The 46762-nt window shown below is 58.0% G+C and carries 54 protein-coding genes and 4 tRNA genes; 56 read left to right on the top strand and 2 right to left on the bottom strand.

The genetic code is table 11. The features are described from left to right. Positions 1-242: 242 nt before the first annotated feature. The 50 genes from birA to bfr all read left to right on the top strand — a co-directional run bounded on the left by birA (position 243) and on the right by bfr (position 36744). The gene (gene birA, locus HP547_RS02345; RefSeq protein WP_172285393.1) at positions 243-1202 is read left to right on the top strand and encodes a bifunctional biotin--[acetyl-CoA-carboxylase] ligase/biotin operon repressor BirA; all 960 of its coding nucleotides are present in this window, start codon (positions 243-245) and stop codon (positions 1200-1202) included. Next, positions 1192-1941 carry a pantothenate kinase gene (locus HP547_RS02340; protein WP_172221102.1) on the top strand — a complete coding sequence of 250 codons (750 nt, stop codon included), beginning with the start codon at positions 1192-1194 and terminating at the stop codon, positions 1939-1941. The genes birA and HP547_RS02340 overlap by 11 nt, the downstream gene beginning before the upstream one ends. 7 nt (positions 1942-1948) lie before the next feature. Next, a complete protein-coding gene (locus HP547_RS02335; protein WP_172221105.1) occupies positions 1949-2374 on the top strand; it encodes a hypothetical protein in 426 nt (141 codons plus the stop codon). Positions 2375-2526: 152 nt separating this feature from the next. Beyond that, a tRNA-Tyr gene (locus HP547_RS02330) sits at positions 2527-2610 on the top strand. 24 nt (positions 2611-2634) lie between these two features. Beyond that, positions 2635-2708 (top strand) — tRNA-Gly (locus tag HP547_RS02325). A gap of 29 nt (positions 2709-2737) precedes the next feature. Beyond that, positions 2738-2813, top strand: a tRNA-Thr gene (locus tag HP547_RS02320). Between the two features lie 78 nt (positions 2814-2891). Further along, on the top strand, positions 2892-4085 hold the full coding sequence (gene tuf / locus HP547_RS02315; RefSeq protein ID WP_172221108.1) for an elongation factor Tu: 1194 nt from the start codon (positions 2892-2894) through the stop codon (positions 4083-4085). A gap of 54 nt (positions 4086-4139) precedes the next feature. Then, a tRNA-Trp gene (locus tag HP547_RS02310) sits at positions 4140-4215 on the top strand. 44 nt (positions 4216-4259) lie between these two features. Then, a complete protein-coding gene (secE, locus tag HP547_RS02305) occupies positions 4260-4628 on the top strand; it encodes a preprotein translocase subunit SecE (RefSeq protein WP_112249307.1) in 369 nt (122 codons plus the stop codon). A 9-nt stretch (positions 4629-4637) separates the two neighbouring features. Continuing rightward, positions 4638-5171: a transcription termination/antitermination protein NusG gene (gene nusG / locus HP547_RS02300; RefSeq protein WP_043199430.1), complete on the top strand. Its 534-nt coding sequence runs from the start codon at positions 4638-4640 to the stop codon at positions 5169-5171. Positions 5172-5290: 119 nt separating this feature from the next. After that, positions 5291-5722, top strand: coding sequence for a 50S ribosomal protein L11 (rplK, locus tag HP547_RS02295; protein WP_003255500.1), 432 nt, complete (start codon positions 5291-5293; stop codon positions 5720-5722). Further along, positions 5722-6417, top strand: coding sequence for a 50S ribosomal protein L1 (gene rplA, locus HP547_RS02290; protein ID WP_172221111.1), 696 nt, complete (start codon positions 5722-5724; stop codon positions 6415-6417). The genes rplK and rplA overlap by 1 nt, the downstream gene beginning before the upstream one ends. Before the next feature lie 197 nt (positions 6418-6614). Further along, a complete protein-coding gene (gene rplJ / locus HP547_RS02285) occupies positions 6615-7115 on the top strand; it encodes a 50S ribosomal protein L10 (RefSeq protein WP_172221114.1) in 501 nt (166 codons plus the stop codon). Between the two features lie 78 nt (positions 7116-7193). Further along, positions 7194-7559 (top strand): 50S ribosomal protein L7/L12, encoded by a 366-nt coding sequence (gene rplL, locus HP547_RS02280; RefSeq protein ID WP_033703494.1) that lies wholly within the window; start codon positions 7194-7196, stop codon positions 7557-7559. A 220-nt stretch (positions 7560-7779) separates the two neighbouring features. Next, entirely contained in the window at positions 7780-11853 is a 4074-nt protein-coding gene (gene rpoB, locus HP547_RS02275) for a DNA-directed RNA polymerase subunit beta (RefSeq protein ID WP_172221117.1), read from the top strand. A 63-nt stretch (positions 11854-11916) separates the two neighbouring features. Further along, on the top strand, positions 11917-16116 hold the full coding sequence (gene rpoC, locus HP547_RS02270; protein ID WP_172221119.1) for a DNA-directed RNA polymerase subunit beta': 4200 nt from the start codon (positions 11917-11919) through the stop codon (positions 16114-16116). Positions 16117-16327: 211 nt separating this feature from the next. Further along, entirely contained in the window at positions 16328-16699 is a 372-nt protein-coding gene (gene rpsL / locus HP547_RS02265) for a 30S ribosomal protein S12 (RefSeq protein WP_003255492.1), read from the top strand. Between the two features lie 106 nt (positions 16700-16805). Beyond that, on the top strand, positions 16806-17276 hold the full coding sequence (gene rpsG, locus HP547_RS02260; protein WP_008089143.1) for a 30S ribosomal protein S7: 471 nt from the start codon (positions 16806-16808) through the stop codon (positions 17274-17276). Between the two features lie 30 nt (positions 17277-17306). Then, positions 17307-19454 (top strand): elongation factor G, encoded by a 2148-nt coding sequence (fusA, locus tag HP547_RS02255; RefSeq protein WP_172285392.1) that lies wholly within the window; start codon positions 17307-17309, stop codon positions 19452-19454. Positions 19455-19481: 27 nt separating this feature from the next. Beyond that, a complete protein-coding gene (tuf, locus tag HP547_RS02250; protein ID WP_172221125.1) occupies positions 19482-20675 on the top strand; it encodes an elongation factor Tu in 1194 nt (397 codons plus the stop codon). A gap of 142 nt (positions 20676-20817) precedes the next feature. Next, positions 20818-21129 (top strand): 30S ribosomal protein S10, encoded by a 312-nt coding sequence (gene rpsJ / locus HP547_RS02245; RefSeq protein ID WP_003186070.1) that lies wholly within the window; start codon positions 20818-20820, stop codon positions 21127-21129. 80 nt (positions 21130-21209) lie between these two features. After that, positions 21210-21845, top strand: a complete 636-nt coding sequence (gene rplC / locus HP547_RS02240) for a 50S ribosomal protein L3 (protein WP_172221128.1) — start codon at positions 21210-21212, stop codon at positions 21843-21845. A gap of 12 nt (positions 21846-21857) precedes the next feature. After that, entirely contained in the window at positions 21858-22460 is a 603-nt protein-coding gene (gene rplD, locus HP547_RS02235; protein WP_003255485.1) for a 50S ribosomal protein L4, read from the top strand. Beyond that, complete coding sequence (gene rplW / locus HP547_RS02230) at positions 22457-22756, top strand: 50S ribosomal protein L23 (protein WP_003255484.1); 300 nt, start codon at positions 22457-22459, stop codon at positions 22754-22756. The genes rplD and rplW overlap by 4 nt, the downstream gene beginning before the upstream one ends. A gap of 14 nt (positions 22757-22770) precedes the next feature. Next, positions 22771-23595, top strand: coding sequence for a 50S ribosomal protein L2 (gene rplB / locus HP547_RS02225; protein WP_172221131.1), 825 nt, complete (start codon positions 22771-22773; stop codon positions 23593-23595). 16 nt (positions 23596-23611) lie between these two features. Further along, a complete protein-coding gene (gene rpsS, locus HP547_RS02220) occupies positions 23612-23887 on the top strand; it encodes a 30S ribosomal protein S19 (protein ID WP_003255482.1) in 276 nt (91 codons plus the stop codon). Positions 23888-23898: 11 nt separating this feature from the next. Further along, positions 23899-24231 (top strand): 50S ribosomal protein L22, encoded by a 333-nt coding sequence (gene rplV / locus HP547_RS02215; protein WP_003103908.1) that lies wholly within the window; start codon positions 23899-23901, stop codon positions 24229-24231. A gap of 13 nt (positions 24232-24244) precedes the next feature. Beyond that, positions 24245-24931: a 30S ribosomal protein S3 gene (gene rpsC, locus HP547_RS02210; RefSeq protein ID WP_003255481.1), complete on the top strand. Its 687-nt coding sequence runs from the start codon at positions 24245-24247 to the stop codon at positions 24929-24931. A 12-nt stretch (positions 24932-24943) separates the two neighbouring features. Continuing rightward, positions 24944-25357: a 50S ribosomal protein L16 gene (gene rplP / locus HP547_RS02205; protein ID WP_003255479.1), complete on the top strand. Its 414-nt coding sequence runs from the start codon at positions 24944-24946 to the stop codon at positions 25355-25357. After that, a complete protein-coding gene (rpmC, locus tag HP547_RS02200) occupies positions 25357-25548 on the top strand; it encodes a 50S ribosomal protein L29 (protein ID WP_002555481.1) in 192 nt (63 codons plus the stop codon). Before rplP ends, rpmC begins: the two co-directional genes overlap by 1 nt. A 2-nt stretch (positions 25549-25550) precedes the next feature. After that, positions 25551-25817, top strand: coding sequence for a 30S ribosomal protein S17 (gene rpsQ, locus HP547_RS02195; RefSeq protein ID WP_023534981.1), 267 nt, complete (start codon positions 25551-25553; stop codon positions 25815-25817). Positions 25818-25840: 23 nt separating this feature from the next. Then, entirely contained in the window at positions 25841-26209 is a 369-nt protein-coding gene (gene rplN / locus HP547_RS02190) for a 50S ribosomal protein L14 (protein WP_002555479.1), read from the top strand. 11 nt (positions 26210-26220) lie between these two features. Then, positions 26221-26535 (top strand): 50S ribosomal protein L24, encoded by a 315-nt coding sequence (rplX, locus tag HP547_RS02185; protein ID WP_003255476.1) that lies wholly within the window; start codon positions 26221-26223, stop codon positions 26533-26535. 20 nt (positions 26536-26555) lie between these two features. Next, on the top strand, positions 26556-27095 hold the full coding sequence (rplE, locus tag HP547_RS02180) for a 50S ribosomal protein L5 (RefSeq protein ID WP_003255474.1): 540 nt from the start codon (positions 26556-26558) through the stop codon (positions 27093-27095). A gap of 13 nt (positions 27096-27108) precedes the next feature. Further along, entirely contained in the window at positions 27109-27414 is a 306-nt protein-coding gene (gene rpsN / locus HP547_RS02175; RefSeq protein WP_008089807.1) for a 30S ribosomal protein S14, read from the top strand. Between the two features lie 208 nt (positions 27415-27622). Beyond that, on the top strand, positions 27623-28015 hold the full coding sequence (gene rpsH, locus HP547_RS02170; protein WP_003255471.1) for a 30S ribosomal protein S8: 393 nt from the start codon (positions 27623-27625) through the stop codon (positions 28013-28015). Positions 28016-28027: 12 nt separating this feature from the next. Further along, positions 28028-28561, top strand: a complete 534-nt coding sequence (rplF, locus tag HP547_RS02165) for a 50S ribosomal protein L6 (RefSeq protein ID WP_172285391.1) — start codon at positions 28028-28030, stop codon at positions 28559-28561. A gap of 10 nt (positions 28562-28571) precedes the next feature. Then, positions 28572-28922 (top strand): 50S ribosomal protein L18, encoded by a 351-nt coding sequence (rplR, locus tag HP547_RS02160; RefSeq protein WP_003255467.1) that lies wholly within the window; start codon positions 28572-28574, stop codon positions 28920-28922. A gap of 3 nt (positions 28923-28925) precedes the next feature. After that, on the top strand, positions 28926-29426 hold the full coding sequence (rpsE, locus tag HP547_RS02155) for a 30S ribosomal protein S5 (protein ID WP_003255465.1): 501 nt from the start codon (positions 28926-28928) through the stop codon (positions 29424-29426). Positions 29427-29428: 2 nt separating this feature from the next. After that, positions 29429-29605, top strand: a complete 177-nt coding sequence (gene rpmD, locus HP547_RS02150; RefSeq protein WP_011531895.1) for a 50S ribosomal protein L30 — start codon at positions 29429-29431, stop codon at positions 29603-29605. A gap of 3 nt (positions 29606-29608) precedes the next feature. Then, entirely contained in the window at positions 29609-30043 is a 435-nt protein-coding gene (gene rplO, locus HP547_RS02145) for a 50S ribosomal protein L15 (RefSeq protein WP_003255461.1), read from the top strand. Then, positions 30044-31375, top strand: a complete 1332-nt coding sequence (secY, locus tag HP547_RS02140) for a preprotein translocase subunit SecY (RefSeq protein ID WP_003255459.1) — start codon at positions 30044-30046, stop codon at positions 31373-31375. A gap of 29 nt (positions 31376-31404) precedes the next feature. Continuing rightward, positions 31405-31521 (top strand): 50S ribosomal protein L36, encoded by a 117-nt coding sequence (rpmJ, locus tag HP547_RS02135; RefSeq protein WP_002555468.1) that lies wholly within the window; start codon positions 31405-31407, stop codon positions 31519-31521. 129 nt (positions 31522-31650) lie between these two features. Beyond that, entirely contained in the window at positions 31651-32007 is a 357-nt protein-coding gene (gene rpsM, locus HP547_RS02130) for a 30S ribosomal protein S13 (RefSeq protein WP_172228320.1), read from the top strand. An 18-nt stretch (positions 32008-32025) separates the two neighbouring features. Continuing rightward, the gene (rpsK, locus tag HP547_RS02125) at positions 32026-32415 is read left to right on the top strand and encodes a 30S ribosomal protein S11 (protein ID WP_003255454.1); all 390 of its coding nucleotides are present in this window, start codon (positions 32026-32028) and stop codon (positions 32413-32415) included. A 15-nt stretch (positions 32416-32430) separates the two neighbouring features. Then, positions 32431-33051: a 30S ribosomal protein S4 gene (rpsD, locus tag HP547_RS02120; RefSeq protein WP_012270238.1), complete on the top strand. Its 621-nt coding sequence runs from the start codon at positions 32431-32433 to the stop codon at positions 33049-33051. A gap of 22 nt (positions 33052-33073) precedes the next feature. Beyond that, the gene (gene rpoA, locus HP547_RS02115; RefSeq protein WP_003255452.1) at positions 33074-34075 is read left to right on the top strand and encodes a DNA-directed RNA polymerase subunit alpha; all 1002 of its coding nucleotides are present in this window, start codon (positions 33074-33076) and stop codon (positions 34073-34075) included. Between the two features lie 42 nt (positions 34076-34117). Further along, a complete protein-coding gene (gene rplQ / locus HP547_RS02110; protein ID WP_003255451.1) occupies positions 34118-34504 on the top strand; it encodes a 50S ribosomal protein L17 in 387 nt (128 codons plus the stop codon). Positions 34505-34676: 172 nt separating this feature from the next. Beyond that, complete coding sequence (locus HP547_RS02105; RefSeq protein WP_172285390.1) at positions 34677-36116, top strand: catalase; 1440 nt, start codon at positions 34677-34679, stop codon at positions 36114-36116. A 163-nt stretch (positions 36117-36279) separates the two neighbouring features. Continuing rightward, positions 36280-36744, top strand: a complete 465-nt coding sequence (gene bfr / locus HP547_RS02100) for a bacterioferritin (protein WP_003255449.1) — start codon at positions 36280-36282, stop codon at positions 36742-36744. A gap of 71 nt (positions 36745-36815) precedes the next feature. Here the strand turns inward: bfr and uvrA are convergent, their stop codons facing one another. Next, entirely contained in the window at positions 36816-39650 is a 2835-nt protein-coding gene (uvrA, locus tag HP547_RS02095; RefSeq protein ID WP_172285389.1) for an excinuclease ABC subunit UvrA, read from the bottom strand. A gap of 129 nt (positions 39651-39779) precedes the next feature. Here uvrA and HP547_RS02090 point away from each other — a divergent pair, with 129 nt between their 5' ends. The 3 genes from HP547_RS02090 (at position 39780) to HP547_RS02080 (ending at position 42771) form a co-directional block, all read left to right on the top strand. Next, entirely contained in the window at positions 39780-41174 is a 1395-nt protein-coding gene (locus HP547_RS02090; protein ID WP_172285388.1) for an MFS transporter, read from the top strand. A 9-nt stretch (positions 41175-41183) separates the two neighbouring features. Further along, the gene (locus HP547_RS02085; RefSeq protein ID WP_172230115.1) at positions 41184-41735 is read left to right on the top strand and encodes a single-stranded DNA-binding protein; all 552 of its coding nucleotides are present in this window, start codon (positions 41184-41186) and stop codon (positions 41733-41735) included. 166 nt (positions 41736-41901) lie between these two features. Next, positions 41902-42771, top strand: a complete 870-nt coding sequence (locus tag HP547_RS02080) for a DMT family transporter (protein ID WP_172285387.1) — start codon at positions 41902-41904, stop codon at positions 42769-42771. Positions 42772-42785: 14 nt separating this feature from the next. On the opposite strand, the gene HP547_RS02075 is transcribed toward HP547_RS02080, so the two are convergent. After that, on the bottom strand, positions 42786-44180 hold the full coding sequence (locus tag HP547_RS02075) for a PLP-dependent aminotransferase family protein (protein ID WP_172230112.1): 1395 nt from the start codon (positions 44178-44180) through the stop codon (positions 42786-42788). A 439-nt stretch (positions 44181-44619) separates the two neighbouring features. On the opposite strand from HP547_RS02075, the gene HP547_RS02070 reads away from it, so the two are divergent. The 3 genes from HP547_RS02070 to HP547_RS02060 all read left to right on the top strand — a co-directional run. Next, a complete protein-coding gene (locus HP547_RS02070) occupies positions 44620-45645 on the top strand; it encodes a TauD/TfdA family dioxygenase (protein WP_172230109.1) in 1026 nt (341 codons plus the stop codon). A gap of 31 nt (positions 45646-45676) precedes the next feature. Further along, on the top strand, positions 45677-46462 hold the full coding sequence (locus HP547_RS02065) for a TSUP family transporter (RefSeq protein WP_172285386.1): 786 nt from the start codon (positions 45677-45679) through the stop codon (positions 46460-46462). Between the two features lie 22 nt (positions 46463-46484). Beyond that, the coding region (locus tag HP547_RS02060) for an SDR family oxidoreductase (protein ID WP_172285385.1) at positions 46485-46762 on the top strand (278 nt) is incomplete at its 3' end.

Below are 46762 nucleotides of genomic sequence, written 5' to 3'. Positions count from 1 at the left end.
CCGAACTCAGTAGTGAAACGATGCATCGCCGATGGTAGTGTGGGGTCTCCCCATGTGAGAGTAGGTCATCGTCAAGATTCATTTCGCAAAACCCCTATCTGCGCATGCAGGTAGGGGTTTTGTCTTTGTAGGCAAAAATCCAGGACCACATAGGTCGTTTGCCCTTGTTTTGCCGGCCCTTTTCCTATGCAAGCCAGCAGCCCGTGGCTATCATGCCTGCCTTATTCCAAGTCGAGACTGGCATGCTGAAGTTGTTGAATCTCCTCAAGGATGGCCGGTTCCATTCCGGAGAAGCCTTGGGGGCAGCCCTCGGGGTGAGTCGCAGCGCCGTTTGGAAGCAGCTGCAGCATCTGGAAAGTGAGCTGAACCTCACCATTCACAAGGTTCGTGGTCGTGGCTATCAGCTGGCGGCGCCACTCGCATTGCTCGAAGCGCAGGCAATCGCTGATTTCGCCGAGGGCGAACAGTGGCCTGTTTTCATCTACGAAAGCATCGATTCGACCAACGCCGAGGGCCTCCGGCTCGCCGGTGAGGGGCAGGCGGCTCCGTTCCTGGTCTTGGCTGAGCGCCAGAGTGCCGGGCGCGGTCGGCGTGGCCGGCAATGGGTCAGCCCCTTCGCGGAAAATCTTTATTACAGCCTGGTGCTGCGGGTTGATGGCGGCATGCGCCAGCTGGAAGGCTTGAGCCTGGTGGTGGGGCTGGCGGTAATGCGCACCCTGCAGGCGTTCGGTGTGAAGGGTGCAGGGCTCAAATGGCCTAATGATGTGCTGGTTGGCAGGCAGAAGATTACCGGTATTCTGCTGGAACTGGTGGGTGATCCCGCCGATGTCTGCCATGTGGTGCTGGGAATTGGCATCAACGTGAACATGCAGGCCAACGACCAGGTCGATCAGCAGTGGACCTCGATGCGAAGGGAGGTGGGTACGGCAATCGACCGAAACCGTCTGGTTGCATCGCTCAGTCAGCAATTGCAGCACGAATTGGCCCGTCATCGTCGCTATGGGTTTGCCGCATTCCAGGAAGAGTGGGAGCAGGCACATCTCTGGCAGGGGCGTAATGTCTCGCTGGTTGCCGGTACTACGCATATTGATGGCAAGGTTCTTGGCGTCGACGGGCAGGGTGGTTTGCGCCTTGCAGTGGACGGGGTAGAAAAGAGCTTCAGCGGTGGTGAGCTCAGTTTGAGGTTGCGTGATGATTCTTGAGCTCGATTGCGGTAACAGCTTCATCAAGTGGCGGGTTATCCATGCCGCTGATGCAGTGATTGAAGGCGGTGGCATTGTCGATTCCGATCAGGCGCTATTGGCGGAAGTCGCTGCGCTCGCTTCGCTATGCCTTACCGGCTGCCGTATTGTCAGTGTCCGCAGCGAAGAGGAAACCGCAGCCCTGTGCGCGCTGATCGCGCAAGCGTTTGCCGTGCACGCGCGCGTGGCGCAGCCTGCTCAGGAAATGGCCGGGGTGCATAATGGCTATGACGATTATCAGCGTCTGGGCATGGATCGGTGGCTTGCGGCATTGGGTGCATTTCACCTGGCCAAAGGCGCGTGCCTGATCATCGACCTGGGTACGGCTGCCAAGGCGGATTTCGTTGCGGCGAACGGCGAGCATCTGGGCGGCTACATCTGCCCGGGTATGCCATTGATGCGCAGCCAGTTGCGTACTCACACCCGGCGTATCCGCTACGACGATGCCTCCGCGGAGCGAGCGTTGACCAGCTTGTCACCAGGTCGTTCGACTGTAGAGGCGGTGGAGCGCGGTTGTGTATTGATGCTGCAGGGTTTTGCGCGCACTCAGCTTGAGCAGGCGCGTGCGCTATGGGGTGAACAATTCACGGTGTTCCTCACCGGCGGTGATGCGCCACTGGTCAGGGAGGCTCTGCCGCAAGCGCGTGTTGTACCTGACCTGGTTTTTGTTGGCCTGGCCATGGCCTGCCCACTGAATTGAGGTGCCTATGCGTTGGTTGTTTCTGTTGTTGGTGGTGCTTAACGTCTGTTATTACGTGTGGCATCAGCAGGAAGCCCCGCTGAAGGTCAAGGAAGTCGCCCCGCTGTCGCTGTACAAGGGGAATCAGCAAGAAATTCGCCTGTTGCGTGAAACGGGTGCGTCTGCACCTGCCAAGCGCCGTGACGAATGCCTGGTAGTCGGCGGCGATTTGGGGCAGGGGCAGCTCGAGGCCCTGCGTCAGCGCCTGCTGAGCCTGGATATCACTGCCTTGCCGGTGCTGGGACAGTTGCCTGGCGCGGAGGGTCGCTGGCTCAAGGTTGCCGCAGAAAGCGAGCGTTTGCTGGACCAAACGGTGCTCTCAGCTCTTTCCAATGATTTCAAAGACTTAAAACACAAAATTATTTTCTGCCAGGGTATTGCAACTGGCGAATAGCTTGATAGAATGGCGCCCGCTTCACAGGGAACACCACTCAGGTGGCAGAACTGGAAGCGGTGTCAAAGCAGCTAAGTTTCAGATTTGATTGAAAAAATTTGAAAAAACGCTTGACACTAGGACGGCAGACAAATAGAATGCCGGCCACATCTGGAGGGATTCCCGAGCGGCCAAAGGGGACGGACTGTAAATCCGTTGCGAGAGCTTCGAAGGTTCGAATCCTTCTCCCTCCACCAGTTTTAGCGAGAGCCGCAAGCTCCGCGGGTATAGTTTAGTGGTAGAACCTCAGCCTTCCAAGCTGATGATGCGGGTTCGATTCCCGCTACCCGCTCCAAGTTTGCCGGATTTTGCACAAAGTGTTTCGCTCTTGTAGCTCAGTTGGTAGAGCACACCCTTGGTAAGGGTGAGGTCAGCGGTTCAAATCCGCTCAAGAGCTCCATACAAACAAGGCAGATATGAAAATATCTGCCTTTGTTTTATCAGCGCAAGACTATTTCTTCTGCGGAGGATTGTATCGATGGCTAAGGAAAAGTTTGATCGTTCCCTTCCCCACGTTAACGTCGGCACTATCGGCCACGTTGACCACGGTAAGACCACTCTGACCGCAGCTCTGACTCGCGTTTGCTCCGAAGTTTTCGGTTCGGCAATCGTTGAGTTCGACAAGATCGACTCGGCTCCGGAAGAAAAAGCGCGCGGTATCACCATCAACACCGCTCACGTCGAATACAATTCGACCATTCGTCACTATGCTCACGTCGACTGCCCAGGTCACGCTGACTACGTGAAGAACATGATCACCGGTGCTGCCCAGATGGACGGCGCGATCCTGGTTTGCTCGGCCGCCGATGGTCCGATGCCGCAAACCCGTGAGCACATCCTGCTGTCTCGTCAGGTAGGCGTTCCGTACATCGTGGTCTTCCTGAACAAGGCTGACCTGGTAGATGACGCTGAGTTGCTGGAACTGGTCGAGATGGAAGTTCGCGACCTGCTGTCCACCTACGACTTCCCAGGCGACGACACCCCGATCATCATCGGTTCGGCTCGTATGGCCCTGGAAGGCAAAGACGACAACGAAATGGGCACTACCGCTGTCAAGAAGCTGGTAGAAACTCTGGATAGCTACATCCCGGAGCCAGTTCGTGCCATCGATCAGCCGTTCCTGATGCCGATCGAAGACGTATTCTCGATCTCGGGTCGCGGCACCGTTGTTACCGGTCGTATCGAGCGTGGTATCGTCCGCGTTCAGGATCCGCTGGAAATCGTTGGTCTGCGTGACACCACCACCACCACCTGCACTGGTGTTGAGATGTTCCGCAAGCTGCTGGACGAAGGTCGTGCTGGCGAGAACTGCGGCGTTCTGCTGCGTGGTACCAAGCGTGACGACGTTGAGCGTGGTCAGGTTCTGGTCAAGCCAGGTTCGGTCAAGCCGCACACCAAGTTCACTGCAGAAGTCTACGTCCTGTCGAAGGAAGAGGGCGGTCGTCACACGCCGTTCTTCAAAGGCTACCGTCCTCAGTTCTACTTCCGTACCACTGACGTGACCGGTAACTGCGAACTGCCGGAAGGCGTTGAAATGGTAATGCCAGGTGACAACATCCAGATGGTTGTCACCCTGATCAAGACCATCGCAATGGAAGACGGTCTGCGCTTCGCTATCCGTGAAGGCGGTCGTACCGTCGGCGCCGGCGTCGTAGCAAAAATTATTGAATAAGTAGTTGATTTACTTGATCAGGCCGGTATAATGGCCGGCCTGATACAGCGTTACAGGTCAGTAGCTCAATTGGCAGAGCGACGGTCTCCAAAACCGTAGGTTGGGGGTTCGATTCCCTCCTGACCTGCCATTTCACCTCGGTGTGATGGCTTTCTTCTTACAGGATCCTCCTCGATGACCCCCAAAACTGAAGCCCAAGAATCGCGTTTTGATCTGTTCAAGTGGCTGGCTGTAGTGGCTTTGGTGGTTGTTGGTGTAGTGGGTAATCAATACTACTCCGCCTCTCCTATCCTGTACCGCGTTCTCGCACTTCTCGTCCTGGCCGCTGTCGCGGGCTTTGTAGCTCTGCAGACTGCGAAGGGCAAGTCGTTCTTTACGTTGGCGAAGGAAGCTCGTACCGAGATCCGTAAAGTCGTGTGGCCGACCCGCCAGGAAACCACCCAGACCACGCTGATTGTCGTGGCTGTCGTGCTGGTTATGGCACTGCTGTTGTGGGGTCTCGATTCCCTGCTCGGCTGGGCGGTCTCCCTGATCGTTGGCTAAAGGTGTCCCGTGGCTAAGCGTTGGTATGTTGTGCATGCTTACTCGGGTTACGAGAAGCATGTAATGCGCTCCCTGATTGAGCGCGTCAAGCTGGCTGGCATGGAAGACGGTTTCGGCGAGATCTTGGTTCCGACCGAGGAAGTCGTCGAAATGCGCAACGGCCAGAAGCGCAAAAGTGAGCGTAAATTCTTCCCTGGCTATGTACTGGTCCAGATGGAGATGAACGAAGGGACTTGGCACTTGGTCAAGGATACCCCTCGTGTGATGGGCTTTATTGGTGGTACTGCAGACAAGCCTGCGCCAATCACCGATAAAGAAGCCGAGGCTATCCTGCGTCGCGTTGCCGACGGTAGCGACAAGCCGAAGCCCAAGACGCTGTTCGAACCAGGTGAAGTGGTTCGAGTCGTTGACGGTCCGTTCGCTGACTTCAACGGTAGTGTCGAAGAGGTTAACTACGAAAAGAGCCGCCTGCAGGTTGCGGTGCTCATTTTCGGTCGCTCTACTCCGGTGGAGCTCGAGTTCAGCCAGGTCGAAAAGGTCTAGGCGGACGAAGCATCCCATACCCCGCAGCCCTGTGTGCTGCGGGGTTTTGTCGTCACTGGGATAAAACGCAAGTCATCCGGGGAGCCATCAGGCGTTCGTACCCGATTTTGGAGTAGCTCATGGCTAAGAAGATTCAGGCTTACATCAAGCTGCAAGTTAAGGCCGGCCAGGCCAACCCAAGCCCACCCGTTGGTCCAGCACTGGGTCAACACGGTGTGAACATCATGGAATTCTGCAAGGCCTTCAACGCCCGTACTCAGGGTCAAGAAGCCGGCCTGCCGACTCCTGTGATCATCACTGTCTACAGCGACCGTAGCTTCACCTTCGAGACCAAGAGCACCCCTGCCTCGGTTCTGCTGAAGAAAGCTGCTGGCCTGACCAGTGGTTCGGCTCGTCCGAACACCGTTAAAGTCGGTACCGTGACCCGTGCTCAGCTGGAAGATATCGCCAAGGCCAAACAGGCTGATCTGACTGCCGCTGACCTGGACGCTGCTGTACGCACCATCGCTGGCTCTGCCCGCAGCATGGGCCTGAACGTGGAGGGTGTGTAATGGCTAAGCTGACCAAGCGTCAAAAGGCAATCGCCGAGAAAATCGAAGCAGGCAAGGCCTACAACTTCGAAGAAGCGGCAACTCTGCTGGCTTCGCTGCCGGCTGCCAAATTCGTAGAGTCCTACGACATCGCCGTTAACCTCGGTGTTGACCCGCGTAAATCCGACCAGGTCGTACGTAGCGCTACTGTGCTGCCACACGGCACTGGCAAGACCGTTCGCGTTGCTGTCTTCACCCAGGGTCCAGCTGCCGAGGCCGCTCTGGCTGCCGGCGCTGACCGTGTAGGTATGGACGATCTGGCTGCCGAAATGAAAGCCGGCGACCTGAACTATGACGTCGTCATCGCATCGCCTGATGCCATGCGCGTTGTAGGTCAGCTGGGTCAGGTTCTGGGTCCTCGCGGCCTGATGCCTAACCCGAAAGTTGGTACCGTTAGCCCAGACGTAGCCACTGCCGTGAAAAACGCCAAGGCTGGTCAGGTTCGCTACCGTACCGACAAGAACGGTATCATCCATACCTCCGTTGGCAAGATCGGCTTTGAAGCTGGCAAGCTGAAGGAAAACGTTGAAGCCCTGATCGCTGATCTGAAGCGTATCAAGCCTGCTTCCTCGAAAGGTATCTACGTCAAGCGCGTTACCCTGAGCACCACCATGGGCCCAGGTCTGGTCATCGATCAGAGCTCGCTGGACGTGTAAGAACATGGCGGCGCGACCTGTCGCGCCGCCAGCAAAAATTGGGGTCCCTGCCTGGCGGGGGCTATCCAAGACCGTAGGTGGCGCAAGCCTTAAAATACCAGCCCACGCAGATGGTGCTCCCGATTCGTTCGCGAATCAGACACCAAAACGACATCCGGCTTCGGCCAGATGAAACGGTAAAAACCAGGAGTAAACCCGTGGCAATTAAACTCGAAGACAAGAAGGCCATCGTCGCTGAAGTCAACGAGGCTGCCAAAGTCGCTCTGTCCGCTGTCGTGGCTGATGCCCGTGGTGTGACTGTAAGCGCAATGACCGGACTCCGTAAAGAGGCTCGCGAAGCTGGCGTATACGTACGTGTCGTACGTAACACCCTGCTCAAGCGCGCTGTTGAAGGCACCGAATTTTCGATCCTCAACGACGCGTTCAAAGGCCCGACCCTGATTGCTTTCTCCAACGAACATCCGGGCGCTGCTGCTCGTCTGTTCAAAGAGTTCGCCAAGGGTCACGACAAGTTCGAGATCAAGGCAGCTGCGTTTGACGGCAATTTCATTGCCGCCAACCAGATCGATGTACTGGCTACCTTGCCGACCCGTGACGAAGCTATCGCACGTCTGATGAGCGTGATTCAAGGCGCCACCAGCAAGCTGGCTCGTACTCTGGCGGCCGTTCGCGACCAGAAAGAAGCTGCTGCTGCCTAAGGCAGCGTAAAATCTTTCAAAATCATATGTTTAATTTGATGGCTGCGTAGGCTGTCACCCCAATACAGGATTTAAGTCATGTCCCTGACTAACGAACAAATCATCGAAGCAATCGGCCAGAAAACCGTTCTGGAAGTTGTTGAGCTGATCAAAGCTATGGAAGAAACCTTCGGCGTGACCGCTGCTGTTGCCGCTGCTGGCCCAGCTGCTGCTGCTGCCGTTGTTGAAGAGCAGACCGAGTTCAACGTTGTTCTGCTGGAAGCTGGCGAGAAGAAAGTGAACGTGATTAAAGCCGTTCGCGAACTGACCGGTCTGGGCCTGAAAGAAGCCAAAGAGAAAGTCGACGGCGCTCCTCAGGTCGTAGCTGAAGGCGTTTCGAAAGAAGCCGCTGAAGACGCCAAGAAGAAGCTGGAAGAAGCAGGCGCTAAAGTCGAGCTGAAGTAATCTCGACCTTGCGATGCCAGCCTGAGCGTTGAGCAAAGGGCTGATGGCTGGTGGCTTATGCCACCGGCCTTTTTCCGTTATTGGTGGCCGGTCAGGCCGGCCCCGATAACAAGCTGCAAGACACCCATGTGGGTGGCGCAAACCAAGGGGTTTGCACGATTTTCTGGCTGCTCCCGTCGGGAGAAGCCAAACAAGCAGGTGACCAAGCTGGGGAACGCTGATGGCTTACTCATACACTGAGAAAAAACGTATCCGCAAGGACTTTAGCAAGTTGCCGGACGTTATGGATGTGCCTTACCTCCTGGCCATCCAGCTGGATTCGTATCGCGAATTCCTGCAAGCGGGAGCATCCAAGGATCACTTCCGCGACGTCGGCCTGCACGCGGCCTTCAAATCGGTATTCCCGATCATCAGCTACTCCGGCAATGCTGCCTTGGAGTACGTAGGCTATCGCCTGGGCGAACCCGCCTTCGATGTGAAGGAATGTGTCCTGCGTGGCGTGACCTTCGCGGTTCCACTGCGGGTCAAGGTGCGCCTGATCATCTTCGACAAGGAATCGTCGAACAAAGCGATCAAGGACATCAAAGAGCAAGAAGTCTACATGGGTGAAATCCCCCTGATGACTGAGAACGGTACCTTCGTAATCAACGGTACCGAGCGTGTGATCGTTTCCCAGCTGCACCGTTCGCCTGGTGTGTTCTTCGACCACGACCGTGGCAAGACTCACAGCTCCGGCAAGCTGCTGTACTCCGCTCGCATCATCCCTTACCGCGGTTCGTGGCTGGACTTCGAGTTCGACCCTAAAGACTGCGTGTTCGTGCGTATCGACCGTCGCCGCAAACTGCCGGCCTCGGTGCTGCTGCGTGCCCTGGGTTACAGCACTGAAGAAGTGCTGAACACCTTCTACACCACCAACATCTTCCACATTTCCGGCGAGAGCCTCAGCCTGGAACTGGTGGCGCAGCGTCTGCGTGGTGAAGTTGCAGTCATGGACATCCATGACGAAACCGGCAAGGTCATCGTTGAGCAAGGCCGCCGTATCACCGCGCGCCACATCAACCAGATCGAGAAAGCTGGCGTCAAGCAGCTGGACGTTCCGATGGAGTACGTCCTGGGCCGCACTACCGCCAAGGCGATCGTGCACCCGGCGACTGGCGAGATCCTGGCCGAGTGCAACACCGAGCTGACCACCGATCTGCTGATCAAGATCGCCAAGGCTCAGGTCGTCCGTATCGAGACCCTGTACACCAACGACATCGATTGCGGTCCGTTCATCTCCGACACGCTGAAGATCGACACCACCAGCAACCAGCTGGAAGCCCTGGTCGAAATCTACCGCATGATGCGTCCTGGCGAGCCGCCAACCAAGGATGCTGCCGAGACCCTGTTCAACAACCTGTTCTTCAGCGCCGAGCGTTACGACCTGTCTGCCGTCGGCCGCATGAAGTTCAACCGTCGTATCGGTCGTACCGAGATCGAAGGTTCGGGCGTGCTGAGCAAGGAAGATATCGTCGAGGTTCTGAAGACCCTGGTCGATATCCGTAACGGCAAAGGCATCGTCGACGACATCGACCACCTCGGTAACCGTCGCGTACGCTGCGTCGGCGAGATGGCCGAGAACCAGTTCCGTGTTGGCCTGGTGCGTGTTGAGCGCGCGGTCAAGGAACGTCTGTCGATGGCAGAAAGCGAAGGCCTGATGCCGCAAGACCTGATCAACGCCAAGCCGGTTGCGGCGGCGGTGAAAGAGTTCTTCGGTTCGAGCCAGCTGTCCCAGTTCATGGACCAGAACAACCCGCTCTCCGAGATCACCCACAAGCGCCGCGTCTCCGCACTCGGCCCGGGCGGTCTGACCCGTGAGCGTGCAGGCTTCGAAGTCCGCGACGTACACCCGACCCACTATGGCCGCGTGTGCCCGATCGAGACCCCTGAAGGTCCGAACATCGGTCTGATCAACTCCCTGGCAGCCTATGCCCGCACCAACCAGTACGGCTTCCTGGAAAGCCCGTACCGCGTGGTGAAGGAAGGCGTGGTCAGCGATGACATCGTGTTCCTGTCGGCCATTGAAGAAGCTGATCACGTCATCGCCCAGGCTTCGGCCGCGATGAACGAGAAGAAGCAGCTGATCGATGAGCTGGTAGCTGTTCGTCACCTGAACGAGTTCACCGTCAAGGCGCCGGAAGACGTCACCCTGATGGACGTTTCGCCGAAGCAGGTTGTTTCTGTCGCAGCTTCGCTGATTCCGTTCCTTGAGCACGACGACGCCAACCGTGCGTTGATGGGTTCGAACATGCAGCGTCAGGCTGTACCAACCCTGCGTGCCGACAAGCCGCTGGTAGGTACCGGCATGGAGCGCAACGTTGCCCGTGACTCCGGTGTCTGCGTGGTTGCTCGCCGCGGTGGTGTGATCGACTCGGTCGACGCCAGCCGTGTGGTTGTTCGCGTTGCCGACGACGAAGTGGAAACCGGTGAAGCAGGTGTAGATATCTACAACCTGACCAAGTACACCCGTTCGAACCAGAACACCTGCATCAACCAGCGTCCGCTGGTGAGCAAAGGTGACAAGGTTCAGCGTGGCGACATCATGGCCGACGGCCCGTCCACCGACATGGGTGAACTGGCACTGGGCCAGAACATGCGCATCGCGTTCATGGCGTGGAACGGCTTCAACTTCGAAGACTCCATCTGCCTGTCCGAGCGTGTGGTTCAGGAAGACCGCTTCACCACCATCCACATCCAGGAACTGACCTGTGTGGCGCGTGACACCAAGCTTGGCCCAGAGGAAATCACTGCGGACATCCCGAACGTGGGTGAAGCCGCACTGAACAAGCTGGACGAAGCCGGTATCGTCTACGTGGGTGCCGAAGTAGGCGCGGGCGACATCCTGGTCGGCAAGGTCACGCCAAAAGGCGAAACCCAGCTGACGCCGGAAGAGAAGCTGCTGCGTGCGATCTTCGGTGAAAAAGCCAGCGACGTTAAGGACACCTCCCTGCGCGTGCCAACCGGCACCAAAGGTACTGTCATCGACGTACAGGTCTTCACCCGTGATGGCGTTGAACGCGACAGCCGCGCCCTGGCCATCGAGAAGATGCAGCTCGACGAGATCCGCAAGGACCTCAACGAAGAGTTCCGCATCGTCGAAGGCGCAACCTTCGAGCGTCTGCGCTCTGCCCTGAACGGCCAGGTGGTCGACGGTGGCGCAGGCCTGAAGAAGGGCACTGTGGTCACTGACGAAGTGCTGGACGGTCTGGAGCACGGCCAGTGGTTCAAACTGCGCATGGCCGAAGATGCACTGAACGAGCAGCTGGAAAAGGCTCAACAGTACATCGTCGATCGTCGCCGTCTGCTGGACGACAAGTTCGAAGACAAGAAGCGCAAGCTGCAGCAGGGCGATGACCTGGCACCGGGCGTACTGAAGATCGTCAAGGTCTACCTGGCAATCCGCCGTCGCATCCAGCCGGGTGACAAGATGGCCGGTCGTCACGGTAACAAGGGTGTCGTATCGGTAATCATGCCGGTTGAAGACATGCCACACGATGCCAACGGTACTCCGGTCGACGTCGTGCTGAACCCGCTGGGCGTACCTTCGCGTATGAACGTCGGTCAGATCCTCGAAACTCACCTGGGCCTCGCGGCCAAAGGTCTGGGCGAGAAGATCGACCGCATGATCGAAGAGCAGCGCAAAGCCGCTGAGCTGCGTGTGTTCCTGACCGAGGTCTACAACGAGATCGGCGGTCGTCAGGAAAACCTCGACGAGTTCACCGACGAAGAGATCCTGGCCCTGGCGCACAACCTGAAGAAGGGCGTGCCGATGGCTACCCCGGTCTTCGATGGTGCCAAGGAGCGCGAGATCAAGGCCATGCTGAAGCTGGCTGACCTGCCTGAGAGCGGCCAGATGGTGCTGTTCGATGGCCGTACCGGCAACAAGTTCGAGCGTCCTGTGACCGTTGGTTACATGTACATGCTCAAGCTGAACCACTTGGTGGACGACAAGATGCACGCGCGTTCCACTGGTTCCTACAGCCTGGTTACCCAGCAGCCGCTGGGTGGTAAGGCGCAGTTCGGTGGTCAGCGTTTCGGGGAGATGGAAGTGTGGGCGCTGGAAGCATACGGCGCGGCATACACCCTGCAAGAAATGCTCACAGTGAAGTCGGACGACGTGAACGGCCGTACCAAGATGTACAAGAACATCGTGGATGGCGATCACCGTATGGAGCCGGGCATGCCCGAGTCCTTCAACGTGTTGATCAAAGAGATCCGTTCGCTCGGTATCGACATCGATCTGGAAACCGAATAACACGTGACGCGAAGGGGAGTGGGGCGGTAATGCCCACTCCCTGCTCCGCCAGGAGGAAAGGCCTTGAAAGACCTACTGAATTTGCTGAAAAACCAGGGTCAAGTCGAAGAGTTCGACGCCATCCGCATCGGTCTGGCGTCACCTGAAATGATCCGTTCGTGGTCGTTCGGTGAAGTCAAGAAGCCGGAAACCATCAACTACCGTACGTTCAAACCAGAGCGTGACGGCCTGTTCTGCGCCAAGATCTTTGGCCCAGTCAAGGACTACGAGTGCCTGTGCGGCAAGTACAAGCGCCTCAAGCACCGCGGCGTGATCTGCGAGAAGTGCGGCGTTGAAGTTGCCCTGGCCAAGGTTCGTCGTGAGCGCATGGCGCACATCGAACTGGCCTCGCCGGTTGCTCACATCTGGTTCCTGAAGTCGCTGCCGTCCCGTATCGGCCTGCTGATGGACATGACCCTGCGTGACATCGAGCGCGTGCTCTACTTCGAGAGCTACGTCGTTATCGATCCGGGCATGACCACCCTGGAAAAGGGCCAGCTGCTGAACGACGAGCAGTACTTCGAAGCGCTGGAAGAGTTCGGTGACGACTTTGATGCCCGCATGGGTGCCGAAGCTGTCCGCGAGCTGCTGCACGCTATCGACCTGGAGCACGAGATTGGTCGCCTGCGCGAAGAAATTCCGCAGACCAACTCGGAAACCAAGATCAAGAAGCTGTCCAAGCGCCTGAAGCTGATGGAAGCTTTCCAGGGCTCGGGCAACCTGCCTGAGTGGATGGTCCTGACCGTCCTGCCAGTGCTGCCGCCGGACCTGCGTCCGCTGGTACCGCTGGATGGTGGCCGCTTCGCGACCTCCGACCTGAACGACCTGTATCGTCGGGTGATCAACCGTAACAACCGTCTGAAGCGCCTGCTCGATCTGTCGGCGCCGGACATCATCGTGCGCAACGAAAAGCGCATGCTGCAGGAAGCGGTCGACGCCCTGCTGGACAACGGCCGTCGCGGTCGCGCCATCACTGGCTCGAACAAGCGTCCGCTGAAGTCCCTGGCTGACATGATCAAAGGTAAGCAAGGTCGCTTCCGTCAGAACTTGCTCGGTAAGCGCGTGGATTACTCCGGCCGTTCGGTAATTACCGTAGGCCCGACCCTGCGTCTGCACCAGTGCGGTCTGCCGAAGAAGATGGCCCTCGAGCTGTTCAAGCCGTTCATTTTCGGCAAGCTGGAAATGCGTGGTCTGGCGACCACCATCAAGGCTGCCAAGAAGATGGTCGAGCGCGAGCTGCCAGAGGTGTGGGACGTGCTCGCCGAGGTGATCCGCGAACACCCCGTGCTGCTCAACCGTGCACCGACCCTGCACCGTCTGGGTATCCAGGCCTTTGAACCGGTTCTGATCGAAGGTAAGGCCATTCAGCTGCACCCGCTGGTCTGCGCCGCGTACAACGCCGACTTCGACGGTGACCAGATGGCCGTTCACGTGCCGCTGACGCTGGAAGCCCAGCTTGAAGCGCGCGCGCTGATGATGTCGACCAACAACATCCTGTCGCCAGCCAACGGTGAGCCAATCATCGTTCCTTCGCAGGACGTGGTACTGGGTCTGTACTACATGACCCGTGAAGCCATCAACGCCAAGGGCGAAGGTCGCGTGTTCGCCGACCTGCAGGAAGTCGACCGCGTATTCCGCGCCGGCGAAGCTGCCCTGCACGCGAAAATCAAGGTTCGTATCAACGAAACCGTGAATGACCGTGATGGTTCCTCGACCAAGAACACCCGCATCGTCGACACCACCGTCGGCCGTGCGCTGCTGTTCCAGGTTGTACCGGCAGGCCTGCCATACGATGTCGTCAACCAGCCGATGAAGAAAAAGGCGATCTCCAAGCTGATCAACCAGTGCTACCGCGTGGTTGGTCTGAAAGAGACCGTTATCTTCGCCGACCAGCTGATGTACACCGGCTTTGCCTACTCGACCATTTCCGGCGTTTCCATCGGTGTGAATGACTTCGTCATCCCTGATGAAAAAGCCCGCATCATCAACAGCGCCACCGATGAAGTGAAGGAAATCGAGAGCCAGTACGCCTCCGGCCTGGTAACCCAGGGCGAGAAGTACAACAAGGTCATCGACTTGTGGTCGAAGGCGAACGACGAAGTGTCCAAGGCGATGATGGCCAACCTCTCGAAAGAGAAGGTCATCGACCGCGAAGGCAAAGAAGTCGAGCAAGAGTCCTTCAACTCGATGTACATGATGGCTGACTCCGGTGCCCGTGGTTCCGCAGCACAGATCCGTCAGTTGGCCGGTATGCGTGGCCTGATGGCCAAGCCGGACGGCTCCATCATCGAGACGCCGATCACCGCGAACTTCCGTGAAGGCTTGAGCGTACTTCAGTACTTCATCTCGACTCACGGTGCTCGTAAAGGTCTGGCGGATACCGCACTGAAGACCGCCAACTCCGGTTACCTGACTCGTCGTCTGGTAGACGTTGCCCAGGATCTGGTGGTTACCGAGATCGACTGCGGCACCGACCATGGCCTGTTGATGACCCCGCACATCGAAGGCGGCGACGTTGTAGAGCCGCTGGGTGAGCGTGTACTGGGTCGTGTCATCGCCCGTGACGTGTTCAAGCCAGGCACCGAGGACGTTATCGTTCCGGCCGGTACCCTGGTTGATGAGCAGTGGGTCGAATTCATCGAGCTGAACAGCATCGACGAAGTGATCGTGCGTTCGCCGATCAACTGCGAAACCCGCTTCGGTATCTGCGCCAAGTGCTACGGTCGTGACCTGGCTCGCGGTCACCAGGTGAACATCGGTGAAGCTGTCGGCGTTATCGCTGCCCAGTCGATCGGTGAGCCGGGTACCCAGCTGACCATGCGTACGTTCCACATCGGTGGTGCTGCAAGCCGTACCTCGGCTGCCGACAGCGTCCAGGTGAAGAACGGCGGTATGGTTCGTCTGCACAACCTGAAGCAGGTAGTACGTGCCGATGGCAACCTGGTTGCCGTATCGCGTTCGGGCGAGTTGGCCATCGCCGACGAATTCGGTCGTGAGCGTGAGCGTTACAAGCTGCCTTACGGTGCGGTAATTTCGGTCAAGGAAGGTGAAAAGGTCGAAGCTGGCGCCATCGTCGCCAAGTGGGACCCGCACACCCACCCGATCGTTACCGAGCTGAAAGGTACCGTGACCTTCGTGGGCATGGAAGAAAACATCACCATCAAGCGTCAGACTGACGAATTGACTGGTTTGACCAACATTGAAGTACTGGACGTCAAGGATCGCCCTGCCGCAGGCAAGGAAATCCGTCCGGCTATCAAGATGGTCGATGCCAATGGCAAGGACCTGTACCTGCCAGGTACCGATGTACCTGCTCAGTACTTCCTGCCAGCCAACGCCTTGGTAGGTGTGGCTGACGGTGCACAGATCGGTGTTGGTGACGTAATTGCGCGTATCCCGCAAGAAACGTCGAAAACCCGTGACATCACCGGTGGTCTGCCACGTGTTGCCGACTTGTTCGAAGCACGCCGTCCGAAAGAAGCCTCGATTCTGGCTGAAGTCAGCGGCACCATCGCGTTCGGTAAAGAGACCAAGGGCAAGCGCCGTCTGGTCATCACTCCGACCGACGGTAGCGATCCGTACGAAGAGCTGATTCCTAAGTGGCGCCACCTGAACGTCTTCGAAGGCGAACAGGTAAACCGCGGCGAAGTCATCTCCGACGGCCCGAGCGATCCGCACGACATCCTGCGTTTGCTGGGTGTGAGCGCGCTGGCGAAGTACATCGTCAACGAGATCCAGGACGTTTACCGTCTGCAAGGCGTGAAGATCAACGACAAGCACATCGAGACCATCCTGCGTCAGATGCTGCGCAAGGTCGAGATCTCGGAGTCGGGTGATTCCAGCTTCATCAAGGGCGACCAGATGGAACTGACCCACGTACTGGTGGAGAACGAGCGTCTCGCCGGCGATGACAAGTTCATCTCCAAGTTCACCCGTGTGCTGCTGGGTATCACCAAGGCGTCGCTGTCGACCGAATCGTTCATCTCCGCGGCTTCCTTCCAGGAAACCACCCGCGTACTGACCGAAGCGGCTGTAACCGGCAAGCGCGACTACCTGCGCGGCCTGAAAGAGAACGTGGTCGTGGGTCGTCTGATCCCGGCCGGTACCGGTCTGGCTTACCACAGCGAGCGCAAGCGTCGCCGTGAAGCCGACAAACCGCTGCGTGTGAGCGCCAGTGAGGTCGAAGCTGCACTGACCGAAGCGCTGAATTCCAGCGGTAACTAAGTACAGGGCAGGGCCCCGGCAACCCTCGAGCGGTCATCGACGACACACAATGTTGCCGATGATCGGGCGAGGAGGGCCGGGGCCTTGTCTTGACTGGGTGCAAGATCCTCCGTAGACTTTTGTACCCTTAAATTTGGTGAGGCTCCGTCTCGTCAATTTTTGGCTTTCTTGCAAGACAATAGAGTCGCAAGACAATCAGTGGAGCTAGTAGATGGCAACTATCAACCAGCTGGTACGTCAGCCGCGTAAGCGTTCGGTCGAGAAGTCCGACGTTCCTGCGCTGCAGAACTGCCCGCAACGTCGTGGCGTGTGCACCCGTGTGTACACCACCACGCCGAAAAAACCTAACTCGGCACTGCGTAAAGTATGCCGTGTGCGTCTGACCAACGGTTTCGAGGTTTCCTCGTACATCGGCGGTGAAGGCCACAACCTGCAAGAGCACAGCGTCGTCCTGATCCGTGGCGGCCGTGTAAAAGACTTGCCAGGTGTTCGTTACCACACCGTTCGCGGCTCTCTGGATACTTCGGGCGTCAAAGGCCGTAACCAGGGTCGTTCGAAGTACGGTACCAAGCGTCCGAAGTAATCGGCCGTTTGCACACATCCATTTTTTTGAGTCGATAAGAGTAAGGTCGGGCGGGGGTCGTAGACCCAGGTCCCGGGCTAACCTGAAGACCGTTTGAGGGCTTATCATGCCAAGACGTCGTGTAGCAGCAAAACGTGAGATTCTGGACGATCCTAAATACGGATCCCAAATCCTCGCCAAGTTCATGAACCACGTGATGGAAAGCGGCAAGAAGGCCGTGGCCGAGCGCATCGTTTACGGTGCCCTGGACAAGGTCAAAGAGCGCAAGAACAGCGACCCCCTGGAAATCTTCGAGAAAGCTCTCGACGCCATCGCTCCGCTGGTCGAAGTAAAGTCCCGTCGTGTCGGCGGTGCCACTTACCAGGTTCCGGTTGAAGTTCGTCCATCCCGTCGTAACGCTCTGGCAATGCGCTGGCTCGTAGACTACGCCCGCAAGCGCGGCGAGAAGTCGATGGCTCTGCGCCTGGCCGGCGAACTGCTGGATGCTGCTGAAGGCAAGGGTGCTGCAGTCAAGAAGCGTGAAGACGTTCACCGTATGGCTGAAGCCAACAAAGCGTTCTCGCACTACCGCTTCTAATTCAAGCATCAATCATTTTGCGAGGGCTTTATGGCTCGTACTACAGCTATTAACCGCTACCGTAACATTGGTATCTGTGCCCACGTTGACGCGGGCAAGACCACCACTACCGAGCGGATCCTGTTCTACACAGGTCTGAGCCACAAGATGGGCGAGGTGCATGACGGCGCCGCGACCACCGACTGGATGGTGCAGGAACAGGAGCGGGGTATCACCATTACCTCCGCTGCCGTTACTACCTTCTGGAAAGGTTCCGTTGGTCAGTACGACAACTACCGCGTAAACGTCATCGATACCCCCGGCCACGTTGACTTCACCATTGAAGTAGAGCGTTCGCTGCGTGTACTCGACGGCGCGGTCGTTGTGTTCTGCGGTACCTCCGGCGTTGAGCCGCAGTCCGAAACCGTATGGCGTCAGGCCAACAAGTACGGCGTTCCACGTGTTGTTTACGTGAACAAGATGGACCGTGCCGGTGCCGACTTCCTGCGCGTTGTTGGTCAGATCAAGAACCGTCTGGGTCACACCCCGGTTCCTGTTCAGCTGGCCATCGGTTCGGAAGATAACTTCCAGGGTCAGGTCGACCTGATCAAGATGAAGGCTATCTACTGGAACGACGACGACAAAGGCACCACCTACCGTGAGGAAGAAATTCCTGCGGACATGCTCGAGCTGGCCGAAAAATGGCGCGCGAACATGGTCGAAGCGGCTGCCGAGTCCAGCGAAGAGCTGATGAACAAGTACCTGGAAGGCGAAGAGCTGACCGTCGAAGAGATCAAAGCCGGTCTGCGCGCGCGCACCCTGGCCAGCGAGATCGTTCCGGCTGTCTGCGGTTCGTCCTTCAAGAACAAGGGCGTTCCCCTGGTTCTCGACGCCGTCATCGACTTCCTGCCTGCTCCTACCGAGATTCCTGCGATCAAGGGTATCCACCCTGACCTGATCGAGAAGCCGAAGGATGAGCTGGTCGAGGCCGACTACGACGAGCGTCATGCCGACGACAACGAGCCGTTCTCGGCTCTGGCGTTCAAGATTGCCACCGACCCGTTCGTTGGTACTCTGACCTTCGTCCGTGTTTACTCGGGTATGCTGCAGTCCGGCGACTCGGTGATCAACTCGGTCAAAGGCAAGAAAGAGCGCGTTGGTCGTATGGTGCAGATGCACGCCAACCAGCGTGAAGAAATCAAAGAAGTACTGGCAGGCGACATCGCTGCTCTGATCGGCATGAAGGACGTCACCACCGGTGACACCCTGTGCAACGCCGACAAGCCGATCATCCTCGAGCGTATGGACTTCCCGGAGCCTGTGATCTCGGTAGCTGTAGAGCCGAAGACCAAGCAAGACCAGGAAAAGATGGGTATCGCACTGGGCAAGCTGGCTCAGGAAGACCCTTCGTTCCGCGTCAAGACCGACGAAGAAACCGGCCAGACCATCATCTCCGGTATGGGTGAGCTGCACCTGGACATCCTCGTTGACCGCATGAAGCGCGAGTTCAACGTCGAGGCCAACATCGGCAAGCCGCAGGTTTCGTACCGCGAGAAGATCACCAAGTCCAACGTCGAAATCGAAGGCAAGTTCGTTCGTCAGTCGGGTGGTCGTGGTCAGTTCGGTCACTGCTGGATCCGTTTCTCGGAGCCAGATCAGGACGACAAAGGCAACATCACCGAAGGTCTGGTGTTCTCCAACGAAGTCGTTGGTGGTGTGATTCCTAAGGAATTCATCGCCCCGATCCAGAAGGGTATCGAAGAGCAGATGAAGAACGGCGTTGTTGCCGGCTATCCTCTGATCGGCCTGAAGGCCACGGTATTCGACGGTTCGTACCACGATGTCGACTCCAACGAAATGGCGTTCAAAATCGCTGCTTCGATGGCAACCAAGCAGCTGGCCCAGAAGGGCGGCGGCGTGGTTCTCGAGCCGATCATGAAGGTCGAAGTTGTAACCCCGGAAGACTACCTGGGTGACGTGATGGGTGACCTGAACCGTCGTCGTGGTCTGGTTCAGGGTATGGATGATTCGGTCTCTGGCCGCGTCGTTCGTGCTGAAGTACCGCTCGGAGAGATGTTCGGTTATGCGACCGACGTTCGTTCCATGTCTCAGGGTCGCGCGAGCTACTCCATGGAATTCTCCAAATACGCCGAAGCTCCGTCGAACATCGTCGAAGCACTCGTTAAAAAACAAGGCTAATCCCCTTTAGGCAAGAGGTTCACTGTCGTGGCTAAAGAAAAATTTGATCGTTCCCTTCCCCACGTTAACGTCGGCACTATCGGCCACGTTGACCACGGTAAGACCACTCTGACCGCAGCTCTGACTCGCGTTTGCTCCGAAGTTTTCGGTTCCGCAATCGTCGACTTCGACAAGATCGACTCGGCTCCGGAAGAGAAAGCGCGCGGTATTACCATCAACACCGCTCACGTCGAATACAACTCGACCATTCGTCACTACGCTCACGTCGACTGCCCAGGTCACGCTGACTACGTGAAGAACATGATCACCGGTGCTGCCCAGATGGACGGCGCGATCCTGGTTTGCTCGGCCGCCGATGGTCCGATGCCACAAACCCGTGAGCACATCCTGCTGTCCCGTCAGGTTGGCGTTCCGTACATCGTGGTCTTCCTGAACAAGGCTGACCTGGTAGACGACGCTGAGCTGCTGGAACTGGTCGAGATGGAAGTTCGCGACCTGCTGTCCACCTACGACTTCCCAGGCGACGACACCCCGATCATCATCGGTTCGGCTCGTATGGCCCTGGAAGGCAAAGACGACAACGAAATGGGCACCACTGCCGTTCGTAAACTGGTCGAAACTCTGGACAGCTACATCCCAGAGCCAGTTCGTGCCATCGACCAGCCGTTCCTGATGCCGATCGAAGACGTATTCTCGATCTCGGGTCGTGGTACCGTTGTTACCGGTCGTATCGAGCGTGGTATCGTCCGCGTTCAGGATCCGCTGGAAATCGTTGGTCTGCGTGACACCACCACCACCACCTGCACCGGTGTTGAGATGTTCCGCAAGCTGCTGGACGAAGGTCGTGCTGGCGAGAACTGCGGCGTTCTGCTGCGTGGTACCAAGCGTGACGACGTTGAGCGTGGCCAGGTTCTGGTCAAGCCAGGTTCGGTGAAGCCGCACACCAAGTTCGTTGCCGAAGTCTACGTTCTGTCGAAGGAAGAAGGCGGTCGTCACACTCCGTTCTTCAAAGGCTACCGTCCTCAGTTCTACTTCCGTACCACTGACGTGACCGGTAACTGCGAACTGCCGGAAGGCGTTGAAATGGTAATGCCAGGCGACAACATCCAAATGGTTGTCACCCTGATCAAGACCATCGCAATGGAAGACGGTCTGCGTTTCGCCATTCGTGAAGGCGGTCGTACCGTCGGCGCCGGCGTCGTGGCCAAAATCGTCGAGTAATCACTCGATCGGTTGAAAAAAACCCCCGCTCAGCGGGGGTTTTTTTTATTCGGTTGACACTAAATTGAGGCGTCTATAGAATCACGCCTCCTTTTAGCGGGCGTAGTGCGTCCGTTGGGAACAGCCTGGAGTCTGAAATCCAATGCAAAATCAGCAAATCCGAATCAGGTTGAAGGCTTTCGACCATCGCCTGATCGACCAATCCACCCAGGAAATCGTGGAAACCGCGAAACGTACTGGTGCACAAGTGCGTGGTCCAATTCCACTGCCTACCCGCAAAGAGCGTTTCACCGTTCTGGTTTCCCCGCACGTCAACAAAGACGCGCGTGACCAGTACGAGATCCGCACTCATAAGCGTGTTCTGGACATCGTCCAGCCAACGGATAAAACCGTTGACGCGCTGATGAAGCTTGATCTGGCGGCAGGTGTGGAAGTGCAGATCAGCCTCGGCTAAGACTTCGGTCTTGTCCGTGTAACGCTCTGAAATGGGCGGCCATAGCGGGTGAAAGCCCCGTACACTCATGAGGTTACAACATGACTATTGGTGTAGTCGGTCGCAAGTGCGGTATGACCCGCATTTTCACCGAAGAAGGTGTCTCCATTCCGGTCACGGTCATCGAGATCGAGCCGAATCGCGTCACCCAGTTCAAAACTGAAGAAACCGATGGCTACCGTGCAGTGCAAGTCACTGTCGGCGAGCGTCGTGCTTCTCGCGTGACTGCCGCTCAGGCAGGTCACTTCGCCAAGGCTAACGTTGCCGCTGGTCGCGGTGTCTGGGAGTTCCGTCTTGAAGAAGGCGAGTTCCAGGCTGGCGACTCGATCAAAGCTGAACTCTTCACTGAAGGCCAGCTGGTAGACGTTACTGGTCAGTCGAAAGGTAAAGGCTTCGCCGGTACCATCAAGCGCTGGAACTTCCGTGGTCAGGACAACACCCACGGTAACTCCGTGTCGCACCGTGTTCCTGGTTCCATCGGCCAGTGCCAGACTCCTGGTCGTGTGTTCAAGGGCAAGAAAATGTCCGGTCACATGGGCGCCGAGCGCGTGACTGTTCAGTCCCTGGAAGTAGTTCGCGTAGACGCTGAGCGCAACCTGCTGCTCGTCAAGGGTGCCGTTCCAGGCGCTACTGGCGGCGACGTGGTTGTACGTCCAGCTGTCAAGGCTCGCGGTTAAGGGGAAACTGACATGCAACTTAATGTAAATGACGCTCAGGCGATCGAAGTTTCCGAACTGACTTTCGGTGGCGAATTCAACGAGACGCTGGTTCACCAAGCAGTCGTGGCCTACATGGCCGGCGGCCGTCAAGGTACCAAGCAGCAGAAGACCCGTTCCGACGTGGCTGGTGGCGGTAAGCGCCCATGGCGTCAGAAGGGTACTGGCCGTGCTCGTGCTGGTACCACTCGTGGTCCGATCTGGCGTGGCGGTGGTGTAACCTTCGCAGCTCGCCCTCAAGATCACTCGCAAAAGCTCAACAAGAAGATGTACCGCGCAGCCCTGCGCTCCATCCTCGCTGAGCTGGTGCGTAGCGACCGTCTGGTCGTGGTTCAGGACTTCGCTGTCGAAGCGCCGAAAACCAAAGATCTGCTGAACAAGCTGAACGGCATGGGTCTGAGCGACGTACTGATCGTTTCCGACGCTGTTGATCAGAACCTGTACCTGGCTGCTCGTAACCTGCCGCACGTCGACGTACGTGACGTACAAGGTTCCGACCCGGTCAGTCTGATCGCATACGAGAAAGTGTTGATCACTGTCTCGGCCGTGAAGAAATTCGAGGAGCTGCTGGGATGAACCAGGAACGCGTATTCAAAGTCCTCCTTGGCCCGCACGTTTCCGAGAAGGCTACCGTTCTGGCTGAGAAGAAAGGCCAGTTCGTATTCAAGGTTGCTACCGACGCAACCAAGCTGGAAATCAAGAAAGCTGTCGAAGGCCTGTTCAACGTAAAAGTTGAAAACGTGTCGACCGTTAACGTTCTGGGTAAAACCAAGCGTACCGCACGTGGTCTGGGCAAGCGTAATGACTGGAAGAAGGCGATCGTCTCCCTTCAGCCAGGCCAAGATCTCGATTTCAGCAGCAGTGCTGAGTAAGGAAGGGGTGCATCATGGCAATCGTTAAATGCAAACCGACTTCCCCTGGCCGCCGTTTCGTGGTCAAGGTGGTCAACAAGGAGCTGCACAAAGGCGCTCCTCACGCACCGCTGCTCGAGAAAAAATCGAAGTCTGGTGGTCGTAACAACAATGGCCGCATTACCACTCGTCACGTTGGTGGTGGTCATAAGCAGCATTACCGTCTGGTTGACTTCCGTCGCAACGACAAAGATGGCATCCCAGCCACTGTCGAGCGTATCGAATACGACCCGAACCGTACTGCTCACATCGCCCTGCTGTGCTACGCAGACGGCGAGCGTCGCTACATCATCGCCCCTAAAGGCGTGAGCGCTGGCGACCAGCTGATCGCAGGTACCCTGGCCCCAATCAAGGCCGGTAACTCCCTGCAGCTGCGCAACATTCCAGTGGGTAGCACCATTCACGGCATCGAACTGAAGCCGGGTAAAGGTGCACAGATCGCTCGTTCCGCTGGTGCTTCGGCTCAGCTGATCGCTCGCGAAGGTGTCTACGTGACCCTGCGTCTGCGCTCTGGTGAAATGCGTAAAGTACTGGCTGAGTGCCGTGCGACCCTGGGCGAAGTCTCGAACTCCGAGCACAGCCTGCGTTCGCTGGGTAAAGCAGGTGCCAAACGCTGGCGCGGCGTTCGCCCAACCGTTCGTGGCGTTGCCATGAACCCGGTTGACCACCCACATGGTGGTGGTGAAGGTCGTACCTCCGGTGGTCGTCATCCGGTATCGCCATGGGGCTTCCCAACCAAGGGTGCTAAAACCCGTGGTAATAAGCGTACCGACAAAATGATCGTCCGTCGTCGCAAGTAACTAGAGGGATACGACAGTGCCACGTTCTCTGAAAAAAGGTCCTTTTATCGATCTTCACCTGTTGAAGAAGGTCGAAGTGGCGGTGGAGAAGAACGATCGCAAACCAGTTAAAACCTGGTCGCGTCGTTCGATGATCCTGCCACAAATGGTCGGTCTGACCATCGCGGTTCACAACGGTCGCCAGCATGTTCCAGTTCTCGTGAACGAAGACATGGTCGGCCATAAACTGGGCGAGTTTGCCGGTACCCGCACTTATCGTGGGCACGTGGCTGACAAGAAAGCCAAGCGTTAAGGGGTTAGGAAATGGAAGTAGCCGCTAAGTTGTCGGGCGCTCGAATCTCCGCCCAGAAAGCCCGCTTGGTCGCCGACCAGATCCGCGGGAAGAAGGTGGGCGAAGCGCTCAACCTGTTGGCCTTCAGCAGCAAAAAAGCCGCTGAAATCATGAAGAAAGTCCTCGAGTCGGCCGTTGCCAACGCCGAACACAACGAAGGCGCAGACGTTGATGACCTGAAGGTCTCCACCGTCTTCGTCAACGAAGGGCGTTCGCTGAAGCGCATCATGCCGCGTGCCAAAGGCCGCGCAGATCGCATCGTCAAGCGGTCTTGCCATATCACTGTCAAGGTTGCGGACAAGTAACGGAGTCGATCAGATGGGTCAGAAAGTACATCCCACTGGCATTCGCCTGGGAATCGTCAAGGAGCACACGTCCGTCTGGTATGCAGACGGCGCTACTTACGCAGATTACCTGTTGAAGGATCTGAAAACACGTGAGTACCTCCAGGACAAACTAAAAAGCGCGTCCGTAAGCCGTATCGATATTCATCGCCCGGCTCAAACCGCACGCATCACCATCCACACTGCTCGTCCCGGTATCGTTATCGGCAAGAAAGGTGAAGATGTTGAGAAACTGCGTCAGGACCTGACCAAGCAGATGGGTGTGCCTGTGCACATCAACATCGAAGAGATCCGCAAGCCGGAACTCGACGCTATGCTGGTTGCGCAGAGCGTAGCTCAGCAGCTGGAACGCCGCGTAATGTTCCGTCGCGCCATGAAGCGCGCCGTACAGAACGCCATGCGTATTGGTGCCAAGGGCATCAAGATCCAGGTGAGCGGTCGTCTCGGCGGCGCCGAGATTGCTCGTACCGAGTGGTATCGCGAAGGTCGTGTGCCTCTGCACACCCTGCGTGCCGATATCGACTACAACACCTACGAAGCTCACACCACTTATGGTGTGATCGGTGTGAAGGTTTGGATCTTCAAAGGCGAAGTTATTGGTGGTCGCCAAGAAGAACTGAAACCACAAGCACCAGCGCCTCGTAAAAAAGCTGCTAAGTAAGGGGTACGCCAAATGTTGCAACCAAAGCGTACAAAATTCCGCAAGCAGATGACTGGCCACAACCGTGGTCTGGCACTGCGCGGTAGCAAAGTCAGCTTCGGCGAATTCGCCCTGAAGGCTGTTGCTCGCGGTCGCCTCACCGCCCGCCAGATCGAGTCGGCACGTCGTGCCCTGACCCGTCACGTAAAACGTGGCGGCAAGATCTGGATCCGTGTGTTCCCGGACAAGCCGATCTCCAAGAAACCTCTCGAGGTTCGTATGGGTAAAGGTAAGGGCTCCGTGGAATACTGGGTTGCCCAGATCCAGCCAGGCAAAGTCCTGTACGAGATCGAGGGTGTTTCTGAAGAGCTGGCGCGCGAAGCTTTCGCCCTGGCTGCTGCAAAGCTGCCTCTCGCCACCTCCTTTGTTAAGCGGACGGTGATGTGATGAAAGCGAATGAACTTCGTGAAAAATCGGCACAGCAGCTGAACGAGCAACTGCTCGGCCTGCTGCGCGACCAGTTCAATCTGCGCATGCAGAAAGCAACTGGCCAGTTGGGGCAGTCGCACCTGCTCTCGCAAGTTAAGCGTGACATCGCTCGCGTGAAAACTGTGCTCAACCAGCAGGCAGGTAAGTGATCATGGCTGAAGCTGAAAAAACCGTCCGTACGCTGACTGGCCGTGTCGTCAGCGACAAAATGGACAAGACCATCACCGTACTGATCGAGCGTCGCGTAAAGCACCCGATCTACGGTAAATACGTTAAGCGTTCGACTAAGCTGCACGCGCACGACGAAACCAACCAGTGCAAGATCGGCGACAAAGTTTCGATTACCGAAACCCGTCCGCTGGCCAAGACCAAGTCCTGGGCACTGGTTGAAGTCCTCGAACGCGCTGTTGAAGTCTAAGGGCTAGGGGTCGGAGAAATTTTATGATTCAGACTCAATCCATGCTCGATGTGGCCGATAACAGCGGCGCTCGTCGCGTCATGTGCATCAAGGTGCTCGGCGGTTCGCACCGCCGTTACGCCGGCATCGGTGACATCATCAAGGTTACCGTCAAGGAAGCAATTCCGCGCGGTAAGGTCAAAAAAGGCCAAGTGATGACTGCTGTTGTCGTGCGCACCCGTCACGGTGTCCGTCGCGCTGACGGTTCCATCATTCGTTTCGACGGCAACGCTGCTGTTCTGCTGAACAACAAGCAAGAGCCGATCGGCACTCGCATCTTCGGGCCAGTGACCCGTGAACTTCGTACTGAGAAGTTCATGAAGATCGTCTCGCTCGCCCCTGAAGTGCTGTAAGGAGATCCGACATGCAAAAGATTCGTCGTGACGACGAGATCATCGTGATCGCCGGCAAAGACAAAGGTAAGCGCGGTAAGGTGCTGAAGGTTCTCGCTGATGACCGTCTGGTCATCGGTGGTGTGAACCTGGTCAAGCGTCATACCAAGCCTAACCCGATGGCGGGCGTTCAGGGCGGTATCGTCGAGAAAGAAGCGCCTCTGCACGCTTCCAACGTTGCCATCTTCAACGGCGAAACCAACAAGGCTGACCGCGTTGGTTTCAAAGTAGAAGACGGTAAGAAAATTCGTGTCTTCAAGTCGACCCAAAAAGCGGTTGATGCTTGAACACTGCTAGGTAGAAGACCATGGCACGACTGAAAGAGATTTACCGGAACGAAATCGCTCCCAAGCTTAAGGAAGAACTTAAGCTGTCGAACGTGATGGAAGTTCCGCGCGTTACCAAAATCACCCTGAACATGGGTCTGGGCGAAGCGATCGGCGACAAGAAAGTCATCGAGCACGCTGTTGCCGACCTGGAAAAGATCACCGGTCAAAAGCCGGTCGTGACTTTCGCTCGTAAATCCATCGCTGGCTTCAAAGTCCGCGAAGGATGGCCGATCGGCGTCAAGGTGACCCTGCGTAGCGACAAGATGTACGAATTCCTGGACCGCCTGCTGGCGATCTCCCTGCCTCGGGTCCGCGACTTCCGCGGCCTGAATGCCAAGTCCTTCGATGGCCGTGGCAACTACAGCATGGGCGTGAAAGAGCAGATCATCTTCCCGGAAATCGATTACGACAAGATCGATGCTCTGCGCGGTTTGGACATCACCCTGACCACCACTGCTCGTTCGGATGACGAAGGCCGCGCTCTGCTGCGTGCATTCAAATTCCCGTTCCGCAACTGATTGGAGTAGGAAAATGGCCAAGAAGAGCATGAAAAACCGCGAGCTGAAGCGTCAGCTCACGGTAGCCAAGTTCGCCAAAAAGCGTGCTGAGCTGAAAGCGACCATCGTCAACGTGAACGCCTCTCCTGAAGAGCGTTTCGCTGCCGTTGTTGCGCTGCAGAAGCAGCCACGTGATGCCAGCGCTGCGCGTCTGCGCAACCGTTGCCGCCTGACCGGTCGTCCTCACGGTGTATACCGTAAGTTCGGCCTGGGCCGTAACATGCTGCGTCAAGCTGCAATGCGTGGTGACGTACCAGGTCTGGTCAAGGCCTCCTGGTAATCGCTGCAGGTGTGATCCCGGCGTAAGGAGAGCAATCTTCCGACCGCCGGTGATCTCGCCAACAAACAAGCCCCTATATGGGGCTTGTTTCGTTTCTACCTTGTGTCTAGAATGACCGGCTCACCTGAGCCTGGGGTTTAACCCTGTCCGCTCGGGTGGTTGTGATAGCCGCAAGGCTAATAATTCTTGTATCAGGAGCATCTAGCCCATGAGTATGCAGGACCCGTTAGCGGACATGCTAACTCGCATCCGTAATGCCCAGATGGCTGAAAAGTCCGTCGTAAGCATGCCTTCCTCTACCCTGAAGGTCGCGGTTGCCAAAGTTCTGAAAGACGAAGGTTACATTGCCGGTTACCAGGTTACTGGTGAGGCCAAGCCTTCTCTGTCGATCGAGCTCAAGTACTTCGAAGGCCGTCCGGTCATCGAGGAGCTGAAGCGCTCCAGCCGTCCTGGCCTGCGCCAGTACAAGGCCGTTACAGACCTGCCGAAAGTACGTGGCGGCCTGGGCGTGTCTATCGTCTCCACCAACAAAGGTGTGATGACTGACCGCGCTGCGCGCGCTGCCGGTGTCGGCGGCGAAGTTCTGTGCACAGTGTTCTAAGGGGAGATAGGCATGTCTCGCGTCGCTAAGAACCCCGTTAAGCTGCCAGCAGGCGTCGAAGTCAAATTCGCCGGTCAGCAGCTTTCGGTGAAGGGTGCCAAGGGCACTCTCGAACTGAACGTTCACTCGTCTGTTGAAGTCTCCGAAGTCTCCGGCGAACTCCGTTTCGTCGCTCGCAACGGTGATCAGCAAGCTCGTGCTATGGCCGGTACTACCCGTGCCCTGGTCAACAACATGGTCCAAGGCGTAAGCCAAGGCTTCGAGCGTAAGCTCCAGCTGGTCGGTGTTGGTTACAAGGCGCAGGCTAAAGGCACCGTCCTGAACCTGGCTCTGGGCTTCTCGCATCCAGTGGACTACGAACTGCCAGCCGGTATCACCGCTGAAACACCTAGCCAGACCGACATCCTGATCAAGGGTATCGACAAGCAGCTGGTAGGTCAGGTGGCCGCTGAAATCCGCGACTTCCGTCCACCAGAGCCTTACAAAGGCAAGGGTGTGCGTTACGCGGACGAAGTAGTCCGTCGTAAAGAAGCCAAGAAGAAGTAGGGCCTAGCAAATGACCGACAAAAAAGTTATTCGACTGCGTCGCGCTCGCAAAGCACGTCTCAAGATGCACGAACTCGAAGTCGTGCGCCTGTGCGTGTTCCGCTCCTCGCAGCACATCTACGCCCAGGTCATTTCGGCCGACGGCAGCAAGGTTCTGGCAAGCGCCTCGACCTTGGACAAAGACCTGCGTGATGGCGCCACCGGCAACATCGACGCGGCCACTAAGGTTGGCAAGCTGGTAGCTGAGCGTGCGAAAGCCGCCGGTGTATCTCAAGTTGCCTTTGACCGTTCCGGCTTCAAGTACCATGGCCGCGTCAAAGCGCTGGCTGATGCTGCTCGTGAAGGCGGGCTGGAGTTCTAAGTTATGGCAAATAACGATCAAAAGCGCGACGAAGGCTACATCGAGAAGCTGGTTCAAGTTAACCGCGTTGCCAAAACCGTAAAAGGCGGCCGTATCTTCACCTTCACCGCGCTGACCGTGGTAGGTGATGGTAAGGGCCGTGTTGGCTTCGGCCGTGGCAAGTCGCGCGAAGTACCTGCCGCGATTCAGAAAGCCATGGAAGCTGCTCGTCGCAACATGATCCAGGTTGACCTGAAGGGCACCACCCTGCAGTACGCCACCAAGGCTGCCCACGGCGCCTCGAAGGTTTACATGCAGCCTGCTTCGGAAGGTACCGGTATCATCGCCGGCGGTGCAATGCGTGCTGTCCTGGAAGTTGCTGGTGTTCAGAACGTTCTGGCCAAGTGCTACGGTTCGACCAACCCAGTGAACGTGGTTTACGCCACCTTCAAGGGTCTGAAAGCCATGCAATCTCCTGAATCCATTGCTGCCAAGCGCGGCAAGAGCGTCGAGGAGATCTTCTGATCATGGCAACCGTAAAAGTAACGCTGATCAAGAGCGTCTCGGGCCGCATCCCTAACCACAAACTGTGCGTTAAGGGTCTGGGTCTGCGTCGCATCGGTCACACTGTAGAAGTCCAGGATACTCCCGAGAACCGCGGGATGATCAACAAGGCTTACTACATGCTGAAGGTCGAGGGCTAATCGATGAAACTCAATGATCTGAGTCCAGCGCCGGGTTCCCGTCGCGAAAAGCATCGTCCAGGTCGTGGTATCGGTAGCGGTCTGGGTAAGACCGGCGGCCGTGGCCACAAAGGTCAGACCTCCCGTTCGGGTGGTTCGATCGCTCCTGGCTTCGAAGGCGGTCAACAGCCGCTGCACCGTCGTCTGCCGAAATTCGGCTTCGTTTCCCTGAAAGCCATGGACCGCGCAGAAGTGCGTCTGTCCGAGCTGGCCAAAGTGGAAGGCGACGTGATCTCCGTGCAATCCCTGAAGGATGCCAACGTGATCAACCAGCACATTCAGCGTGTGAAAATCATGCTGTCTGGCGAAGTTACTCGCGCAGTCACCATCAAGGGCATCGCAGCCACCAAGGGTGCGCGTGCGGCTATCGAAGCAGCTGGCGGCAAATTCGAGGAATAAATGGCTAAGCAAGGTGCTCTCTCTTCGCTCGGTAAGGGCGGGATGTCGGAACTCTGGGCTCGTCTGCGCTTTCTGTTCATGGCGATCATCGTCTATCGGATAGGTGCGCATATCCCGGTTCCCGGCATCAATCCGGACCGTCTGGCGGATCTGTTTCGGCAGAATGAGGGGACCATTCTTAGCTTGTTCAACATGTTTTCCGGTGGCGCGCTTGAGCGCATGAGCATCTTTGCACTGGGGATCATGCCGTACATCTCGGCATCGATCATCATGCAGCTGATGACGGCGGTCAGCCCGCAACTGGAGCAGTTGAAGAAGGAAGGTGAAGCTGGCCGTCGCAAGATCAGCCAGTACACCCGCTACGGCACCGTTATCCTGGCACTGGTTCAAGCCATTGGCATGTCCATTGGCCTGGCCAACCAGGGCGTGGCGTTTTCTGCAGGGCTGGGCTTCCATGTCGTCGCCGTCTCCACGTTCGTGGCTGGCGCGATGTTCATGATGTGGCTGGGCGAGCAGATCACCGAGCGCGGTGTGGGCAACGGTATCTCGATGTTGATCTTCGCAGGTATCGTTGCCGGTCTTCCGAGAGCAATCGGGCAGTCTTTCGAGTCTGCACGCACAGGCGATATCAACATTTTCGCCCTGGTCGCAATCGGTTTGCTGGCAGTAGCGATTATCGGTTTCGTGGTGTTCATTGAGCGTGGTCAGCGTCGTATCGCCGTTCACTACGCCAAGCGTCAGCAGGGCCGCAAGGTCTTTGCTGCGCAGACCAGCCACTTGCCGCTGAAGGTGAACATGGCGGGGGTTATCCCGGCCATTTTCGCGAGCAGCATTTTGCTGTTCCCGGCTTCGCTGGGTGCCTGGTTCGGTCAGTCCGAAGGTATGGGCTGGCTGCAGGACATCTCGCAGTCGATCGCTCCTGGTCAGCCGTTGAACATTCTGCTGTTTAGTGCAGGGATCATTTTCTTCTGCTTCTTCTACACAGCGTTGATGTTCAACCCGAAAGACGTAGCGGAAAACCTGAAGAAGTCCGGTGCCTTTATTCCGGGTATCCGTCCTGGTGAGCAGTCGGCGCGCTATATCGATGGCGTTCTGACCCGTTTGACCATGTTCGGTGCTCTATACATGATGGCCGTCTGCCTTCTGCCCCAGTTCCTGGTGGTGGCAGCAAATGTGCCGTTCTACCTTGGCGGGACCTCGTTGCTGATTGTGGTAGTGGTTGTGATGGACTTCATGTCCCAAGTACAATCGCACCTCGTTTCGCACCAGTACGAATCCCTGATGAAGAAAGCCAACCTGAAAGGCTACGGCGGCAGCGGTTTGCTGCGCTGATACGCCCCTTAAGGTTCGAGGAGTCGGTAATGAAAGTTCGTGCATCGGTGAAAAAGCTGTGCCGTAACTGCAAGATCATCCGTCGCGAAGGCGTCGTACGAGTGATCTGCAGCGCGGAACCGCGTCACAAACAGCGCCAAGGCTGAGTGTGATTTGCGTCAAACCCAGCAGCTAGTGTGCTGCTGGGTTGATTAATCGTTTCTACAGCGATATTATCTCGCGCCCTATTTCTTGGCTTCCGGGGCGTAGGTAGCTGTCAATTGGAGTCCCACTGAATGGCCCGTATTGCAGGCGTCAACATTCCAGATAACAAGCATACTGTTATCTCGCTGACCTACATCTATGGTGTCGGTCGCACAACTGCACATAAGATTTGTGCAGACGCTGGTGTAAACCCAGCCGCTAAGATCAAGGATCTGAGCGACGAGCAAATCGAAACCCTGCGTGGCGAAGTCGCGAAGTTCACCACCGAAGGTGACCTGCGTCGTGACATCAACATGAAGATCAAGCGCTTGATGGACCTGGGTTGCTACCGCGGCCTGCGTCATCGTAAAGGTCTGCCGGTTCGCGGTCAGCGCACCAAGACCAACGCACGCACCCGTAAGGGCCCGCGTAAGCCGATCCGCAAGTAACCGCCCAGGAATATAGACATGGCAAAACCTGCTGCTCGTCCTCGTAAGAAAGTCAAAAAGACAGTGGTTGATGGCATCGCCCACATCCATGCTTCTTTTAACAACACCATCGTGACCATCACCGACCGTCAGGGCAATGCTTTGTCCTGGGCGACCTCCGGTGGTTCGGGTTTCCGTGGTTCGCGCAAATCCACCCCGTTCGCAGCCCAGATTGCTGCCGAGCGTGCTGGTCAAGCTGCGCTGGAATACGGTCTGAAGAACCTCGACGTTAACGTCAAGGGTCCAGGTCCAGGTCGTGAGTCCGCCGTTCGTGCATTGAACAGCTGCGGCTACAAGATCGCCAGCATCACCGACGTGACGCCAATCCCGCATAACGGGTGCCGTCCGCCGAAGAAGCGTCGCGTGTAATCAGGAGACAGAAGAATGGCACGTTACATTGGTCCAAAATGCAAACTGTCTCGTCGTGAAGGCACCGATCTGTTCCTGAAGAGCGGCGTTCGCGCTCTGGAATCGAAGTGCAACATCGAAGCAGCCCCAGGTATCCACGGCCAGCGCCGTGGCCGTCAGTCCGACTACGGTACCCAGCTGCGCGAGAAACAAAAAGTCCGTCGTATCTACGGTGTTCTGGAGCGTCAGTTCCGCGGTTACTACCAAGCTGCAGCCTCGAAAAAAGGCGCAACTGGTGAGAACCTGCTGCAACTGCTCGAGTGCCGTCTGGATAACGTCGTTTACCGTATGGGCTTCGGCTCGACTCGTTCCGAGTCGCGTCAGCTGGTTTCGCACAAAGCGATCAGCGTCAACGGTAAGACTGTAAACATTCCATCCTACCAAGTTCGTCCGGGTGACGTGGTCGCGGTCCGCGAGAAGTCGTTGGCTCAGCTGCGCATTGTTCAAGCCCTTGAACTGTGCGCCCAGCGTGGCCGCGTTGAGTGGGTTGACGTGGATGCTGCTAAAAAGTCGGGCGTTTTCAAGAACGTTCCTGCTCGCAGCGACCTGTCTGCCGACATCAACGAAAACCTGATTGTCGAGCTCTACTCCAAGTAAGGGCTAGAAAATAGGTGCATCCATGCAGATTTCGGTAAATGAGTTCCTGACTCCCCGCCACATTGATGTGCAGGTAGTCAGTCCGACCCGCGCCAAGATTACGCTCGAGCCTCTCGAGCGTGGTTTCGGCCACACCCTGGGCAACGCGCTGCGCCGCATCCTGTTGTCCTCCATGCCTGGCTGTGCAGTAGTCGAGGCCGAGATCGATGGCGTACTCCACGAGTACTCCGCGATCGAAGGTGTTCAGGAAGACGTAATTGAAATCCTGTTGAACCTGAAAGGCCTGGCTATCAAACTGCACGGTCGTGACGAAGTTACGCTGACCTTGTCGAAAAAGGGTTCGGGGGTGGTTACCGCTGCCGATATTCAGCTGGATCACGATGTCGAGATCGTCAACCCCGATCACGTAATCGCGAACCTGGCGTCGAATGGCGCCCTGAACATGAAGCTCACTGTAGCTCGTGGTCGTGGTTACGAGCCGGCTGACTCCCGTCAAACCGACGAAGACGAAAGCCGTAGCATTGGCCGTCTGCAGTTGGACGCTTCGTTCAGCCCGGTGCGTCGTATCGCCTATGTGGTCGAAAACGCCCGTGTTGAACAGCGTACCAACCTGGACAAGCTGGTCATCGATCTGGAAACCAACGGCACCCTGGATCCTGAAGAGGCTATCCGCCGCGCTGCGACCATCCTGCAACAGCAGCTGGCCGCGTTCGTCGACCTCAAAGGTGACAGCGAGCCTGTCGTAGTCGAGCAGGAAGACGAGATCGATCCGATCCTCCTGCGTCCGGTTGACGACCTGGAACTGACTGTACGTTCGGCCAACTGCCTCAAGGCGGAGAACATCTACTACATCGGCGACCTGATTCAGCGTACCGAAGTAGAGCTGTTGAAGACTCCTAACCTGGGCAAGAAGTCCCTGACTGAAATCAAGGACGTCCTGGCCTCTCGTGGTCTGTCTCTCGGCATGCGCCTCGACAACTGGCCGCCTGCAAGTCTTAAGAAAGACGACAAGGCGACCGCCTGATCGTCGTAATCACCGAACGTAGTGTTTGGTAAGGAATGAATCATGCGTCATCGTAAAAGTGGACGTCACCTGAGCCGTACCAGCTCTCACCGCAAGGCTATGTTCCAGAACATGGCAGTGTCGTTGATCGAGCACGAGCTGATCAAAACCACCCTGCCGAAAGCCAAGGAACTGCGTCGCGTTGCCGAGCCGCTGATCACCCTGGCCAAGGAAGACAGCGTTGCTAACCGCCGTCTGGCCTTCGACCGTACCCGTTCGAAGTCCGCTGTTGGCAAACTGTTCAACGACCTGGGCAAGCGTTACGCCACCCGTCAGGGCGGCTACCTGCGCATCCTGAAGTGCGGTTTCCGCGCTGGCGACAACGCGCCTATGGCGTACGTCGAGCTGGTTGATCGTCCGGTCGGCGGTGCTGTAGAAGCTGCTGAGTAAGACGTTCTGTCTGCTACAAAGAACCGGGCCTAGTGCCCGGTTTTTTGTGTGTGCATATATTGTTATTTTCTATTGATGAAAGTCATGTAATACATTTGTACTTATGAACTTGCTCGTCGATACTCTCCCCATAGCCGATTAGCCGGCGCTTGAAGCCCGATAAGGAGAGCCCATGAGCAAGATTCTCACCACCGCCAGCGGTGCACCTGTAGCTGACAACCAGAACTCCCGTTCCGCAGGCCCACGTGGCCCGCTGTTGCTCGACGACTTTCACCTGATCGAGAAGCTTGCCCACTTCAATCGCGAGAACATCCCTGAGCGCCGCGTTCACGCCAAGGGCTCGGGTGCGTATGGCACCTTCACCGTTACCCGCGACATCACCGGCTACACCAGCGCCAAGCTGTTCGAGCAGATCGGCAAGCAGACTGAGACCTTCCTGCGCTTCTCCACTGTAGGTGGCGAGCGTGGCTCTGCGGATACCGAGCGCGACCCGCGCGGTTTCGCGGTCAAGTTCTATACCGAGGAAGGCAACTGGGACATCGTTGGCAACAACACGCCAGTGTTCTTCATTCGCGACCCGCTCAAGTTCCCGGACTTTATCCACACGCAAAAACGCCACCCGCAATCCAACCTGAAGAACGCCCAGATGATGTGGGACTTCTGGTCGCACTCCCCCGAGGCTCTGCACCAGGTCACCATCCTGTTCTCTGACCGCGGCATTCCGGACGGCTATCGCCACATGCATGGCTTTGGTAGTCACACCTACAGCCTGATCAGCGCCGAGGGCGAGCGCACCTGGGTCAAATGGCACTTCAAGACCCAGCAAGGTATCAAGAACCTCACTCCGGCAGATGCTGCACGGCTGGCAGGTACCGACCCGGACTATGCCCAGCGTGATCTGTTCGAGGCCATCGAGCGCGGCGAATACCCACGCTGGACCGTGTGCATTCAGGTGATGAGCGAAGACCAGGCGGCGAGCCGCGGCGAAAACCCGTTCGATGTGACCAAGACCTGGTCGCAGAAGGATCACCCGCTTATCGAAGTGGGGGTGCTGGAGCTGAACCGCAACCCGCTCAACTATTTCGCCGAAGTGGAGCAGGCGGCGTTCGGGCCAAGCAACATGGTGCCCGGTGTCGGCCTGTCGCCGGACCGCATGCTGCAAGGCCGTGTATTCGCCTACGCTGATGCGCATCGCTACCGCGTGGGGACCAACCACCAGCAGCTGCCTGTGAACGCGCCACGCTGCGCGGTGAACAGCTATCAACGGGACGGCTCCATGGCCACTGGCAGTTATGCGGGTGCGCCCAACTACGAGCCCAACAGCTACGCCGAGGCACCGAAACAGTCGCCGCGCCACGCCGAGCCTGCACTGGCCCTGAGTGGTTCGGCAGACCGCTACGATCACCGCGAGGACAGCGACTACTACAGCCACGCCGGCGCCCTGTTCCGCTTGATGAGTGCCGAGCAGAAGGCCCTGCTGATCGACAACATCGCCGGCACCATGGCAGGTGTAAGCCTGGACGTGGTGCAACGGCAGTTGCAGTACTTCTTCAAGGCCGACCCGGCGTACGGCGAAGGCATTGCCAAGGCTTTGGGCGTCAATCTTGCCTAAGTCGAAGTGATAAGAAGAACCGCCCTCATTTGGGCGGTTTTTCAATGAATATCACTACTGTTTAGCCGATTTTTTGCTTCTAATTGCGCGTTTTTCAGTGACCGCGGGCAAAAGCTGGTTCACACTGTGTGGCATAGACGTATTCACATGGAGAAGCAGGGCGATGCAAGGTCACCCGGACGTAATCAACTACCTCGTCACGTTGCTGAAGGGCGAACTGGCGGCACGCGACCAGTACTTCATTCATTCGCGTATGTACGAAGACTGGGGCCTGTCCAAGCTCTACGAGCGTATCAACCACGAGATGGAAGAAGAGACGCAGCACGCCGATGCCCTGATGCGCCGCATCCTCATGCTCGAAGGCACCCCCGACATGCGCGCGGACGACCTGGAAGTGGGCAGCACCGTGCCGGAGATGATCGAGGCGGACCTCAAGCTCGAGTACAAGGTCCGTGGCGCGCTATGCAAGGGCATCGAGCTGTGCGAGCTGCACAAGGACTACGTCAGCCGTGACATCCTGCGTGCACAGCTGGCCGATACCGAAGAAGATCACACCTATTGGCTGGAAAAGCAGCAGGGCCTGATCAAGGCGATCGGCCTGGAAAACTACCTGCAGTCGCAGATGTAAGTTATCCACAGATCATGAAAAAGCCCCTGGCACCTTCGGTATCAGGGGCTTTTTCATGTTGTCGGATGTATTCAGGCCCGGTCCCGCTCCAGCAGCGGTTTCAGGTAATGCCCGGTATACGACTGTTTCATCGTGCTCAGCTCTTCCGGCGTACCGCAGGCAATGATCTGCCCACCTTTGGAACCACCTTCCGGCCCCAGGTCCACCAGCCAGTCGGCGGTCTTGATCACATCCAGGTTGTGCTCGATCACCACCACAGTGTTGCCGTGGTCGCGCAGGCGATGCAGCACGTCGAGCAACTGCTGGATGTCGGCGAAGTGCAGGCCCGTGGTCGGTTCATCGAGGATGTACAGGGTCTTGCCGGTATCGCGCTTGGACAGCTCGCGTGACAGTTTCACCCGTTGCGCCTCGCCGCCAGACAACGTGGTTGCCGACTGACCCAGCTTGATGTACGACAGGCCTACATCCATCAACGTTTGCAGCTTGCGCGCCAGCGCTGGTACCGCATCGAAGAACTCGCGGGCGTCCTCGATGGTCATTTCCAGCACTTCGTGGATGTTCTTGCCCTTGTACTTGATCTCCAGGGTTTCGCGGTTGTAGCGCTTGCTCTTGCACACGTCGCACGGCACGTAGATGTCCGGCAGGAAGTGCATCTCCACCTTGATCAGGCCATCACCCTGGCAAGCCTCGCAACGGCCACCCTTGACGTTGAACGAAAAGCGCCCGGGGCCGTAACCCCGCGAGCGTGATTCCGGCACGCCGGAAAACAGTTCGCGGATCGGCGTGAAGATGCCGGTGTAGGTGGCCGGGTTGGAGCGCGGCGTGCGGCCGATCGGGCTCTGGTCGATATCCACCACCTTGTCCAGGTGCTGCAGGCCATCCATGCTGCTGTGCGCTGCCGCTTCCAGGCTGCTGGCACCATTCAGGGCGGTAGCGGCCAAGGGGTACAGGGTGTTGTTGATCAGCGTCGACTTGCCCGAGCCGGACACTCCCGTCACGCAAGTCAGCAGGCCGATCGGGACTTCCAGGTCGACGTTCTGCAGGTTGTTGCCCCGCGCGCCCTTGAGCTTGAGCTGCAGCTTCTTGTTGCGCGGCGTGCGCTTGGCTGGCACGGCGATCTTCTTGCGCCCGGACAGGTACTTGCCGGTCAGCGAGTCAGGGTGGTCCATGACCTCCTGCGGCGAGCCCTCGGCGACGATCTGGCCGCCGTGCACACCCGCCCCCGGGCCAATATCGACGACATAGTCGGCCAGGCGGATGGCGTCCTCGTCGTGCTCCACCACGATTACCGTGTTACCAAGGTCGCGCAGGTGGTTGAGGGTGGCCAGCAGGCGGTCGTTGTCGCGCTGATGAAGACCGATGGACGGTTCGTCGAGAATGTACATTACCCCGACCAGGCCGGCGCCGATCTGGCTCGCCAGGCGAATTCGCTGGGCTTCGCCACCGGACAGGGTATCGGCGCTGCGGTCGAGGGTGAGATAGTCGAGGCCGACGTTGACCAGAAACTGCAGGCGTTCGCAGATTTCCTTGAGGATCTTCGCCGCGATCTCGCCACGGCGACCGGTCAGGGTCAGCTCGGCGAAGTAGTTGCTGGCATCACCGATGGGCAGGTTGGTCACCGCCGGCAGGGTTTTTTCGCCCACCCACACGTGGCGTGCCTCGCGGCGCAGGCGGGTGCCGCGGCAATCCGGGCAAGGCTGGGTACCGAGGAACTTGGCCAGTTCTTCACGCACGGTGGCCGACTCGGTTTCGCGGTAGCGGCGCTCCAGGTTCGGCACGATGCCTTCGAACGGGTGCGAGCGCTTGACGATATCGCCCCGGTCGTTGAGGTACTTGAAGTCGACGCTCTGCTTGCCACTGCCCTGCAGGATCACCTTCTGATGCTCGGCCGACAGCTCGCCGAAGGGCTCTTCCAGGCTGAAACCGTAATGCGCGGCCAGCGAGCCGAGCATCTGGAAGTAGTATACGTTGCGCCGGTCCCAGCCGCGGATGGCGCCTTCGGCTAGGGTCAGCTCGCTGTTGACCAGGCGCTTGGTGTCGAAGAACTGCTTCACCCCCAGGCCGTCGCAGGTCGGGCACGCGCCGGCCGGGTTGTTGAAGGAGAACAGCTTCGGTTCCAGCTCGCTGATCGCATGGCCGCATACCGGGCAGGCGAAGCGCGCGGAGAAGATCGTCTCTTCGCCCTGCTCGTCGTCCATCGGCGCCACTAGGGCAATACCGTCGGCCAGCTTCAGCGCGGTCTCGAACGATTCGGCCAGGCGCTGTTGCAGGTCGGCGCGAACCTTGAAGCGGTCGACCACCACATCGATGCTGTGCTTCTTCTGCTTGTCGAGTTTTGGCAGCTCGTCAAGCTCGTAGAGCTTGCCGTTGACCCGGGCGCGCACGAAACCCTGAGCGCGCAGCTCATCGAATACCGCCAGGTGCTCACCCTTGCGCTCGCGTATCACCGGCGCCAGCAGCATCAGCTTGCTGCCTTCCGGGCGCTCCAGCACCAGGTCGACCATCTGGCTGATCGTTTGCGCTTCCAGCGGAATGTCATGGTCCGGGCAGCGCGGGGTACCCACGCGGGCGTACAGCAGGCGCAGGTAGTCGTAGATTTCGGTAATGGTGCCGACCGTGGAGCGCGGGTTGTGCGAAGTCGACTTCTGCTCGATGGAAATGGCTGGCGACAAGCCTTCGATGGTGTCGACGTCAGGCTTTTCCATCATCGACAGGAATTGCCGGGCGTAGGCCGACAGCGATTCCACGTAGCGGCGCTGGCCTTCGGCGTACAGGGTGTCGAACGCCAGGGACGACTTGCCGGAACCGGACAGGCCGGTGATCACGATGAGTTTGTCCCGGGGCAGGGTCAGGTCGATGTTCTTCAGGTTGTGGGTACGTGCCCCACGAATCAGGATCTTGTCCACTGCGGCCTCGCTCGGCGGGCATAAACAAAGAAGTATACGGCGCCCTGCCAGTACGCGGCAAAGCGTCGCGTAGATGCCCTCAAGCTGTCGGACTGATAGAATCGCCGCCGGTTCATACGAGGTTAATCCATGCACGACACCCACAACGAGCGCATGAGCAGCGGCGAAACCCGCGCTGCTGGCGGCCTGGCCCTGGTCTTTGCCTTTCGTATGCTGGGCATGTTCATGGTCCTGCCGGTGCTGGCTACCTACGGCATGGACCTGGCCGGTGCAACCCCCGCACTGATCGGCCTGGCCATCGGTGCCTATGGCCTGACCCAGGCAGTGCTGCAGATTCCGTTCGGGATGATTTCCGACCGTATCGGCCGCCGGCCGGTGATTTACCTGGGGCTGGTGATCTTCGCCCTGGGCAGCGTACTGGCGGCGCAGGCCGACTCCATCTGGGGGGTGATCGCCGGGCGTATCCTGCAGGGCGCCGGGGCGATTTCCGCAGCGGTCATGGCATTGTTGTCCGACCTTACCCGCGAGCAGCACCGGACCAAGGCGATGGCCATGATCGGCATGAGCATCGGCCTGTCGTTCGCCGTGGCCATGGTTGTCGGCCCCTTGCTGACAAGTGCATTCGGGTTGTCAGGATTGTTCCTGACAACGGCAGGACTTGCCCTGGTGGGTATCCTGTTGATCGCGTTCGTCGTGCCCAACACCCACAGCATCCTGCAGCACCGAGAGTCGGGGGTGGCACGCCAGGCAATCGGCCCGACCCTGCGCCACCCGGACCTTCTGCGCCTGGATGTGGGCATTTTCGTCCTGCATGCCATTCTCATGGCCAGCTTCGTCGCACTGCCACTGGCCTTTGTCGAGCGCGGCGGCCTGCCGAAGGAGCAGCACTGGTGGGTATACCTGACCGCGTTGTTCATCTCATTTTTTGCAATGGTACCGTTCATCATCTACGGCGAAAAAAAGCGCAAGATGAAACGCGTACTGGCCGGGGCGGTCAGTGTGTTGCTGCTGGTGGAGCTGTTCTTCTGGCAGTGGGCTGACGGTTTGCGCGGACTGGTGATCGGCACCGTGGTATTCTTTACTGCATTCAACCTGCTGGAGGCATCGTTGCCTTCACTGGTGAGCAAAGTGTCGCCTGCAGGTGGCAAGGGGACGGCAATGGGGGTGTATTCCACCAGCCAGTTCCTCGGTGCTGCCCTGGGAGGAATCCTCGGTGGCTGGTTGTTCCAGCACGGCGGGCTGAACATGGTGTTCCTGGGTTGCGCGGTGCTGTGTGCCATCTGGCTGGTCGTTGCCTTGCGCATGAACGAGCCGCCCTATGTGACCAGCCTGCGTATGCCGCTGACGCCAGAGGCAGTCCGGGAAGCCGGCCTGACCGAGCGCCTGATGGCTGTGCCGGGTGTGACCGACGCCGTTGTGGTGGAAGAAGAATCCGCCATCTATATCAAACTGGATACGAAAATTTTGGACCGTACGACCCTCGAGCGCCTGGTAAACCCGGCCTCTTCGGCGTGCGAAGCCTAGGAGAACGTTATGGCCCGTGGGGTTAACAAAGTCATTCTGGTCGGCACCTGTGGCCAGGATCCCGAAGTCCGCTACCTGCCCAACGGTAACGCCGTGACCAACCTGAGCCTGGCTACTAGCGAGCAGTGGACCGACAAACAGTCGGGCCAGAAGGTCGAGCGTACCGAGTGGCACCGTGTGTCGCTGTTCGGCAAGGTTGCCGAAATTGCTGGCGAGTACCTGCGCAAGGGTTCGCAGTGCTACATCGAAGGCAAGCTGCAGACCCGCGAGTGGGAAAAAGACGGTATCAAGCGTTACACCACCGAGATCATCGTCGACATCAACGGCACCATGCAGCTGCTGGGCGGCCGTCCACAAGGTCAGCAGCAGGGCGGTGACCCGTACAACCAGGCCGGCGGCAACTACAACCAGGGCGGCCAGCAGCAACAGTACAACCAGGCCCCGCCACGCCAGCAGGCCCAGCGCCCGCAGCAGCAACAGCAGCAGCGCCCTGCACCGCAGCAGGCAGCACCGCAGCCGGCAGCTGACTTCGACAGCTTCGATGACGATATTCCGTTCTGATCAGAGCGTGAAGTTGTCCAGCTAGAGCAAAACCCAGGGCCATTGCCCTGGGTTTTTTTATGGGCAGGCCTCCTATGTAGGACGCTTCTGAATTAGCTGGTGTTGCAACTGCTTGCCGCCCTCACTGTTTACTATCTCCTCCTAGGCAGGCTGAGGAGCTGGAAACATGGACGTCATCATGGGTTTGGTAGCAGCCGTTTTCTGGGGCGCTACGGATTTTCTGGTAGGTGTAAACGCCCGAGCGGTTGGCATTCGCCGAGCCGTGTTCTTTGGGCAGGTATTGGGCCTGCTGCTGATGTGCCTGATCATCTTTCTGTCGGCAACTCAATTGGAAAGGATGCTGACGGCACCTGTACCGGCATTGCTCCTTGGCAGCGTTGCGGCGCTTTGCACGGTGTTGGGTGCATTGTCGCTTTCCAAAGCCTTCGCTATCGGCAAGACAGCTGTTGTGGCTCCGCTGGTAACCACTTACGGAGTTTTTACCACGCTGTTGGCCTGGCTCGGTGGTGAGGAATTGTCGCCTTGGCAGTTTATTGCCTTGCTGACCTGTTTCATCGGTGTGTTATTGGCCAGTAGCAGCGGTAACCGGTCTGGTGAACAGGGGCGTCCGATGAGCCGGTTGCCAGTTGCGTTCGCTCTGTTGGCTGCGGCCCTATACGGCGTCAGTTTCTGGCTCCAAGGTAAATATGCGCTGCCATCGCTCGGCCCTGTGAACATGTTGGCGCTAGGGTATGCAGTAGGGGTGATCTTCCTGATGCCCGAGGCGCTCAGGCTGATGAGGTGCTGGTCGGCCATTAGGCCAAGAACCTATGCGACATTGTGTAGTGCCAGCCTGTTCAACCTGGGTGGTTTTTCTGCTTTTTCCTGGGGGGTGCTGAATGGTTCGATTTCCATCGTCACGGTGATCAGCACACTGTCGGGAGGCATCGCCGCAGTACTTGGTTTCTTCTTCTATCGCGAGCGATTGTCCTGTTTTCAGGTAGTGGGCGTGAGCCTCGTTCTGGCTGGGGCCGTTCTGCTACACCTCGTTGGCTGATATCAGGCAGCGCTTCAATAGAACAGCCGCGGCTCCGGCGAATCCAGCAAGCTGACCAGCTTGGTCAATGCAAAGCCCAGTTCCTGACGGCTTGGTGTCATCAGCGCAATCCGCACCCCACAGGTGGCGTTGCTACGTTCGGGCAGGAACTGGCTGCCACTCACCACCGTGACGCCGTTGCTGCGGGCCAGGTTGGCAAACTCGTCGCTGGTCCAGGGGGCGGGCAACTCCAGCCAGATGTGGAAGCTGTTGGGCTGGCTGCGGATCTTGTACTTGCCAAGAATCTGCTGCGCCATGCACTGGCGCGCCGCCGCTTCCTCCTGCTGCACCTGCACCAGGCGGTCGGCCATGCCGCTGTTGATCAGGTTGCTGGCCAATTGTGCCATCAGCGGCGAGGGCATCCAGACACTGCTGCGCACCATCGACGATAATCGTGAGAGCGTTTGCGGCGGCGCATAAAGGTAGCCGATGCGCAGCGCAGGCAGCACGCTCTTGGACAGGCTGGTGAGGTACACCGAGCGCTCTGGCGCATAGGCAGCCAGGGGTTTGTAGTCCGGCGCGGGTTCGAGAAAACCGTAGATATCATCATCGACGATGAACAGGTCGAACTCGCGGGCGATTTCGGCGATGGCCTGGCGCCGTGCGTGGGGCATGATGGTGTTGGTCGGGTTCTGGTGAGTGGTGACACACACCAGAAGGGAAGGGCGGTGCTCCAGGCACGCCGCACGCAGTGCTTCGGGGATCAGCCCGTGCTCGTCCATGGCCACGCCGCGCAGACGGCGCCCCATGCTATGGGCCAGGGAAATGATGCCCGGGTAGCAGAAGGACTCGCACAACACCACGTCTTCATTCTTCGACAGGCTGCTGATGGCTACCAGCAGGCCGTGCTGGGCGCCCGAGGTCAGCACCACCTGTTGCCAGCGCGCTTCCGGCAACCAACGCTGAATCCAGGCCGCGCCGGCTTGTTTATGGGTGGCATGGCCGCCCTCGGTCACGTAGTCGAGTACTTGCACCAGGTCGGGTGACTGGGCCAGTTCGGTTATGGCCCCCCGCAGCCAGTCCGTCATGTGCGCGTCATCGGGTTTGATGATCGACAGGTCGATCTGGCCGCTTTCTCGCTCGGGCGGTATCGGCGTTTGGCGTGTTGACGGGGGAGGCGTTTGCGCCTGGCGTTGCTGCAGGACGAAGGTACCCCGCCCGACTTCGCCCACTACCAGGCCGCGTTTGGCCGCTTCGTCATAGGCGCGCCCGATAGTGCCGGGTGTCACGTTCAAGGACTCGGCGAGGTCCTTGAGCGTTGGCAGACGTTCGCCTGCCACCAGCCGGCCGTTGCCAATGTCCTGCTCAAGAGCATCGGCGATCATCAGGTAGACCGGCTGCGCCAGGTCGCTGTAGTGAGGAACCCACATGGAAATGGCACCAGAATCTGCGAGAACGCGAAAGCCTAGCACGAAAGGTCTTATAGGAGTAATTGTGTTTTCCTGCGGGTAAATTACCTTGATTGCCATGCTTGCGTACTGCGCTTTATGTCGGCCTTGTTCGTCCTCCGCCTACTCCACGTCGGACTGGACGCCCTGAGCATTGCGCCATCGACCAGAAACCTTTTGAAATCAATAAGTTGATTGAATCGATTCAATCAGCATCTATTTGCTTCGCAGAAATGGATTGAATCGATTTTATTTTTGTAATTACAATGATTGAGTCGATGCAATGTGAGCGCGACCTGCCGGTTGCCTCTACCTGTCGTCACACCGCTGTGAAAGGTAAAAATTATAACGTCTGCCGCCTCTGCCCGGCCTAGCACGACATCGAACGGCCTCGAGCCAGCTCAATGGAATAACACTCGAAATGGAAAGCGCACACCTGCATCAAGTGACTGAGCCTCAGGCTTCACTTGAGATCCGCCTGCCCTGGGTTAGCTCCAGTGCCTGGCAAACCCTGCTGAACAACACCCCTCTCGATTTCGAGACCAGCAAGGAGCTTTACCCACAGCTCAGGGACCAGGCTCAGGAGGTGCTGGGCAAGGGGTTGTGCCAGCAGATTCGCGGGTTTGTCGAAGACCCGCACCTGACCAGCATGATCGTGCGCAACTGCCCCCGGGATCGGGACATCCCGCCCACTCCTTATTCCGGTGTGCTAAGCCCGGGGAGTACGCCAATTGCCTGCTTGGTAACACTGAGCATGCAGAGCCTGATGGGTATCAACCCGATCGTTTACGAAGGGGAGAACAACGGCCGGCTGTTCCGCCACGTCATCCCGTCGCGCAATGCATCCAGCCACAAGAGTTCCCATGGCTCGCGGTTGCGCTTTTCCTACCATGTGGATAACCCGGACTTGCCGCTGTCATCCGAGCCACTTGGCACGGCGTCCTGCTGCCCGGAATATCTCTCGTTCTTCGGCATGCGCTGTGACCCGCGCATCAGCACGACGCTGGTCAATCTTGATGCGGTAGTGGCGGCATTACCTGCCTCGGCGGTTCGTGAGCTTTCCCTGCCGCAGTTCGAAGTCCGCCGCCCCGACTCGTTTACCGGCAATCGTCGGTGCACGGCCGAGCTGCCGGTGCTGGCCCGTGGTCACGCCGGTGAATGGCTGTGCCGCTTCGACAGCGAGAACACCCACGGGCTGAACTTGCGTGCAGAGCAGGCTCTGGCAAACCTGCGATCGGTGCTGGAAACCCGCCGCTTCGACGAACCGCACCTGTTGCTGCCGGGTGATTTCATGATCTTCAAGAACCAGCGTGTGCTGCACGCCCGCGATGGCTTCGAGCCGCAGAACGATGGTGCCGACCGCTGGCTGTTACGTCTGTTTGCGGTCAACGACTTGAACCGGGTGCATTTCGCGCGAGCGGACCACCTGTACGAAGTCCTCTCCTGATCTTTTTCACCGACTCGATGGAAGTACTGCTATGGAACTGTTAGGAGCCTTTTGGGCGGAACACTGGTTGTTGGCGATCCTGATGCTCGGGGCGATTGCATTTGTCGCCGGGTTTGTCGACAGCATCGCAGGTGGCGGCGGGTTGTTTCTGGTCCCAGGGTTTCTGCTGGTCGGCATGCCGCCGCAGGTCGCGCTGGGCCAGGAGAAGCTGGTCAGTACCTTGGGCACGTTGGCTGCTATTCGAAACTTTCTGGCCAACAGCAGGATGGTCTGGCAGGTGGCGCTGGTCGGGGTGCCATTCTCGTTGCTTGGTGCCTACCTGGGCGCGCATCTGATCGTCTCCATCCCCCAGGAGACCGTAGGCAAGATCATCCTGGCGTTGATCCCGTTCGGCATCCTTATCTTCCTGACACCAAAGGACCGGCCAGTCGAGGAGCGTGAATTGTCATCGCGGGTGCTCTACACCGTAGTTCCGCTTACCTGCCTTGCCATCGGCTTCTATGACGGATTCTTCGGCCCGGGCACCGGCAGCATGTTCATCATTGCCTTCCACTACCTGCTGCGAATGGACCTGGTGTCCAGCTCGGCCAACTCCAAGACCTTCAATTTCGCCTCCAACATCGGTGCATTGGTGGCCTTCGTCATCGCCGGCAAGGTCGTGTACCTGCTGGCCCTGCCGCTGGTGGCCTGCAACATTCTCGGCAACCACCTGGGCAGTGCCCTGGCCCTGCGCAAAGGCAATGAAGTGGTGCGCAAGGCGCTGGTGTTCTCGATGCTCTGCCTGTTCACCAGCCTGGGCGTCAAATACCTGGTCTGACCCACCCATTTGGAGAAAACTGATGAAAACTGCATTCGTGACTGGCGCCTCTTCGGGGTTCGGCCGGGCCATCTGCCGCACACTGATTGCCAAAGGCTACCGTGTGCTGGGCGGCGCCAGGCGCCTGGACAAGCTGCAGGCGCTGGAGACAGAACTGGGGGTCAATTTCATCCCCCTGGCGTTGGACGTTACCGACCCGGTATCACTCGGGACGGCGATGGAGCAGATTGCCGATGCCAAGCTGCAGATCGACCTGCTGGTCAACAATGCCGGCCTGGCGCTAGGCGTCGACAAAGCCCA

The sequence above is a fragment of the Pseudomonas sp. CM27 genome (genome assembly GCF_013179515.1).
GTDB lineage: Bacteria > Pseudomonadota > Gammaproteobacteria > Pseudomonadales > Pseudomonadaceae > Aquipseudomonas.
Note: the sequence above shows the minus strand (reverse complement) of the source record. Positions and strands in the feature narration are given on the sequence as shown.

Coding starts and splice junctions, on each gene's coding strand:
- HP547_RS02080 (WP_172285387.1), top strand. CDS start 41,902: ATGGACGTCATCATGGGTTTGGTAGCAGCCGTTTTCTGGGGCGCTACG.
- rplC (WP_172221128.1), top strand. CDS start 21,210: ATGACTATTGGTGTAGTCGGTCGCAAGTGCGGTATGACCCGCATTTTC.
- HP547_RS02090 (WP_172285388.1), top strand. CDS start 39,780: ATGCACGACACCCACAACGAGCGCATGAGCAGCGGCGAAACCCGCGCT.
- rpmD (WP_011531895.1), top strand. CDS start 29,429: ATGGCAACCGTAAAAGTAACGCTGATCAAGAGCGTCTCGGGCCGCATC.
- rpoB (WP_172221117.1), top strand. CDS start 7,780: ATGGCTTACTCATACACTGAGAAAAAACGTATCCGCAAGGACTTTAGC.
- rplV (WP_003103908.1), top strand. CDS start 23,899: ATGGAAGTAGCCGCTAAGTTGTCGGGCGCTCGAATCTCCGCCCAGAAA.
- secE (WP_112249307.1), top strand. CDS start 4,260: ATGACCCCCAAAACTGAAGCCCAAGAATCGCGTTTTGATCTGTTCAAG.
- HP547_RS02335 (WP_172221105.1), top strand. CDS start 1,949: ATGCGTTGGTTGTTTCTGTTGTTGGTGGTGCTTAACGTCTGTTATTAC.
- rpsC (WP_003255481.1), top strand. CDS start 24,245: ATGGGTCAGAAAGTACATCCCACTGGCATTCGCCTGGGAATCGTCAAG.
- rpsJ (WP_003186070.1), top strand. CDS start 20,818: ATGCAAAATCAGCAAATCCGAATCAGGTTGAAGGCTTTCGACCATCGC.
- HP547_RS02065 (WP_172285386.1), top strand. CDS start 45,677: ATGGAACTGTTAGGAGCCTTTTGGGCGGAACACTGGTTGTTGGCGATC.
- rpsL (WP_003255492.1), top strand. CDS start 16,328: ATGGCAACTATCAACCAGCTGGTACGTCAGCCGCGTAAGCGTTCGGTC.
- rplR (WP_003255467.1), top strand. CDS start 28,572: ATGACCGACAAAAAAGTTATTCGACTGCGTCGCGCTCGCAAAGCACGT.
- rplP (WP_003255479.1), top strand. CDS start 24,944: ATGTTGCAACCAAAGCGTACAAAATTCCGCAAGCAGATGACTGGCCAC.
- rplE (WP_003255474.1), top strand. CDS start 26,556: ATGGCACGACTGAAAGAGATTTACCGGAACGAAATCGCTCCCAAGCTT.
- rplL (WP_033703494.1), top strand. CDS start 7,194: ATGTCCCTGACTAACGAACAAATCATCGAAGCAATCGGCCAGAAAACC.
- rplO (WP_003255461.1), top strand. CDS start 29,609: ATGAAACTCAATGATCTGAGTCCAGCGCCGGGTTCCCGTCGCGAAAAG.
- fusA (WP_172285392.1), top strand. CDS start 17,307: ATGGCTCGTACTACAGCTATTAACCGCTACCGTAACATTGGTATCTGT.
- rpmC (WP_002555481.1), top strand. CDS start 25,357: ATGAAAGCGAATGAACTTCGTGAAAAATCGGCACAGCAGCTGAACGAG.
- rpsN (WP_008089807.1), top strand. CDS start 27,109: ATGGCCAAGAAGAGCATGAAAAACCGCGAGCTGAAGCGTCAGCTCACG.
- rplB (WP_172221131.1), top strand. CDS start 22,771: ATGGCAATCGTTAAATGCAAACCGACTTCCCCTGGCCGCCGTTTCGTG.
- rpsK (WP_003255454.1), top strand. CDS start 32,026: ATGGCAAAACCTGCTGCTCGTCCTCGTAAGAAAGTCAAAAAGACAGTG.
- tuf (WP_172221108.1), top strand. CDS start 2,892: ATGGCTAAGGAAAAGTTTGATCGTTCCCTTCCCCACGTTAACGTCGGC.
- HP547_RS02075 (WP_172230112.1), bottom strand. CDS start 44,180: ATGTGGGTTCCTCACTACAGCGACCTGGCGCAGCCGGTCTACCTGATG.
- secY (WP_003255459.1), top strand. CDS start 30,044: ATGGCTAAGCAAGGTGCTCTCTCTTCGCTCGGTAAGGGCGGGATGTCG.
- birA (WP_172285393.1), top strand. CDS start 243: ATGCTGAAGTTGTTGAATCTCCTCAAGGATGGCCGGTTCCATTCCGGA.
- rplA (WP_172221111.1), top strand. CDS start 5,722: ATGGCTAAGCTGACCAAGCGTCAAAAGGCAATCGCCGAGAAAATCGAA.
- HP547_RS02105 (WP_172285390.1), top strand. CDS start 34,677: ATGAGCAAGATTCTCACCACCGCCAGCGGTGCACCTGTAGCTGACAAC.
- rpoA (WP_003255452.1), top strand. CDS start 33,074: ATGCAGATTTCGGTAAATGAGTTCCTGACTCCCCGCCACATTGATGTG.
- rplQ (WP_003255451.1), top strand. CDS start 34,118: ATGCGTCATCGTAAAAGTGGACGTCACCTGAGCCGTACCAGCTCTCAC.
- HP547_RS02340 (WP_172221102.1), top strand. CDS start 1,192: ATGATTCTTGAGCTCGATTGCGGTAACAGCTTCATCAAGTGGCGGGTT.
- rpsD (WP_012270238.1), top strand. CDS start 32,431: ATGGCACGTTACATTGGTCCAAAATGCAAACTGTCTCGTCGTGAAGGC.
- rplD (WP_003255485.1), top strand. CDS start 21,858: ATGCAACTTAATGTAAATGACGCTCAGGCGATCGAAGTTTCCGAACTG.
- rpsH (WP_003255471.1), top strand. CDS start 27,623: ATGAGTATGCAGGACCCGTTAGCGGACATGCTAACTCGCATCCGTAAT.
- rplX (WP_003255476.1), top strand. CDS start 26,221: ATGCAAAAGATTCGTCGTGACGACGAGATCATCGTGATCGCCGGCAAA.
- rpsQ (WP_023534981.1), top strand. CDS start 25,551: ATGGCTGAAGCTGAAAAAACCGTCCGTACGCTGACTGGCCGTGTCGTC.
- rpsE (WP_003255465.1), top strand. CDS start 28,926: ATGGCAAATAACGATCAAAAGCGCGACGAAGGCTACATCGAGAAGCTG.
- rpsM (WP_172228320.1), top strand. CDS start 31,651: ATGGCCCGTATTGCAGGCGTCAACATTCCAGATAACAAGCATACTGTT.
- rplN (WP_002555479.1), top strand. CDS start 25,841: ATGATTCAGACTCAATCCATGCTCGATGTGGCCGATAACAGCGGCGCT.
- rpmJ (WP_002555468.1), top strand. CDS start 31,405: ATGAAAGTTCGTGCATCGGTGAAAAAGCTGTGCCGTAACTGCAAGATC.
- rpsG (WP_008089143.1), top strand. CDS start 16,806: ATGCCAAGACGTCGTGTAGCAGCAAAACGTGAGATTCTGGACGATCCT.
- rplK (WP_003255500.1), top strand. CDS start 5,291: ATGGCTAAGAAGATTCAGGCTTACATCAAGCTGCAAGTTAAGGCCGGC.
- bfr (WP_003255449.1), top strand. CDS start 36,280: ATGCAAGGTCACCCGGACGTAATCAACTACCTCGTCACGTTGCTGAAG.
- HP547_RS02070 (WP_172230109.1), top strand. CDS start 44,620: ATGGAAAGCGCACACCTGCATCAAGTGACTGAGCCTCAGGCTTCACTT.
- rplW (WP_003255484.1), top strand. CDS start 22,457: ATGAACCAGGAACGCGTATTCAAAGTCCTCCTTGGCCCGCACGTTTCC.
- HP547_RS02085 (WP_172230115.1), top strand. CDS start 41,184: ATGGCCCGTGGGGTTAACAAAGTCATTCTGGTCGGCACCTGTGGCCAG.
- rplF (WP_172285391.1), top strand. CDS start 28,028: ATGTCTCGCGTCGCTAAGAACCCCGTTAAGCTGCCAGCAGGCGTCGAA.